The organism is Nostoc sp. CmiVER01 (assembly GCF_034531135.2).
In the GTDB taxonomy this organism is placed as follows: domain Bacteria; phylum Cyanobacteriota; class Cyanobacteriia; order Cyanobacteriales; family Nostocaceae; genus Nostoc.
In genome coordinates, this window is record NZ_JAVRBU020000004.1 from 1 (window position 1) to 57,671 (window position 57,671).

36 protein-coding genes, 1 pseudogene and 1 CRISPR repeat array are annotated in these 57,671 nt (G+C 40.3%); of the genes and pseudogenes, 19 read left to right on the forward strand and 18 right to left on the reverse strand.

All coding sequences use genetic code 11. The features are described 5' to 3' along the window. Window positions 1–472: 472 nt before the first annotated feature. Together RMZ43_RS07145 and RMZ43_RS07150 are read right to left on the reverse strand one after the other, a co-directional pair. Complete coding sequence (locus RMZ43_RS07145; RefSeq protein ID WP_322655295.1) at window positions 473–1,231, reverse strand: peptidylprolyl isomerase; 759 nt, start codon at window positions 1,229–1,231, stop codon at window positions 473–475. Between the two features lie 166 nt (window positions 1,232–1,397). Further along, window positions 1,398–2,144 carry a pre-peptidase C-terminal domain-containing protein gene (locus tag RMZ43_RS07150; protein ID WP_322655296.1) on the reverse strand — a complete coding sequence of 249 codons (747 nt, stop codon included), beginning with the start codon at window positions 2,142–2,144 and terminating at the stop codon, window positions 1,398–1,400. A gap of 505 nt (window positions 2,145–2,649) precedes the next feature. Between RMZ43_RS07150 and RMZ43_RS07155 the strand changes: the two genes are divergently transcribed. The 4 genes from RMZ43_RS07155 (at window position 2,650) to RMZ43_RS07170 (ending at window position 8,863) form a co-directional block, all read left to right on the forward strand. Beyond that, entirely contained in the window at window positions 2,650–3,846 is a 1,197-nt protein-coding gene (locus RMZ43_RS07155) for a sigma-70 family RNA polymerase sigma factor (RefSeq protein ID WP_322655297.1), read from the forward strand. 58 nt (window positions 3,847–3,904) lie between these two features. After that, the gene (locus RMZ43_RS07160; protein ID WP_322655298.1) at window positions 3,905–5,056 is read left to right on the forward strand and encodes a DUF1822 family protein; all 1,152 of its coding nucleotides are present in this window, start codon (window positions 3,905–3,907) and stop codon (window positions 5,054–5,056) included. A gap of 528 nt (window positions 5,057–5,584) precedes the next feature. Then, entirely contained in the window at window positions 5,585–7,978 is a 2,394-nt protein-coding gene (locus RMZ43_RS07165) for a CHASE2 domain-containing protein (RefSeq protein ID WP_322655299.1), read from the forward strand. A 60-nt stretch (window positions 7,979–8,038) separates the two neighbouring features. Then, on the forward strand, window positions 8,039–8,863 hold the full coding sequence (locus tag RMZ43_RS07170) for a DUF928 domain-containing protein (protein WP_322648968.1): 825 nt from the start codon (window positions 8,039–8,041) through the stop codon (window positions 8,861–8,863). A gap of 121 nt (window positions 8,864–8,984) precedes the next feature. Here RMZ43_RS07170 and RMZ43_RS07175 read toward each other — a convergent pair whose 3' ends face one another. Then, complete coding sequence (locus tag RMZ43_RS07175; protein WP_322655300.1) at window positions 8,985–9,923, reverse strand: DUF5996 family protein; 939 nt, start codon at window positions 9,921–9,923, stop codon at window positions 8,985–8,987. A 193-nt stretch (window positions 9,924–10,116) separates the two neighbouring features. Then, window positions 10,117–10,242, reverse strand: a pseudogene (locus RMZ43_RS07180) (DUF6671 family protein); the annotation flags it as partial. Window positions 10,243–10,713: 471 nt separating this feature from the next. Between RMZ43_RS07180 and RMZ43_RS07185 the strand changes: the two are divergent. The 3 genes from RMZ43_RS07185 to RMZ43_RS07195 all read left to right on the forward strand — a co-directional run bounded on the left by RMZ43_RS07185 (window position 10,714) and on the right by RMZ43_RS07195 (window position 12,794). Beyond that, window positions 10,714–10,851 (forward strand): hypothetical protein, encoded by a 138-nt coding sequence (locus tag RMZ43_RS07185; RefSeq protein WP_322655301.1) that lies wholly within the window; start codon window positions 10,714–10,716, stop codon window positions 10,849–10,851. Between the two features lie 274 nt (window positions 10,852–11,125). After that, window positions 11,126–11,791: a hypothetical protein gene (locus tag RMZ43_RS07190; protein ID WP_322655302.1), complete on the forward strand. Its 666-nt coding sequence runs from the start codon at window positions 11,126–11,128 to the stop codon at window positions 11,789–11,791. A gap of 136 nt (window positions 11,792–11,927) precedes the next feature. Beyond that, window positions 11,928–12,794 (forward strand): aldo/keto reductase, encoded by an 867-nt coding sequence (locus RMZ43_RS07195; protein ID WP_322655303.1) that lies wholly within the window; start codon window positions 11,928–11,930, stop codon window positions 12,792–12,794. Window positions 12,795–13,336: 542 nt separating this feature from the next. Here RMZ43_RS07195 and glgX read toward each other — a convergent pair. Next, window positions 13,337–15,463: a glycogen debranching protein GlgX gene (gene glgX, locus RMZ43_RS07200; RefSeq protein WP_322655304.1), complete on the reverse strand. Its 2,127-nt coding sequence runs from the start codon at window positions 15,461–15,463 to the stop codon at window positions 13,337–13,339. A gap of 552 nt (window positions 15,464–16,015) precedes the next feature. Between glgX and RMZ43_RS07205 the strand changes: the two genes are divergently transcribed. Both RMZ43_RS07205 and RMZ43_RS07210 read left to right on the forward strand, forming a co-directional pair. Next, complete coding sequence (locus RMZ43_RS07205) at window positions 16,016–20,158, forward strand: non-ribosomal peptide synthetase (RefSeq protein WP_322655305.1); 4,143 nt, start codon at window positions 16,016–16,018, stop codon at window positions 20,156–20,158. Between the two features lie 8 nt (window positions 20,159–20,166). Continuing rightward, a complete protein-coding gene (locus RMZ43_RS07210) occupies window positions 20,167–23,427 on the forward strand; it encodes a non-ribosomal peptide synthetase (protein ID WP_322655306.1) in 3,261 nt (1,086 codons plus the stop codon). Window positions 23,428–23,709: 282 nt separating this feature from the next. Here the strand turns inward: RMZ43_RS07210 and RMZ43_RS07215 are convergent, their stop codons facing one another. The 3 genes from RMZ43_RS07215 to RMZ43_RS07225 form a co-directional block, all read right to left on the reverse strand. Then, on the reverse strand, window positions 23,710–24,078 hold the full coding sequence (locus RMZ43_RS07215) for a GFA family protein (protein ID WP_322655308.1): 369 nt from the start codon (window positions 24,076–24,078) through the stop codon (window positions 23,710–23,712). A gap of 340 nt (window positions 24,079–24,418) precedes the next feature. Further along, window positions 24,419–24,763: a hypothetical protein gene (locus tag RMZ43_RS07220; protein WP_322655309.1), complete on the reverse strand. Its 345-nt coding sequence runs from the start codon at window positions 24,761–24,763 to the stop codon at window positions 24,419–24,421. A 74-nt stretch (window positions 24,764–24,837) separates the two neighbouring features. Beyond that, on the reverse strand, window positions 24,838–25,071 hold the full coding sequence (locus RMZ43_RS07225) for a transposase (protein WP_322655310.1): 234 nt from the start codon (window positions 25,069–25,071) through the stop codon (window positions 24,838–24,840). Here RMZ43_RS07225 and RMZ43_RS07230 point away from each other — a divergent pair. From RMZ43_RS07230 to RMZ43_RS07240, 3 genes are all read left to right on the forward strand, one after another. Further along, entirely contained in the window at window positions 25,070–25,357 is a 288-nt protein-coding gene (locus tag RMZ43_RS07230) for a hypothetical protein (protein WP_322655311.1), read from the forward strand. The genes RMZ43_RS07225 and RMZ43_RS07230 overlap by 2 nt on opposite strands. Window positions 25,358–25,532: 175 nt before the next feature. Then, a complete protein-coding gene (locus RMZ43_RS07235; RefSeq protein ID WP_322655312.1) occupies window positions 25,533–27,062 on the forward strand; it encodes a glycosyltransferase in 1,530 nt (509 codons plus the stop codon). 76 nt (window positions 27,063–27,138) lie between these two features. Then, window positions 27,139–27,348, forward strand: coding sequence for a hypothetical protein (locus tag RMZ43_RS07240; protein WP_322655313.1), 210 nt, complete (start codon window positions 27,139–27,141; stop codon window positions 27,346–27,348). A 218-nt stretch (window positions 27,349–27,566) separates the two neighbouring features. Here RMZ43_RS07240 and RMZ43_RS07245 read toward each other — a convergent pair whose 3' ends face one another. After that, on the reverse strand, window positions 27,567–28,667 hold the full coding sequence (locus RMZ43_RS07245; protein ID WP_322655314.1) for an alpha/beta fold hydrolase: 1,101 nt from the start codon (window positions 28,665–28,667) through the stop codon (window positions 27,567–27,569). Window positions 28,668–28,901: 234 nt separating this feature from the next. Between RMZ43_RS07245 and RMZ43_RS07250 the strand changes: the two genes are divergently transcribed. After that, the gene (locus RMZ43_RS07250) at window positions 28,902–33,605 is read left to right on the forward strand and encodes a non-ribosomal peptide synthetase (protein ID WP_322655315.1); all 4,704 of its coding nucleotides are present in this window, start codon (window positions 28,902–28,904) and stop codon (window positions 33,603–33,605) included. 108 nt (window positions 33,606–33,713) lie between these two features. Here RMZ43_RS07250 and RMZ43_RS07255 read toward each other — a convergent pair whose 3' ends face one another. The 3 genes from RMZ43_RS07255 to ahcY all read right to left on the reverse strand — a co-directional run bounded on the left by RMZ43_RS07255 (window position 33,714) and on the right by ahcY (window position 35,894). Next, the gene (locus RMZ43_RS07255; RefSeq protein WP_322655316.1) at window positions 33,714–34,046 is read right to left on the reverse strand and encodes a XisI protein; all 333 of its coding nucleotides are present in this window, start codon (window positions 34,044–34,046) and stop codon (window positions 33,714–33,716) included. Then, a complete protein-coding gene (locus RMZ43_RS07260; RefSeq protein WP_322648953.1) occupies window positions 34,034–34,453 on the reverse strand; it encodes a XisH family protein in 420 nt (139 codons plus the stop codon). The genes RMZ43_RS07255 and RMZ43_RS07260 overlap by 13 nt, the downstream gene beginning before the upstream one ends. Before the next feature lie 163 nt (window positions 34,454–34,616). Next, window positions 34,617–35,894: an adenosylhomocysteinase gene (gene ahcY, locus RMZ43_RS07265; protein WP_322648952.1), complete on the reverse strand. Its 1,278-nt coding sequence runs from the start codon at window positions 35,892–35,894 to the stop codon at window positions 34,617–34,619. 383 nt (window positions 35,895–36,277) lie between these two features. Between ahcY and RMZ43_RS07270 the strand changes: the two genes are divergently transcribed. The 4 genes from RMZ43_RS07270 (at window position 36,278) to RMZ43_RS07285 (ending at window position 43,369) form a co-directional block, all read left to right on the forward strand. Next, the gene (locus RMZ43_RS07270; protein ID WP_416212077.1) at window positions 36,278–37,942 is read left to right on the forward strand and encodes a mechanosensitive ion channel family protein; all 1,665 of its coding nucleotides are present in this window, start codon (window positions 36,278–36,280) and stop codon (window positions 37,940–37,942) included. A 244-nt stretch (window positions 37,943–38,186) separates the two neighbouring features. Next, window positions 38,187–41,510, forward strand: coding sequence for an efflux RND transporter permease subunit (locus tag RMZ43_RS07275; RefSeq protein ID WP_322655317.1), 3,324 nt, complete (start codon window positions 38,187–38,189; stop codon window positions 41,508–41,510). A 292-nt stretch (window positions 41,511–41,802) separates the two neighbouring features. After that, window positions 41,803–42,240: a DUF6918 family protein gene (locus RMZ43_RS07280; protein WP_322648950.1), complete on the forward strand. Its 438-nt coding sequence runs from the start codon at window positions 41,803–41,805 to the stop codon at window positions 42,238–42,240. Between the two features lie 214 nt (window positions 42,241–42,454). After that, window positions 42,455–43,369 (forward strand): M23 family metallopeptidase, encoded by a 915-nt coding sequence (locus RMZ43_RS07285; RefSeq protein WP_322655318.1) that lies wholly within the window; start codon window positions 42,455–42,457, stop codon window positions 43,367–43,369. A 50-nt stretch (window positions 43,370–43,419) separates the two neighbouring features. Continuing rightward, window positions 43,420–48,828: direct repeats of the CRISPR family, unit length 37 nt; unit sequence GTTTCAATCCCTAATAGGGATTTTAGTTGATTGCAAT. A 366-nt stretch (window positions 48,829–49,194) separates the two neighbouring features. On the opposite strand, the gene RMZ43_RS07290 is transcribed toward RMZ43_RS07285, so the two are convergent. After that, window positions 49,195–49,962, reverse strand: coding sequence for a circadian clock KaiB family protein (locus RMZ43_RS07290; protein WP_322652679.1), 768 nt, complete (start codon window positions 49,960–49,962; stop codon window positions 49,195–49,197). A 238-nt stretch (window positions 49,963–50,200) separates the two neighbouring features. Then, window positions 50,201–51,472 carry a type IV pilus twitching motility protein PilT gene (locus RMZ43_RS07295; protein WP_322652678.1) on the reverse strand — a complete coding sequence of 424 codons (1,272 nt, stop codon included), beginning with the start codon at window positions 51,470–51,472 and terminating at the stop codon, window positions 50,201–50,203. Window positions 51,473–52,208: 736 nt separating this feature from the next. Here RMZ43_RS07295 and RMZ43_RS07300 point away from each other — a divergent pair. After that, window positions 52,209–52,580: a hypothetical protein gene (locus RMZ43_RS07300; protein WP_322648946.1), complete on the forward strand. Its 372-nt coding sequence runs from the start codon at window positions 52,209–52,211 to the stop codon at window positions 52,578–52,580. A 378-nt stretch (window positions 52,581–52,958) separates the two neighbouring features. After that, window positions 52,959–54,089 carry a non-hydrolyzing UDP-N-acetylglucosamine 2-epimerase gene (gene wecB / locus RMZ43_RS07305; protein ID WP_322652677.1) on the forward strand — a complete coding sequence of 377 codons (1,131 nt, stop codon included), beginning with the start codon at window positions 52,959–52,961 and terminating at the stop codon, window positions 54,087–54,089. A gap of 228 nt (window positions 54,090–54,317) precedes the next feature. Here the strand turns inward: wecB and RMZ43_RS07310 are convergent, their stop codons facing one another. From RMZ43_RS07310 to RMZ43_RS07325, 4 genes are all read right to left on the reverse strand, one after another. Next, window positions 54,318–54,986: a peptidoglycan-binding protein gene (locus RMZ43_RS07310; RefSeq protein WP_322652676.1), complete on the reverse strand. Its 669-nt coding sequence runs from the start codon at window positions 54,984–54,986 to the stop codon at window positions 54,318–54,320. Between the two features lie 384 nt (window positions 54,987–55,370). Further along, window positions 55,371–55,781: a response regulator gene (locus RMZ43_RS07315; protein ID WP_322648943.1), complete on the reverse strand. Its 411-nt coding sequence runs from the start codon at window positions 55,779–55,781 to the stop codon at window positions 55,371–55,373. A 199-nt stretch (window positions 55,782–55,980) separates the two neighbouring features. Next, entirely contained in the window at window positions 55,981–56,691 is a 711-nt protein-coding gene (locus RMZ43_RS07320) for a Crp/Fnr family transcriptional regulator (RefSeq protein WP_322652675.1), read from the reverse strand. A 44-nt stretch (window positions 56,692–56,735) separates the two neighbouring features. Further along, a complete protein-coding gene (locus tag RMZ43_RS07325; protein WP_322652674.1) occupies window positions 56,736–57,518 on the reverse strand; it encodes a Crp/Fnr family transcriptional regulator in 783 nt (260 codons plus the stop codon). Between the last annotated feature and the right edge of the window lie 153 nt (window positions 57,519–57,671).

Below are 57,671 nucleotides of genomic sequence, written 5' to 3' on the forward strand. Positions count from 1 at the left end.
TTCAATATTTAAATAATATATTGCCCGAATTCAATAAACGACTACCCGAATTCTATAAACGACTGCCCGAATTCGATAAACGACTGCCCGAATTCAATAAACGACTGCCCGAATTCAATAAACGACTACCCGAATTCGATAAACGACTGCCCGAATTTAATATAGGAATTTAGCAAACTTGCTTTTATTAAACACAAAAGCGATCGCATCTGGAGAAATCGTCTGCACTTGACCATTCAGAGTACCATAATCTGGGTAAGGGACTTCCAGAAAATAAATTATCCAATTTACTCAGATAATATTTTTCTTTCTCTCCCTGCCCCCTGCTCCCTGCCCCCTGCCCTCCTAGTCCACCAATTTGATCTGATTCTTGCTGATAATTCCGAACCAAAATGCTAAACCAAATCTCTATATTTTCCGGGGACTGACAGAAGAAGGGTACTTGAAAACTTTAATTTTGAATTGGTATGATTCACATCCAGGTTTTTTCTTCAGGTGACAGTTGATTTACTTGCTGTTGAAACCAAGCTTCAAAATTTTCTTGTAGTAATCTTTGGCGCATAAAGTTGTCAAACTGTGCAGTTATAAACTTTTCCACACGTAAAATTACCCATGATTCTCCAAAAAGTATGGGTGGTTGAACTATACCCACTTGCCTTGTGCAAAGTAACTGAGCAAAATTGGGAGTAAGAGTACCAAGTTCTACTGGACCGACAATGCCGCCTGTATCAGCTTCTGTCCCTTGAGAATATTCACGCGCTAGTTCAGCAAATGACTGTTCCCCTTCTGTAATTCGGAAAAATAGTTCGTTGGCAGTTTCTCTATTTTCAGTCCGAATTAAAGAATAAATGGCTTTATCAAAATGTTTTTTGTATTTGAGAAAGTAAGATTCTAGTTGATGTCCCCAAGTTATTTGCTTGAACTTTTCAACTCTGAGTTTTCGGGTTGCGAAAAGTTCTAATTGCTCTTGAGTCAGACAATAACGCGAACACCAATCTTGTATTTTTTGCTCACTTGTTAAATCCCAATGCTGATAAAATTGCTCTAGAGCATGAGATGTTTCTGCTTGTGTGCAGGTGATTGGTGCGATCGCAGATTCGATAATGCTCTGAGATAACAATTGCCCAATCAGATTGTAACTAGCCAAAAATGGAATAATTTCTTTAGGTAAAGCTGAGATGTAGCTATGCCCGTCGTAGACATCGCTTATTTGTTGTAAAGCTTTAGTCATATTTCAAGACTATTTTGTTGAAATATTTGATAAGTGCAGCGATCATTATTGGAATAAAGCGGCAAAGTTCAAGTATGATTCTCTGCCGCTTGCACTATTTACGTACACTTGAGAGCATTACCTTACAATGCTTTCAATTACCGCCTATCACTTCTAATCCCTAAACTTAAGCATCGGTGGTGGTAAATTGGTCAAAAGTTAAGGTGTAGGCAGTCTGTATAGTACTATATTGATTGACCTGCAAGAAGTAATTACCAGAAAGATTAGTGTTGGAAATTACTTCCGATGTAATACCACCTTTAGTAGAACGTGCAACTTCCTCACCTGCATCAACAATACGATTGTTGTTATAGTCGGCAATCAGTCGGATGTCAGCATCACTTTGGAGTCCGCTCAGTGTAATGTCGACACCCTCAAAGAATCCCAGAGAGAATTCGTAAGTATCTGTGGTGTTGGTATTACTTATTGTCCCAAAGCGGGTAACATCAGCTGACAAGTCACCAAGTGCAAACTCTCTAGGCAAAAGATTGCTGAAACCACTTGTCGAATTGGGTGTAGTTGCAGACAAGGCTAAATCGTAACTTACATCGCCTGATGAAGTGCTAAAGCGACGGACTTCGGCAAAATAAGTACCTGCGTCTGCTCGACGATTAAGGAAGTCATCTTGGTTGCTTCCCCTACTGGAAAAATCAACTAGTTGGTCGCCTGTATCAAAAAAACCGTTACCGTTATCTTGATAAAGGCGCAAATCGGCATCATCACCAGCACTGATATTTGTCAGAGACAAATTGATGTTTTGGGTAGTGTCAATTCTGAACTCAAAGACATCAGTGGAATCTAAAACATTTAAATTAAAGTCATTGCGGGTAACAGGGGTAGCAGGCAGAACACCGATATTATCGTAGACAGTCATTTTTGACTCCTTTTGTTGTTGATATTAGTTAAGTTCAACTCAGCAGATGTAATTTTTTGTCTGGATTCCAGCAGCAAATTACCTGCAATTAAATTCCAAGATTTGAGAACATGACAACCTAAAGTGAAGACTTTATGACATGAGTCTTTTGGTAATTCATGTTATCTTCATGGTTTTTGCCTCTTTGTTGATTAGGTGATGCAGAGATAATTAGGTAACTTTTAAGAAGTTGCATGTTTGTGGAATAAATTTGCGGATGTAATCATCGAAATTTTGTTCTGTATTTAACGAACTTATTCAATGATTCCGCTAGTCCCCAAAGAAAGCATCTTTTTAAATGAACTTCTCTGCATATCACTCTCTACGATGACTTTTAGTTTTTATGCACTTGGCTCGAAAAAATTTTGAAAAATTTGTAAAATCCTTACGCAGCAATGAATTAGCTTTTGTACCTATGGCTGTATAATTGAAATCGAGCTATGTTTAAAACAGTGGCAAGTATTCCATGCAACCCCGACAGGGTATTGTTGAAATCTTTTCTACCTTTGTGCAATTTGATGTAGACCAGTTTAGTGGTTGGGCAACAGATGCTAAACTGCGACGCAGTATGAAAGTTTGCCTGGAGTCGTCAACTGAGAAATCAGATACCTTTTGGGCACTTTACTGGTATAGAGTTTGGCAGACTCAATCTAGTGCTGTGGCACTTGCACATATTTCTGCTTATCTACAAGAGGTGTGCTATTGGACTGCCAGAAAATTCGCCCTCAATTTTCCCACGCAGTCGTCTGTAGCAGACTGTTTTCAGATGGCGATCGCTCATATTAACAAAATACTCAGAAATTTCAACTCTCAATACAGTTCGCATTTAAAAGCCTATGCAGAATTAACTTTTGAATCGATTATCAAAGATGCACTGCGCTTACATCGGGAAGCAGACATTTGCTCAGACTGGGCATTATTGCATAAACTCAGTCGCAAACGACTAGTGCAGTCATTACAAAATGCCGGATTTAACACTCAAAACATCGAGAGTTATGTTTTAGCCTGGGAATGCTTTAAGGAACTCTACACAGGTGACAATACAAAAATTCGTCAGTTCACCAAACCAGATGTCCGAACTTGGGAGGCTATTAGTAATCTTTATAATGCAGAACGTTTAAGCCGATTGAGTTCACCCACTGCCGCCGCCAATCAGCAAACTATAGAAGCATGGGTATTATCTGCTGCTAAGGCTGCCCGTACTTTCCTCTATCCTAAATTTGTTTCCGCAGACGCTCCCCTCAAAGAAGATGAGGGTAATTTATTAGATATATTACCTGTAGTGCAAACATCTTTACTAACGGAAATTATTGAGCAGGAAGAAGCTGTGAATATGCGCTCGCAGCAAACTCAGTTAAACCAAGTTTTGTCCCAAGCGATCGGTGCACTCGATGCTGAGTCCCAAAAAGTACTACAAGCTTACTACGTTCAACAACTGACTCAACAAGAAATTGCTGCCCAGTTAGAAATTAAGCAATATACTGTTTCTCGCCACCTGAGCAGCATTAAAAAGTCATTGCTCCTGACTCTAACGCAATGGAGTCAAAACACCTTACATATTTCCCCTAAATCCGACGTAGTAGATGCCATAAACACAAGTTTAGAGGAATGGCTCAAAGTCCAATATAGCCATACCCAAATTCAATCAGTAGACAAGAAATAATTTTGTCTCTCCCCTCTCCCTAACATGGTCTTTATATGGAGCCATTCTAGAATTATTTATGTTGACCCCACCTGCCCCATTCACTATTGACTCGCAGCATTTATACTTGGAAATTACCCAATTTCCAGAGACGCAAGAACAACCATACTCAACAGCTGGTGCTTGTCAACGTGGATGGATAAATCAAAAATGCTTGCAAGCATTTTTGCCTTGGTTCCAAGAGGAAATTGCTCCCACCGCCAGGGTTTATCCTAACAATGCGGCATTGCCGAGTTTTTGGGAAGTAGTCAATGGCACAGCTATTACTTTCGAGCGCGATCGCCTGGTATTAATTCCCACCCTGGCGATGGATGACGATGAGTTACGCGTACCTCAAGAATGGGTAGATATACCAGAGTGGATTGCCGACTATTACATAGCAGTACAAGTCAATCCCGATGATGGCTGGATGAAGATTTTTGGCTACACAACCCATCAAATTCTGAAAACAAAAGGGGTTTATGATGCTGGCGATCGCACTTACAGCTTGGAAAAAGAAGATTTAATTCCAGATATTAATGTGCTGTGGGTTACACGCCAACTTAATCAGCTAGAAACCTTACGTGCTGAGATTGCACCAATAGATTCTATTAGCAAAACCCAGGCAGAAAACCTTTTAGAAAGATTGGGCGATCGCGATGTGAAATTCCCACGTTTAGCAGTTCCATTTTCACTCTGGGGTGCGCTTTTGGCACATAGCGGTTGGCGAAAAAAGTTGTATGAACTGCGTCAGGGTTTACTTATACAGCGATCGATTCCGCAATGGTTACAGACAGGAGTAGCCAATTTAGCTCAACAGTGGGGATGGGAAAAAAGAGAATTCGTTGTGGTACCTGTGGGAATGCGAAGTGCAGAACCAGTTCTAGGCTTGTCTCGGCAAATAATAATTGCAGAGCAAACATACGAGTTACGCATTTTCCCAAAAAGCGCTTTTGAGGATTATGTTTGGCGTTTTGAATTGCGAAGTACAACTCTTGATGGTCAAATTCCGGCTGGGTTTAAGCTTCGACTGCTAACGGAAGACTTACAAGCTTTTGAAAATAATCAAGATACAGCAATAACTCCTGTAGATATGTTGTATTTGGAAGTAATTTTGGAACTAGGAGAAGGATTAGCTTGGGAAATAGAACCCACACCTGAAGACTATGACCGAGAGATTTTGCGGTTTTAAGTTTTACCTTCAAAAATCTTCACGTTCAGCCTCTATTATTTACTCTTAAACTGAATTTCACTACACACAACAACCTATTTAGCAACCAAGATATATATAGCAGGGTGTAAGGGCACGGCAGTGCCCATAGGTGTTAATTTAACGTGAAACCCTTGTCAAGACGTGATATTGAGTTCATTTACTTATGGTTACTCACAGCGTCACCTCACCTTGGTGTCTAAAACCAAAACCGCCCCTCCCCGATGCCTTGGGGCTACGGTGTACACACAAGTCGAATTACCCCCCTCAATCCCCCCTTGTAAAGGGGGGAAGCCGGAAATCGAGTTCCCTCTTAAAGGGGCTGGTGAATTGTCGCTCACTAACTAACCTTGCAAAGGGGAGAAACCGGAAATCGAGTTCCCTCCCCTTTACAAGGGGAGGGTTAGGGTGGGGTAAAACGTATGTGTTACAAGGGTTTGATCTTAAGTTGACACCAATAAGCACTGCCATGCCCCTACGGGTGTACTCAACATCTAGGAAGAACTAGCTGTGGACAAGTTAATCATCTTAAAGTTAGGGGAGGGAAACTTTGAACAAGGGTTTACCGTGACTTTACAGATTGGCGATGAAAATGTCCGCCCGACTGTGGAAATCACAGGTGAGCTTCCCCCCAACCCGGAAATTCTCCGCGATTATCACCGTTGGCAATCTATTTATCGTAATTTAAAGTTGCCATCTCGTCCGATTGGTTTACATAAAGAACCTAACCCAGCCTCCAGCCTAGAACACTGCCAGCAAGTGAGTGAGGAATTTAAAGTCAGTTTCAATACTTGGCTTGCTTCCGATTCCTTTCGTTCCATCCGCGAGAAATTGTTAGAAAAACTCATGCTTGCGGATAATATTCGGATGCTTTTACAAACTAAAGACTTGCGATTACAGAAATTTCCCTGGCATCTTTGGGATTTGCTAGAACGCTATCCCCGAGCGGAAATCGCCTTGAGCGCTCCTACCTACGAACAAGTCAACCTTAACCGCATAGCAACTACATCCGACAAAGTAAAAATCTTAGCAATTTTGGGTAACAGTAAAGGTATTGATATCAAAGCAGACCAGGCACTACTTAATTTATTACCCAATACAGATATCACTTTTTTAGTTGAACCACAATGCCTTGATCTTACCGATCAGCTATGGGAGCAGAATTGGCAGATTCTATTTTTCGCCGGACATAGTTCTACTCAGGAAACGAATCAAACAGGAAAAATCTATATTAATCAAACTGAAAGTTTAACAATTAGCCAGTTAAGGTATGCCTTGAAAAAGGCAGTAGAACGAGGTCTAAAACTAGCGATTTTCAATTCTTGTGATGGCTTGGGGTTGGCATGGGAGTTTGCAGATTTACATATTCCCCAAATTATCGTGATGCGAGAGCCTGTACCCGATCGCGTAGCGCAACAGTTTTTAAAGTATTTTTTAGAAGCCTTTGCGCGGGGAGACTCATTATATTTAGCCGTCAGGGAAGCACGAGAAAGGTTACAGGGACTAGAAAACCAATTTCCCTGTGCTACATGGTTGCCTATCATCTTTCAAAATCCGGCTGAGATGCCGTTGAATTGGGGGGAATTGTTTAGAAATACACCCAATCTTCCTGCATCTTTGTCTCAAACCACGCCTGTTAGAAGAACCACAAATCGGCTTGGCTTCTCATTAATCTTACTGACGAGCATGGTAGTAACTGGAATATTAATCGGGGTAAGGTATTTGGGTGTGCTGCAAACATTAGAGTTAAGTGCATTTGACCAACTAGTACGCTTGCGCCCTCCTGAAAAACCAGACTCACGCCTACTGATTGTCACTGTGACTGAAGAAGATGTCCAGGCGCAAAAACCGGAAAAACCTCAAGGTTCGTTGTCAGACAAATCACTTGCCAAACTCTTAGAAAAATTAGAGGCATATCAACCACAAGTTATTGGTTTGGATATATACCGAGATTATCCAGTGGATAAGGATTATCCAGCATTGGCAGCAAGAATGCGAAAAAGCGATCGCTTTGTGGGAGTATGTCAGATCAGTGATTCTCAAGCCGGAAAACCAGGTGTAAAACCACCCCCAGAACTTTCTTCACAGAATCTTGGTTTTAGCGATATTGCCGTAGATTCAGATAATGTCGTGCGTCGCCATTTGTTAGCGTTAACTCCCCCGCCCTCATCTCCTTGTACTGCGCCCTATGCCTTGAGTGTTCAACTTGCGCTGCGTTACCTGTATACGAAAGGAATTCGGTTGCAATTTAGCCCTGATGGCACTTGGCAATTAGGGAAGGTGACATTTAAACCAATAGAAGCTCATACCGGGGGTTATCAAGGGGTTGACGCTTTTGGACACCAAATCTTATTAAATTATCGTTCTTCTGGTTCACCAGAAGCGATACCTTCGGCAGGTTTCTCTACGAGAGGCTACGCCAACGCACCAAGTATGACCTTACAACAAGTGCTAAAGGATAAGCTAAATGCTAATGCAGTCAAAGACAAAATAGTAATTATTGGCACAACAGCAGACACTTTTGGTGATTACTGGTTAACTCCCTACATCACCCCTCAAGGAAAATTACAGGCAATACCAGGAGTATTTTTACAAGCCCAGATGGTCAGTCAATTGCTCAAGGCTGCTTTAGACGGACAACCTCTGTTGTGGACTTGGCCACTTTGGGGTGAGGTAATTTGGGTTTGGGGTTGGTCTTTTTTAGGCGGTTTGTTTACTGCCTATCTGCACCGATTCATTTACTTAAGCTTGGCAGGAGGGATAGCTATTATCAGCTTATACGCTAGCTGTTTTATATTTTTAATTGTATATAGTTGTTGGGTTCCACTAATTCCTGCTATGTTGGCTTTAGTAGTTAATAGTTTAATAGCTATAACTTACTTAAACATAAAATTTAAAAATTAATAATAACGCCAATTTAAAGCATGAAAATCGCCGTTTGGCAGGCAGAAGTCAGGAGTTTTTATGAAAAGTTATTGGCAAAAAGTACAATTCATCGCGGCACTGGGAATGACTTGCTTAGGAATTATCGGCTATTCTTCAATGATTTGGATGACACCAGTTGCGGCGGCTACTCCTAAGAAATTTTCGCCTCCTCCGCCTCCTCCAGACAGGGGTGCGGCAGGCGATCGCGGAGGGGCTGCAAGTCGTGGTTGTGGTGTTGGGAATCAGTCTGTGATTGCACTTGTACCTGTATATAAAAAGACATTAAATCAAGGGCAAACAGAAACTGTTGCTGTTACTAAAGTTTGGGGCTTGACGAATGAGGAATATCCAAAGTTTTGGTTTTTTGTCCCTTATCAAAAATCTCTAATTGATTCGATTGAGTTTGTTGTCAAAGATGAGTCAAGTAAACAAAGTCAAACTCTTTACCGAACAGTAGTAACAATACCAGAAGTACCAGGAATTATTAGCATTCCTTTAAGCGCAAATACTCCCCCATTGCAAGTAAACAAGATGTATCACTGGTTTTTCAAGATAAAAGTCATTTGCAATCCCCAACAACCTCCAGAACGAGAGTATGTGGAAGGATGGGTGCAACGGGTCAATCCAAATCCTCAATTAGTAGATAACTTGAAGCAAGTAACTCCTCAGCAACGGGTAAATCTTTATGCCGAGAATGGTATTTGGTACGATGCCTTGACTACTTTGGCTGAATTACGTCTTAGCAAACCTGAAGATCCAACTCTAGCGGTGGAGTGGATGAATTTGCTTAAATCTGTGGATTTAGAGAATTTAGCTAAACAACCCCTTATAAAATGTTGTCAATCTAATGCAAAGCAGTTATAAAAATTGCATTTTTTCTACGAGAAACATGGCGTTGTGCTTAATATTATCACCTAACCCTTCATTCTTCTCATCACCAAACTGGAGTACCAGTTATGGTGAAAATTATAAAGATTGTTTTAAATTAGCTTTTTAGCGCTGGAGCGTAGTCTAATGCAGCACGATCCCATTGTGCTAAATTGGCTGCTGCTTCGTATGTAGTTTGTAAAAACGTAAGTACCATTGCATCTGGGTCGTTAGCTTGGCGCACTGCTTCATAGGGCAGAATAAATTCTCTCATGTCTGAGCTATAACTCGCGTCTTGTGGCTGAATGGGGTAATCTTTAAATCCTTCAGGTTCTGGGTAAGCATAGGCATAGAATAAAGCTTCTTGTCCGCCACCTCCAAACCAAAAACCACAACTACTGACTTCATGCGAGTAAGCTTCTCGCGTCACCCAATCAGCCATATTCGGTACACCGCCCGGATGTTGTGGAGCGCGTCGCCCAGAAAACCGAGTCACTGCTAAGTCAAAACTGCCCCAGAAAAAATGTACTGGGCTACATTTTCCAGCATAATCAGAGCGAAATCGGCTCAAGATGCGCTCGGTTTGAACTAAAATTTGCCAAAACCGTTGAGCATATTCCCTGTCATAGGCGGTATGTTTCTCATCTTGTTCAAAGGGAATGGGAGCAGCAACTTCCTGGGGCATTGTCCAAATCCGCACGTCGATGGAGATTTCTTTTAAAGCATTGATTACAGCTTGATAGAAGTTAGCAACAGATTGGGGAGCCAATTCGATGATTTTTGTTGTGCCATCGCTTGTTTCAATTAGAAGTTGATGAAGCAGAAAATTAAAGGTAATTTGAAAATTGCGGTTGCCATAGGGAATTGTTGAGGTTGTGAGTCCACGGGGTGTGACATACAAAGTTGAGTGCCACCAATGATTGATTTTAGGAGTTAATGCTAACCGAATTTTGCCAACAATCTGAGTCCATAGATGCAGTGTTTCATAAGTATCTTGCCATGCAGCAACAGGTAACGGTAGCCAGTTATCAGCAGGTGAACGGTGCAGAGGAGTCATGAACTGTACCTCCATGTAAAAAATTAGCGTGAAATTACGATAAACCAATAAAGGTTTATTACATTGCGCCTCAATAATATGACTATACCAATTTGAGTTAACTTAATTTTCGCCTCTTGAAGATTGAGGACATAAATGCGTCTGCAATATGATGGGCTGGGCAAAGTACATTATCCACTGACAGTACACCATCAAATAATCTTCCTCTAATTTCTAGATTATTGATTTTATCTAAAAAAATAACTATTTCTCTATTACAGTAAATATAAGGAACTAATGGATGGGGAAAACTACCTTCGCTGGCGATCGCTATGGATGCAGTTGTAAATCTGGCTTCTACCGTGCAATATAAAACTGCCCTAGACGAAAGCTAGAGCAGTTTTTGATAGAAGTAAAATATATGGGAGACAAGTAACGTTGTTCCCAGTTTATCCATAATAGATACCGTTATATAATACTATTCACCTCAAGTTTCGTGTTTTACGCAAAAATCGAATAATCTTGGAGTTAGCATTACAAAGTTATAGAAATCAGCATCAGCCAACGTATCAAAGACGACATCCGCGACTTTGAGCCTCTTCCTTGGCGGGTTACAGAATATGGTTGCTAGTGATGTCATGTCCGCCTAATTAGTTATAATTCCCGCATCTATGCAAAAACTAGGAAAACTTCTTTCCCCCTGCTCCCCTGCGGTTTTAATAATAAGTCTTTCACCGAACACGATATGATGGGGGCTGAGAAAGCAAATCTGGAGATGGTGGAAGTAGCGTAGGCGCAGCCTGTCGTAGACATGCTCTTAAAGCAAAGCGTAGCCAATCGATTTCCCAAGGCTGCCGAAAGTCCTGCTGATGTAGGCTATTGGAGTGATGGGGTGGAGTGTTGGTGGGAAATCCGGCGCGAAGGCGCAGAAATTATAGGATTGCATTGATGACTTTCATAACTAATTGTAATGAACGAATTAGTCGATCTACTAGCCGACCCCAAACTACAAGCATAAAACAATACAGTTCAGTTAAGGCTATGCAGTGCTTTTGATTTTAGCTAGCGATCGCAGTCGTTCATCATCGTCTACAGTATGTATGCATTTTTATACAAGGTAGCAGCGATTCTGAGTTTAAATGTTGTAGCTGCATTGCTTTTGAGTATCATATTCATAAATAATAAATTCAGTAAGTTTTTTTAGTAAAGAGGGTCTTAGAAAAATGGCAACAATTAGAAAATTTCTTGTGAGTTTAGGAACCTCAACACTTTTTTTCATTTTGACTAACAGCAAATTTGCTTATGGAGAAACAATTACATTTAACGATGTTGTTAATCCTAATCCTGGGAGAAATGCCAGCTTTAAAACTTTAAAAGTTGACAAATTTATATTTGATGCTCAAGGTACTTTTGATTTTGTAGACCTAGTTTTTGAGCCAAAAAACTGTGATTGTGTTCCTGGAGATTCACCTTACTTAGCAGCAGGAGGAAGTGGTAGAACTATTTCTATAAGAAATGCTGATAATGCTTTGTTTTCAATACCTAGCATTGATGCATCAAAAATAGTAGGTTTCGGTAGTAATAATGATATTACATCTCCACAAATAGTCATTAGAGGATTAAAAAACGATAACTCACAAGTATCTACGTTTTTTAATTTGGAAAACAAATTTCAAACATTTTTACTGCCGGAAACATTTAATAATTTGCAATCTGTGACTTTTTCAGGAATAATAAGAAAAAATTTCGATGATAATCTTGCTATTGACAACATTGTTCTGTCAGTAGCTTCAATACCGGAGCCAACTTCTACAGCAAGTTTATTAGCTATAGGCACTCTAGGGGCACTTTTAACCCTAAAACGTGGACTAAAGCAAAAAATCAAGTAATTAAAATGAAGTAGGAGGTGTTACCTACCCGCCCACTTTTTATTTATATAGCCACCTATTATATATCCCTTTCTTTGAGCGGATGAGTGTGGCGCTAGTGAAGTGGAAGAATTTTGAAATTAAAAGTTTATCACTGATGATATCCTCACTAACATTTTACTGGTGTAATACACTGAAAGAAAGAAGTCGGATAGTTGACCGTGGAATTATCAACGCTACAAGGACAACCAGCAAGCATTCTTGGTTTGGCAGGGCAATCGATAACGCTGCAACTGTTTTGTTGGCATTTGAGGGGGGAATCAATTACCTTTTCTTTTACAATTTAGAATCTGAAAACTTTTTGAGTGGCTTAAAATCTCTCTTGCTAACAAACCGTGAGCGAGTCTTGGTAGCAACGGGGAGTGAAAATCGAAATATACAATCTTTACGCAATTATTTGGACTCTGTGCGCCATCGCCTAGATGTCGAGCAGGTAGATGTATTTTTTATTGAATATGTTTCGCCTGCTGACGACATGACCCAGGTTCAGGTGTTGCTTGATGAACTTTATTCGTGGAAAGATAAAGGACTTGTGCGCTACGTGGGAGTTACCACACACAACCGAGCCATAGCTTTAGAAATGATAGAACGTCATCAGTGTGATGTGTTGATGCACCGCTACAATATGGCACATCGTCAGGCTGAAGAAGATGTTTTACCTGCTGCTCAAAAAGCTGGTATTCCTGTGGTGGCATTCACTTGTACGCGCTGGGGAACGTTGCTCAAAGGTGATCACAACTGGCACGGAAAGTTACCTACCGCAGTAGATTGTTATCGCTATGCGCTAAATCATCCAGGGGTGCGTCTGGCGCTCACCGCTCCCAAAACTAGGCAGCAATTGGAAGAAAATCTTGCTGTTCTGTACGCGCCCCAAATTGAAGCCCAAGAAATAGCCAAATGGCAGGAATACGGTAACTTGATTTATGGAACTGGGAAAGATGCGTTTGATACTCAGTGGGTTTGAGAGGTGGAATGGTTGAGGGGAGCGATCGCATAACACGAAACCATATTGGTATTGGACTGCGATGCAGACCTTTTTCAAGCTTTCGCTTTGAGCGTCTCGTAGAGAGGAAATCTGGCTCAGTAGCTGTTGGGCATACCTCGCAGCACCGCACTTTGACATGATCCATCTGTGAGATAGCTACGTAATAGATGCTTGAATATAGAGGTCAAATAAAAAACTGAGTGAAGTTAATTGTGCGATCGCTTCATAGTCGGCTCAGACTCCAGCACCAGCATGGCAAGGCTAAAGTAGGGCGCTATATTGCACGAAACCCACCATTCCTAGACATACTGATATAGCAGTCCTAAATCCAGGGCTATGTCATTCTCATTTAGTCCGCCTCAGAATGAATTCTGAGTCTAATAGCGAAGGTCGTCTAAAGACGACTGAGAAAAGGTTATAGTCCGTTTTAACGGACTTTAGCTATGAGCCGCAAAACTTCAGTTCTGGGCGGTTTCTGTCTAGAACGAAGAACCGTTATAACACTTGATATTTTTCTGCTACTAAGCAAGACGACGTAACACCATGATAGAACGGTCTGTAACTGGCACAGTTTGCTCACCCATAACCAATTTTCCTGGGCTAAGGAAGCGAGGCTCGTTAGTGTCAATAACTATTTCCCATTCCCTATCTTGGAAAACATTGGGTAAAGCAAACTCAAGCGTTTCGTAGTGAGCATTAAAAAATAGCAAAAAGCTTTCATCAATAATCCGTTCACCACGGGAGCCAGGAGTAAGAATGCCCTCGCCATTCAAGAAAATTTCCATAGCTTTGGCATAACTAACTAACCACTGCTTTTCAGTCATTTCGCTACCATCGGCATTAAACCAACCGATATCATTAATACCAAAACCGTGAATAGGACGACCTTGAAACCACTTACGCCGTCTAAATACTGGATGCTTATGACGAAAATCAATCAGTTCGCGGCTAAAATATAGTAGTTCAGAATTAGACTTTTGTAAACTCCAATCACGCCAAGAAATTTCATTATCTTGGCAGTAAGCATTATTATTACCCTTCTGAGTGCAACCAATTTCATCTCCTGCTAGTAGCATGGGTACACCTTGAGACAGCATTAGAGTTGCTAAAAAGTTGCGTCGCTGACGTTCCCGTAAGCGGATTACGTCTGGGTTATCGGTTTCTCCTTCTACGCCGCAATTCCAAGAGCGGTTATGGCTTTCCCCATCCCGGCTATCTTCGCCGTTGGCCTGATTATGCTTTTCGTTGTAGCTGACCAAATCATTGAGCGTAAAGCCATCATGAGCAGTGACGAAATTAATACTGGCACTGGGATTACGCCCATTTGCTTGGTAAAGGTCAGGACTGCCAGTAAAACAGTAAGCAAATTGCCCCAGGCTATCATCTTCACCACGCCAGAAATCCCGGACAGTATCACGATATCTGCCATTCCATTCAGACCAACGTAAAGGGAAATTGCCAACTTGATAACCGCCTTCTCCCAAATCCCAAGGTTCAGCAATCAGCTTCACATCTGCCAGAACTGGATCTTGATGAATAATATCAAAAAAAGCTGCAAGATTATCTACTTCATATAGTTCTCGCGCTAATGCCGAAGCTAAGTCAAAGCGAAAGCCATCAACATGCATTTCTGTTACCCAATAGCGCAGGCTATCCATGATTAACTTCAGAACTTGGGCATGACGCACATTCAGAGAGTTGCCGCAGCCTGTGAAGTCCATGTTGTAACGAGAATTATCTTTGACCAAGCGATAGTACACAGCATTATCGATACCTCGCAGTGACAATGTTGGCCCTAAATGATTGCCTTCGCCAGTGTGGTTATAAACTACATCTAAAATTACTTCAATGCCAGCAGCGTGTAAGTTCTTGACCATCTGCTTAAACTCGGTGACTTGCTGTCCGAGTGAACCACTAGCACTGTAACCGGAGTAGGGTGTCAAATAATTAATGGAATCGTAACCCCAATAGTTTTTAAGTCCTTTATCCACTAGAAATCCTGGAGAAGATAAAAAGTGATGCACAGGCATCAATTCCACAGATGTGATTCCTAGTTGTTGAAGATACTGAATTGCGGCTGGATGTGCTAGCCCTGCATAAGTACCACGTAATTCTTCTGGAATTTCTGGGTGTAGCTTAGTAAAACCTTTAACGTGAGTTTCATAAATAATTGTTTCGTGCCACGGTATAGAAAGTAGTTTGTCATCTCCCCAATCAAAAGACTGATCGACAACAATAGACTTCGGCACAATTTCGGCATTATCTAAATCAGAAAAAGATAGGTCTTGTTCTAGTGCGTCTAAAGAGTAGCCAAAATTAGCTGGATTATCGATAATTTCCCCATCAATTGCCTTAGCATAGGGATCAATTAGTAGTTTATTAGGGTTAAATCGATGACCAAGTTCTGGGGCCCAAGGGCCATGTACTCTAAATCCATAGCGTTGTCCAGGCCCTACTCCTGGTAGATAAGCGTGCCAAACAAAATTATTTTTTTCTGTTAAAGGCAAGCGAATCTCCTCATTATCAGCATCAAATAAACAAAGTTCTACACCTGTTGCATTTTCGGAAAATAAAGCAAAGTTTGTGCCTTTGCCATCCCAAGTAGCACCTAAGGGATATACATTTCCAGGCCATACAGCTATATACATAAGTGAAATACCAAAAGCTAATTTTAGTGTTAGTAAAAAATTTGAAAAATATGTTTAATAGTAATTTTTATAAGTTAATTTGAAGGTTTAAGCTAATAAATTTGAATTAACTAAAATATTACTATTTTGTTCTTAAAAAGTTTTAAAATTGGATAAAAACAACTTATTTCAGTTTGAGGCAATAATAATTTTTTTTATTGTTAACTGAAAATATTGGGATTGTCTAAACTCATAAATTTATTGACAAGTTTATTTGCAAATTTTTTTAGCTTCATTAATTTACAAAAAACAACAAATATCTATATCTACCAAAGTGAATAAATTTATTTATACCAACGTGCATATTTACTTAAAACATCTTTTGTGAAACTATAATACCAATTTTTTTTCTTGAATTATTGTTGTAGCATTTATATATAGTAGCAAGCATGATCTACAGTGATAAAATGTCAAACACGGGTTGCTTTAAGCGAAGCATTATAGTTATAGAAGAAATAATTTTACTAGATCAGCCCTCTATCTTCGCAGTCTTTTTTTAACAAAGATATTGTTATGAGCCAGTATATTTTCAGTAGCCTAATGGCTGATGAAGAACTGAATTTTTCTGATGAGGCAGAGGTTTTTGTCTTTCCCACTTCTTTCGCCCAGCAGCGATTGTGGTTTCTTGACCAATTAGCATCGGGCAATCCATTTTACAATGTGTCAACAGCACTTTGCCTGAAAGGTTCCCTTAACTTTACCGCCTTAAAGCAGACATTCAACGAAATTGTCCGTCGCCACGAAACCTTACGCACTACGTTTGTGATGGTACAGCAACCAGTGCAGGTAATCGCACCCAGCTTAACCATACCTCTTCCCCTAATAGATATACGCAATTTCGCTCAAGAACGTGAGACACAAGTACGGCGAATCGCAACCGCAGAGGCTCAACATTCTTTCAATCTCACCGCCGGCCCATTGCTGCGAGTGAAGCTGCTACAAGTAGATGAAGCAGAATATGTGCTGCTGCTAAATCTACATCACATTGTTGCCGATGGCTGGTCAATTGGTGTGCTAATTAGAGAACTGGGGGTATTATACAAAGCTTTTGTAGAAGATAATCAATGTCTGATGTCTACGTTTCTGCCAGAATTGCCCATTCAGTATGCAGATTTCGCCCAATGGCAACGGGAATGGCTGCAAGCAGTGGGGGAAAACGGCTGTTCGCTTTTACAAACGCAGTTAGCTTATTGGCAAAAGCAATTAGACGGGATTCCGGTGCTGAATCTCCCCACCGACCGAGTAAGACCAGCAGTTTCAACTTACAGGGGTGCAAAACAATTTTTAGAACTACCACATTCCTTAACTCAAGCGCTAGAGGCACTTAGCTACCAAGAAGATGTAACCTTATTCATGACAATGCTTGCAGCGTTTCAAACTTTGCTCTATCGCTACACGCAGCAAGAGGATATTGTAGTAGGTTCAGCGATCGCTAATCGTAATCGTAGCGAACTAGAGGGGTTAATTGGGTTTTTTGTCAATAGTTTAGTGTTACGTGGCAATTTATCAGGGAACCCGACGTTTCAAGAATTATTAAATCGAGTAAGAGAGGTAACTTTAGGAGCATACACCCATCAGGATTTGCCCTTTGAAAAGCTGGTGGAAGAACTTCACCCAGAGCGAGATTTGAGTCGCCATCCTTTATTTCAAGTAGTATTTAGTCTACAAAATACTCCCATTGAAGCACTAGAGCTACCTGGATTAAAGCTTTCGTTATTCGACTTCGACAGCAAGATCGCAAAGCTTGATTTAGAGTTTCATCTGTGGCGAGACTTGGAAACTCTGAAAGGAGAAATCGTGTATAGTACCGATTTATTTGATCAAAGCACCATTACGCGAATGCTAGGGCATTTCCAAGTACTGTTAGAAAGTATTGTTACCAATCCAAAAGAGCGTATTTCAGATTTAGCTTTGCTTACAGAAGGAGAACGGCAGCAGTTATTAATTGATTGGAATAACACTAAAAAATCTTACTCAAATAGTAAGTGTTTTCATCAGTTATTTGAAGCACAAGTTGAAAAAAGTCCTGATGCGATCGCACTAGTATTTGGTAATCAAAAACTTAGTTACAAAGAGTTAAATATACGCAGTAACCAACTGGCACATTATCTCAAAAAAATAGGTGTAAAAACTGAATCTTTAGTTGGTATTTGTGTGGAGCGTTCCGCAGAAATGATAATCGCTATTTTAGGCATTTTCAAAGCTGGCGGTGCATACCTCCCTTTAGACGCTAGCTATCCTCAAGAGCGTCTTAACTTTATGTTGCAAGATGCACAAGTTTCATTATTGTTAACACAAGAAAAATTACTTTCAAATTTTACAGGATTCTCAAATCAAATTATTAGTATAGATAAAGATTGGGCAGCTATTACACAACATAGCCGAGAAAACCCAAACAGTTGCGTAACACTTGAAAACTTAGCTTATGTCATCTATACCTCTGGCTCAACAGGTCAGCCAAAAGGCGTTTTAATCGAACACCAAGGACTGTCTAATTTAGCAGCAGATCAGATTAAGGTTTTTAACTTGCAACCGAGTAACCGCATTCTGCAATTCGCATCATTGAGTTTCGATGCCTCAATTTTTGAGATTGTTATGGCATTGGGAATAGGAGCAACCCTTTATTTAACAAATAAAGAATGTCTTCTATCTGGAAAAGCTTTACTCCAACTATTACGCGAAAAAGCTATTACCCACGTTACCCTCCCGCCTGCGGTTTTGGCAGTTCTACCTACAAAATCATTACCTTCACTGCAAACTATTATTAGTGCGGGTGAATCATGTTCTGAGGATATAATAAAACGTTGGTGGAATCCTAGCCGTAGGTTTTTTAACGCTTACGGGCCTACTGAAGCAACCGTTTGGTCAACTGTTGCCGAAATTAAATCTGTGAGTGAAAAACCGCCTATTGGTCGCCCAATTGCTAACACTGAAATTTATATATTAGATAAGCATTTACAGCCTGTACCAGTTGGAATTTTGGGTGAATTATACATTGGTGGTGATGGGCTAGCACGAGGCTACCTTAATTGTCCTGAATTAGCTGCTAAAAAATTTATTCGCAATCCTTTTAATGAGAAAAAAGGAGCAAGGATTTATAAGACGGGTGATTTAGCCAGATATCGAACAGACGGTAATATCGAATTTTTAGGGCGCATCGATAACCAAGTAAAAATTCGTGGCTTTCGCATTGAGTTATCAGAAATTGAAACAGTTATAAGACAACATAATAATGTAGAAAAAGCAATTGTAATTACTCAAGGTAATTTATATGATAACAAGCATTTAGTAGCTTACATTATTTCTAAGTCACCGCAGGAGCAAACAACTATTGAAGTACGTGAATTTCTAAAAGAAAAGTTACCAGAATACATGATACCAAAAGCTTTTATAATTCTGGATTCTCTGCCGTTAACGGCTAATGGCAAAGTGGATCACTATGCACTAAAAGCAATTGATACTCAAAGCCGCTCAATCGAGAAAGCCTTTATTGCTCCTCGGACTCCAACTGAGTCAACTTTGGCAAGAATATGGGCTGAAGTCCTTAATGTTGAGAATGTAGGTATTCATGACAACTTTTTTGATTTGGGAGGAAATTCGCTACTGGCTATACGTTTATTAGACCAAATAAATAAACAGTTTGAGCGTGATTTCCCTTTATCTAGCCTGTTTTTAAATCAAACAATTGAAAGTTTAGGAATTGCTCTATGTTCTAAGACAGATTCTCTGAGGTGGTCTCCTTTAGTTACGATTCAACCGAATGGCTCAAATCCGCCTTTCTTTTGCGTTCATCCAATATTTGGTGTTGTCTTTCCTTATTATGAATTAGCTCATCAATTGGGTGAAAATCAGCCACTTTATGGGCTACAACCTATTGGAATTGATGGAAAAACTCCACTAACGTGCATTGAGGATATGGCTACCCACTACATTGAAGCATTGCGTTCAGTACAACCGAAAGGGCCTTATTTTATAGGAGGTTGGTCTTTTGGAGGTTGGGTTGCTTTTGAAATGGCTCAACAACTTGAAAATTCTGGGGAAGAAGTAGCTTTACTTGCTGTGCTTGACACTGTAGCACCAATTAAGAGCAATATACCTTCTTTGAGTAATACTTTGAAGTTTCTTTTTACTACAGTAGTGCCATATATGTGGCCATTTTTCATTGATTATTTACGTCTAATTACTGCTCCTAGTAAAAACCGAATTAATAGACTAACTTCTCGATTTTATAATTTTAAGGAGTTGATGCGATACTCCTTTTGGGAGTCGCTAACGCTAACGCTCAAAACAAATCTGTTCTCGTACTTCATCCAAAAGGAGGATGCCACAGCCAATTTTATATTTAACGAATCTAAGCAAAGGCTTTTAAGTGAGTCAGCTATTTTTCCTATGCTTCGTGTTTTTTACGCCAATAACCAAGCAGTTCTCAACTACGTTCCGCAAGTCTACCCTAAGCGAATTAATCTTTTTAGAACAAAAGTTCAGTTAAACATTGCCGAAGAGGAGGCGAGTATGGGTTGGGATCAGTTAGCTGTGGGAAGAACAGAAATTCATCATATTCCTGGCAATCACCTAACCATGCTAAGAAAACCCCATATTCAAGTTCTCGCCGCACAGTTAAGAGGCTGTATTGAGAAAGCACAAACTTTAAAATAAGGATCAATATGTTTTCTGAAGAGGTCTTTGTCTTTCCAGTATCTTTTGCCCAACAACGGTTATGGTTCCTTGACCAGTTGATCCCTAACAATACTATTTATAATGTGCCGACAGTAATTCGCTTAACAGGTTCACTTAACTTAACGGCACTAGAGCAGACTTTTAACGAAATTGTATATCGCCATGAAAGCTTACGCACTACATTTATAGTGTTGGATGGGCAACCTCTACAGGCGATTGCGCCCAGCTTAACAATACCTATTTCTGTATTAGACCTCCAGCTACTGCCAGATGATGAAAGAGAAGTTGAAGTAAACAGCATTATTAACGCAGAGATAGAACATCCCTTTGATTTATCCTCCGGGCCATTGCTGCGAGTGAAGTTGCTTGTGCTTTCCAAGACGGAACATATTCTATTACTGAATATGCACCACATTATCTGCGATGATTGGTCTATTGGGGTGCTGATTCGGGAGCTGGGAATACTGTACACTGCTTTTGCACAAAACCAGCCTTCTCCTCTATTAGAATTACCTCTTCAATACGCCGACTTTGCTCACTGGCAGCGTGAATGGTTACAAGGAGAAGTACTGCAAACGCAGTTAACTTATTGGCAGCAGCAATTAAATGGTATTTCTATGCTGCATTTGCCTACGGACAAACCAAGGCCAGCTATACAAAGCTATGAAGGAGCAACACAATTTTTTGAGTTACCAAAAAAGCTAACTGATGCACTAGAAAAGCTTTCGCACCAAGAAGGTGTAACCTTTTTTATGATGCTGCTGGCAGCATTTAAAACTTTGCTCTATCGCTACACACATCAAGAAGATATTGCGGTAGGTTCGCCAATTGCTAACCGTAATCGTAGCGAAATTGAAAGTCTAATTGGTTTTTTTGTCAATAGTTTAGTACTACGCAGTAATTTAGCTGGAAACCCAAGTTTTCGAGAAATTTTAGGCAGAGTCCGAGAGGTAACATTAGGGGCTTATAGCCAGCAAGATTTACCATTTGATAAGCTTGTTGAAGAACTGCATCCAGAGCGCAACTTGAGCCATCATCCGTTATTCCAAGTAGTGTTTAGTTTACAGAATGCACCAATGTCAGCACTAAAGCTACCTGGATTAATGCCTAGCTTTATGAATATTGATTTAAAAAAAACGCGCTTTGATTTAGAACTACACTTATGGAAGTGTTCTGATGATTTTAGGAGCTTATGGGGTGCAAACTGGGAGTACTCTGAAGGACTCCGTGGCGTAATAGTTTACAACACTGATTTGTTTGATAAAGTTACTATCAGTCGGATGCTGGAACATTTTAAAACTCTGTTGTCAAGTATTCTTGCCAATCCAAAACAACGAATTGCAAATTTACCACTATTAAGTGAAGCAGAGCTACATCAGCTATTAGTAGATTGGAATAATACTAACACAAATTTTCCTCATGATAAGTGTATCCATCGGTTGTTTGAAGAACAAGTACAGCATCATCCTAATTCTATAGCCGTAATTTTTGGTAACGAGCAACTCACTTATCAAGAGTTGAATAATCGCAGCAATCAGCTAGCACAATACTTACAAAAAACTGGGGTTGGTTCAGAAAAGCTAGTAGGTATTTGCATTTCCCAGTCTATAGAAATGATAGTTGGCTTATTAGGCATTCTGAAAGCAGGAGGAGCATATCTTCCTTTAGATCCCAGTTATCCTGAAGAACGCCTAAAGTTCATGCTGGAAGATGCACAGGTTTCAGTATTGCTAACACAAGAAAAGTTACTCAAGTCTTTTGAATATTTCTTGAATCCAATTGTTTGCATAGATAAAGACTGGGAAATTATTACTCAAGAAAACAAAAATAACCTTGAAAGTAGCGTTACATTTAACAATTTAGCTTATGTTATTTACACTTCTGGCTCTACAGGTAAACCCAAGGGTGTAGCTATAACTCACCAAGCTGTAAATCGGTTAGTGTGCAATACAAACTACATAAAGTTATTACCATCAGATAAAATTGCCCAAGTCTCAAACACTTCTTTTGATGCAGCAACATTCGAGATTTGGGGGGCGTTACTTAACGGCGCTCAACTTGTAGGTGTTAGCAAAGATGTAATCCTTTCGCCTCATGAGTTTGCATTACAGCTAAAACAAAAAGAAATTAGTGTCTTATTTTTGACAACAGCTTTATTTCAACAGATTGCTAGAGATGTTCCGCAAGCTTTTGCTTCATTGCGATATTTACTGTTTGGTGGCGAGGCTGTTAATATAAGATGGGTTAAAAGAATTCTCCAACATGGTGTACCAAAGCATTTAATTCATGTATATGGGCCTACAGAAAATACAACATTTTCATCTTATTATCATTTTGAAGAATTAGCAGAATTAGCTACATCTATTCCCATTGGTTGCCCGATCGCTAATACACAAATTTATATATTAGATTCACATTTACAACCTTTGCCCATTGGTATGATTGGAGAATTATATATAGGCGGTGATGGTTTGGCACGAGAATATCTCAATCATACGGAATTAACTGCTGAACACTTCTTCACAAATCATTTTAGTAATAATTCAAAAACACGACTTTATAAAACGGGTGATTTAGCCCGATATTTACCAGATGGAAATATTGAATTTTTAGGACGGATTGACAATCAAGTAAAAATTCGTGGCTTCCGTATTGAATTATCAGAGATTGAAGCGGTTTTGAGTGAACATCCAGCAGTGAAAGAAGCAGTAGTAATTGCTGACGAGGACATACCTGATAATAAGTATTTGGTGGCTTATATTGTTGTTAATGTAGTAGAAATATCAGATTTAGCATCTGTATTACGTAAGTATTTAAAAGAAAAGTTACCAGAATACATGGTGCCAATAGCATATCTGGTCATGGAATCAATACCATTAACACCGAATGGCAAAGTAGACCGTCGTGCTTTACCTAAAACAGATATAGTAACTTTCGATAGATATGATTATGTAGCACCGCGATCGCAAGTTGAAGAGTTGCTTGGAGAAATTTGGGCTAAAGTCTTGGGAAAAGAGCAGATAGGCGTTCATGATAATTTCTTTGAATTAGGCGGTCATTCTCTACTAGCGACTCAGTTAATTTCCCGAATCCGAGATACCTTTCAAATAGATGTAACTGTACGCAATTTGTTTGAAGCACCAACTATTGAACAACTTGCTAAGTACGTTGATACAATGTGTTGGGCAGCAAAAGGTGTGGATAAGACTAGAACTACAGGAAAAGAACGAGAAGAAGTGGAATTTTAAGGAAAAACCCTTCAGTTAGAAGACAAGTGTTTGCATTTTTAATAAAGGTTTAAGGTAGACATACTACACGATGTCTACCTTACATCTTGCCCTGATAAATTGCGTTACTTCCGTTGACGCATCCTACTACTGCCTCAATACGGTTAAGATAAGCTTTTTTCTCCTCCCCTGCTTCCCCTGCATCTTCTGCTCCCCCTGCCTGCCTCAACGGATAAATTTCTTAACCCTAGCGTATTGACTACTGACGAAGTGGCATCTTAGCGAACTTGGGCAGGTCTGGGTTCATGTAATCCCACGGCTGGGCACTGGCTGTGTAAATATCCATCGCGGGTTGAAACCGCTTGGGTCATCAAGACTCCCTGCCATAATGCCCATAAGCTCAGGGATGGGGGGCTTGCTAAATAATCGGGAACCGCAGTTTGGGCAAAAGCCTCGACCAACAACGCTTCCGCTATCACCAATTACGTTATAGTATTTAATATCTCCGGTGACGGTGACTGCACTTTGCGGTACAAGAAGCCCAGATGCATAGGCAGCTCCTGTGGCCCGTTGACAATCACGACAGTGGCAATTCCCCATTGTAATGGGTTCGGCTAAACATTCGTAGCGGACAGAGCCGCATAGACAACCGCCAGTAAATTTTGTTGCCATAAAAACATCTCTCCTTAGAAACGAAAAGTCTGATCGTCAGGATCTCCCCCAAGAACAACTTTTCAAGATAGCTTTGCTAGGACGCAGGTTTATTCATTACACTTGCAGTGCATCCTGATTTATACAGTAGCGATCGCATTCTTATCTAGTCTTACAAGTTTTTGCTTTTTTTACAGATTTCAGCTATTTTTCTCGAACAACCTTAGGCGTGACTCCAAGCAGCCGCTTAAAATGATTGGTTAAATGCCCCCCATTGGCAAAGCCGACTTTATAGAACCGATTTGATATCTATACAGGAGGGCAATCGAATTTGGCTGAACTACGAGCTAAGTTACAAATTTTATAGATTGATCGTCAGGATTTTTTTCTTGCTTTTTTTGTCGCTCAACACGACTGTATTGTAGGGTAATGTATCCGTTCCCAGCGGAATTGGCAGCTTAAAATTGGGGCTTTTACGATCGAGTTCGCCTAAATCAATGCTTTTCGTTATATTGCCATCTGTTGCAAGATTTGCGGTAAGTTCGCCTTTATAATCTTCAATTAAAAAGTCTCTAAAGAAAACGACTGCCCCACCCTCAGGATCTATACCAAGGATGACCGTACCGCTGAAAGTTGCGCCTTTTCGTTCTTCATCAACCGTTGCCACTGGGATTTCCGAGGGGTCTTGACCGGACTTATCTGCCATAAACTTTTTTCTCTTGCGAATTCTCAACAATTGAAAATGATTTTACAAGAGCGCTATGGGCGATCGCAAAACTCTCAGGACGTATTTCTGCATCGGTCTTGCAAATGTATAGCCAAGTTACTTCTGGTTATACGCCTAATTGGAAGATTCCCATTCTTGAGTTGATAGAAGATACCATCTAAGATTTGTCGCTTTGTCCACTTTGGTGGTCTGGTTTGCTTTTTCTGCGGCAATAGTGGTTCAATGATTGCCCACTCTTTGAACGAACCGCAAAGGGAAGGCAGCGCGGTCTTGGGGGTCTCCCCCATGAGCGACTGCCGTCGCAAAGGACACAAAGAAAGAAGGAAGGAAGGAAGCAAAGAGAATTTGGCGCAGCCTCACAAAGAAATGGTATTAGTATTTTTTAAGAGCAGCACAGCCGACGGCGTACCACTTGCTACTCGCCTCCTGCCTTGTTTCTTGAAAGTTACCATGCTATTTATGTCATCGGGTATATATGCGCCAGCCGCAGTAGCGATTAACTTAAACATTAGGAAAATACGCGAACTGGCTGGGTTTAAGTTAAAGGGAATCAATAAAAACCCTTTGACTTAGTTGTTGATGGCATTTATATACAGCCTTACTGCCTGCGTTTTTCAACCTCGGGAGTTTTTAACAAGCTCACCGAAGAGGCAGAGGGGAAGGGAGCAGGGAAAGCAAGCTCTTTCCAAGAGCGTGGAGCAAAGCAAAACACGGGTACTAGAAATCAACCTGTATTAGGAAGTGGGCTATGCATATTGGATTTCTCAATCCTCAAGGCAATTTTGATTCAAATAATAGTCATATAACGAAACACCCAGATTTTGGGGGTCAGCTGATCTACGTTAAGCAACTCGCCATAGCTATAGCTCAAATGGGTCATAAAGTTGATATTCTCACCCGTCAAATTATTGACCCAGAGTGGCCAGAGTTTGCCGAAGTGATTGACACTTATCCAGGGATCGATAACGTCCGTATTATTCGCTTACCAGCTGGGCCAAAAGAATTTCTCCCTAAAGAGTTGCTATGGCCTCATCTGGTCGCTGATTGGGTACCCAATATCTTGAAATTTTATCAAGAGCAAGGTGGCTTACCCGATGGTATGACTGCTCACTACGGTGATGGAGGACTTTGTGGCGTTCTAATTCAAGAGGAGACAGGTATACCTTTTACCTTTACTGCTCATTCTCTCGGCGCTCAAAAGATGGACAAACTAGAAGTCACATCAGAAAATCTCACGGAAATAGATGAGCAATTTAATTTCAGATATCGCATTTTAGCCGAACGCCTGAGCATGAATCGCTCGGCCATTAATATCACTAGTACACGACAAGAACGCTTTGAACAGTATTCTCATCGAGTCTATAGTGGTGCAGTGGATGTAAACGACGACAATCGCTTTACAGTAATTCCACCGGGAGCAGATTTCTCAATTTTCGGTGCAAAGGCTCGTTCCGAAAATGAGGAAGCTACCCAATGGTTTATTCAGGAGCGATTGGCACGGGACATTGCAGAAACCCGTCGAGATTTGCCCGTTATTGTAGCATCCAGTCGATTAGAGCTTAAAAAAAACATATTGGGGCTAGTGCAAGCCTTTGCAATGAGTCCAACACTTCAGGAACGAGCTAACTTGATGCTAATTACAGGAGGACTGGACAATCCTTTGCAAGAGGAAGCTAGTGACGGCATGACTGAAGAGGTATTAGCCCCCATTCGGAAAGTGGTGGAAGAAAACGATTTGTGGGGCAAGGTGAGTGCCTTTGGCTTGTCAAATCAGTCTCAAGAGTCGCTGGCAGCAGCTTATCGGTTTTTGGTTAAACGCCGCTCAGTATTTGCGCTGACAGCAGTTTACGAACCTTTTGGGCTTGCTCCTTTAGAAGCAGCAGTTGCAGGTTTGCCAGTGGTAGCAACTAAGAATGGTGGCCCTAGCGAGAGCTTGCAGCAAGGAGATGAGGAATATGGCGTACTCGTTGACCCAGAAGATCCTGCTGATATTGCACGGGGGTTGGAGCGGTTGCTATGTGATGCTCAGGAGTGGGAGTATTTTGCCCAAGCTGGTCAACAACGCGTGCTAAAGAATTACACTTGGGAATCTACTGCTGAAAACTACCTGACTTTGCTAGAGCAGATTTCGTCTTCACCGGAAGCTAGCCCTCGTGCTGAACTCCTTCCCATCCATCCCTACTTCCGTAATCCAGAATCGCAGACCGATGTTTTTTTGGAAGAATTGAGCGACCTTTACTTTGGATCTAATCAAAAGGTATTAATAAATGTAGCTTAAATCAAGAAGGCAGGAGGCAGAGGGCAGAGAGCAGAAGTTGTTACAAAAAAAGCAGAAGTTCTTGCAGGGAAAGCGGATGTTGCCACAGACTGCGCGAAACACTGAAACGTTAAAGCGGAAGTTCTTGCAGGGAAAGCGGATGTTGCTACAGACTGCGCGAAACACCGAAACGTTAAAGCGGAAGTTCTTGCAGGGAAAGCAGAAGCTGCTACAGACTGCGCGAAACACCGAAACGCCAACCCTGGAGCAATATTTTTTGATAGATGCTAAACAAATGGGGGTATAAGTCAATACAGTTCAGTTAAGCATTTCTTTCTTCTCTCTGCGTCCTTGGCGTCCTTGGCGGTTCGTTAAAAAAATTGAGTTTGACAAAGAGTTTTAGCCTTAACTGAACCGTATTGGGGTATAAGTCCCCTGCCTCTACAGGCAGCACGTTTTGTGTCGGGGTAATAATCCCCGTTACAAAATGTAATTGCGAATTGATTTAATGTGGGATTTAGGCAGCTATGAGCAGCCAGCGCAAAATGTGCTGACTGCTTCAGCAAACTGTTGGTTTTGTTCCATCAATGCCATGTGTCCACCTGGTTTTAGGGTGACTCTTTGAGAATAAGGTAATTCTGCTTTCATGCGATCGCTCGCCACAGGTTTTGTTGCTATATCTGAAGCCCCACACATTACCAATACAGGTACATTAATAGTTGCAAGTGTGTCTGTTTCGTCAAATTTCAACATTCCCAGTGTGCCACGAGCCAGAACACCAGGCGATCCCAAGGCTGATAGTAGACCTGCAAAATTTAGTTGACCGCGTGTTTCAGTACCCGTAAATCCAGATAGTTCGACGGTGATATACAGCGAACCATTAAAATAGGAAAGCCAAGTCATCAACCAAAAAACTGGCCACAACACGGTAGTCAGGTACAATACAGGTTCGAGTAACGGTTTCTGCAATTTACGTGCCAGATTGCTAAAGATGCAAGTTTTTACCGGATTGGTGTAAGTAGTATCTACAAGAATTAAGCCAACTACCCGACTCCCTAATTGCTCTGGAAACAGGCGGCAGAATGTTAGGTTAATCATCCCACCCATGCTATGCCCCAACAAGATAACAGGTTTATCTCCTGCTATGGCAATTACAGCTTCCAAGTCACGGGCATATTTTTCTATAGAGTGATCGTTGTTTTTCGGTTTAGCGGATTTTCCTAAGCCTGGTAGATCCCAAACAATTACTCGGAAGCGATTGCTCAATTGTCGCTTGGCATAATACCATACAGTACTGTTTGGCCCCCAACCATGTGACAAAATAATTGGTTGACCATCTTCAGGGCCAAAAAACTCTACTTGCAACACGCTCCCATCTGGACGTGGTAAACGTTGCACAGTTTTGCTACGCATAAACTTGGGTTCCTCGTTTCCAGGACGGCGTAGCAGTGGCAAACTGATAAAACGACCGCCAAAAGTCCACAAAACCATTACTAGTCCAGCTACTAAGTAGGATGTTCCTACAAGTTCTCCTTCATACCACTCATAGAGAACGTAGATTCCCCCGCCAAGTACCCCAACAGAAAGCAGTTGAACCAGCCATACAAGTAGAAAATTATGAGGCATGAATATCATGAGCCTAAACCTTGTGATACCTTGTTAACTGCTTTTAGCTTCATACCATAGTTAGAATCATCCAACTTTCACTCCCAAGAATGATTTATACAATGTTGTAAGTGTGATAAAAATGCTGGGTTAGTTGATAAACAGCGTAAAGTGGCAAAAATAATTATTTACAAATAATGTTGTTTCTTCCTCCAACTTTTTATTAAATAACAACTGTTCCGCAGGGGTTTAATTTTGAATACAGTTGAGCTATTATCTTATCTTCGCAGCTTAGATATTCAAATTTTTATTGATGGTGAAAAGTTCCGTTGTAACGCACCTGAAGGAATTCTTACAGTAGAATTGCGTGCAGAAATTCAAGAACATAAAGCAGAAATTATTGAATTTTTAAAAGCAACTAATCGTACTCATAACCATAGCTTTAGACCTCTTGTACCTATTTCGCGTTCTGAAAATCTTTCCCTCTCCTTTGCTCAACAACGGCTGTGGTTTCTCGATCAATTAATCCCTAATAATCCTTTCTATAACATTCCAGTAGCATTACATTTAACAGGTTCGCTAAATAAAGTCGCACTAAAACAAACTTTTAACGAAATTGTGCAACGACACGAAGCTTTACGCACCAACTTTGTCATCCAGTCAGGGCAACCAGTTCAGATAATTAATCCGACGTTAATTATTACTTTACCAATAATAGATTTACGGCAACTGCCACAAGCCGAACGAGAAATACAAGCACGACAATTCACTAATCAAGAAGCTCAACGCCCTTTCAATTTATCAACAGATTCGTTGCTGCAAGTAAAACTGCTGTGGTTGGATGAGACAGAATACATCCTGCTGCTAAATATGCACCACATTGTATCCGATGGTTGGTCTATTGGAGTGCTAATTCAAGAGATAGCAGCACTCTACACAGCCTTTACTAGCAATCAGCCCTCTCCTTTGCCGAAACTTACAATTCAATATGCAGACTTTGCATACTGGCAACGTCAATGGTTACAGAGGGAAGTATTAGAAAAGCAACTTGGTTACTGGCAAAAGCAATTAAACAGTATTTCTATATTAAATCTGCCAACCGACAGACCAAGGCTAGCTATTCAAACTTATCAGGGTGCAAGGCAACCTCTACAATTATCAAAAAGTTTGAGCGAAGCACTTTTAGCTCTCGGACAGCAAGAAGGGGTAACTTTATTTATAACCTTACTAGCAGCATTTAAAGTTTTACTTTACCGCTATACACAGCAAGAAGATATTGCGATCGGTTCACCTATTGCCAATCGCAACCTTAGTGAAATTGAGGGATTAATTGGTTTTTTTGTCAATAGCTTAGTACTGCGTACTCATTTATCAGGAAACCCAACTTTTCGAGAGTTATTGAATCGAGTCAAAGAGGTAGCTTTAGGGGCTTATGCTCATCAAGATTTACCTTTTGAAAAACTTGTAGAGGAACTGCATCCAGAGCGTAACTTGAATCAAAATCCGCTATTCCAAGTGGTCTTTGCTCTGCAAAACGCTCCTATATCAGCATTAGAGTTAACTGGTTTAACTTTAAGTCCACTAGCATTTGATACAGAAACAACACGCTTTGATTTGGAGTTCCATCTGTGGGAGCCAAATACTCAAAATGGTTTATGGGTAGATAGTGCAGAAGGGATTAGTGGGTTTGTAATTTACAGTACTGATTTATTTGATAACGCTACTATCACCAGAATGTTAGGACATTTCCAAACATTACTGGAGAGTATAATTGCAAATCCAGAACAACGAATTGCACAATTATCGCTTTTAAGCCAATCAGAGCAACATAATTTATTAATTGAATGGAATAATACTCAGTTAGATTATCCACAAGATAAATGTATACATCAGTTATTTGAGAAGGTTGCCCAACAGAATCCTGATGAAATTGCACTAGTATTTGGCGATGATAAACTCAGCTACAAAGAGTTAAATATCCGTAGTAACCAGCTTGCACATTATCTAAAAAAATTAGGAGTTAAAACCGAAGTTTTAGTCGGGCTTTGTGTAGAACGATCTTTTGATATGGTAATTGGGATATTGGGCATCCTGAAAACAGGTGGAGCTTATGTGCCTCTAGATCCAAGCTATCCATCTGAACGTTTAAACTTTATGCTTGAAGATGCTAAAGTTTCAGTTTTATTAACTTATGAGCGATGCCTTGAACGTTTAAAAAACTATAATTCAAATATAATATGTTTAGATAATTGCAAAATTATTGCTCAAGAAATTGAAGAGAATCTCCCTAGTGAAGTTGCAGCAACCAACCTTGCTTATGTTATTTATACCTCTGGTTCAACAGGAAAACCTAAAAGCGTACAAATTGAACATAGAGGATTATTAAATCTGGTTTTTTGGCATCAAAAAGCCTTTGCAGTTTCACCTATTGACCGAGTAACGCAGATAGCCGGGCTTGCTTTTGACGCTTGTGGTTGGGAAATTTGGCCTTACCTTAGTGCTGGAGCAAGCATTTATATTGTAGATGATGAAATTAGGCGATCGCCTGAATATCTCCGAGATTGGTTAATCTCGCAAAAAATCACAATTTCCTTCTTACCAACACCTATAGCAGAAAAGTTCTTATTATTAGATTTTCCTGAAGATGCCGCTTTACGAATATTGCTTACAGGTGGAGATAAACTAAATCAATATCCTTTAGCTTCGCACTCCTTCCAACTATATAATAATTATGGGCCTACAGAGAACACCGTTGTTACAACTTGTGGTCAGATTTCTGTTAAGAATAAAGATAATTTAGCACCTGTAATTGGTAGTGCGATCGCTAACACCCAAGTTTACATCCTAGATAAATATTTACAACCAGTACCCATTGGTGTGCCAGGAGAATTATATATAAGTGGTGATGGATTAGCACGAGGTTATTTAAACCGTCCTGATTTAACTGCGGAATGCTTTATTTATCATAGTTTTACTAATAAGTTAAAAGCACGACTTTATAAAACAGGTGATTTAGTCCGCTATCGAGTAGATGGCAACATTGAGTTTTTAGCTCGCCTCGACGAGCAAGTAAAAATTCGTGGCTACCGCATTGAGTTAGGCGAAATTGAAGCAGTGCTGAGTCAGCATCCAGCAGTACAGCAAACTGTAGTAATAAGTCGTGAACATGAAAAGGAAAAACACCTAGTAGCTTATCTGGTAGCAAAAGCTGAATACAGGAGTGAGCAAGAGAATGTTGAATTAATGCAATTGCAGAATGAGCAGGTTTTGCAATGGCAAATGCTCTATGACGAAACTTATAATCAGCCTGCTGCTGATTCAGATCCAACATCCAATTTTATCGGTTGGAACAGTAGTTATACAAATCAGCCGATTCCACCAGAGCAGATGCGTGAGTGGGTAAATAATCAAGTAGCGCAAATTTTAGCTTTGCAACCCAAACGAGTGTTAGAAATTGGTTGTGGAACAGGTTTAATTCTGTTCAAAATTGCACCTCACTGCACTAAATATTGGGGAACAGACTTTTCCCCAGTTTCACTTAACTACATTCAGCAGCAGTTAGAAAAACAAGAAATGCCGCAGGTAACACTGCATCAGCAAATGGCTACTGACTTCGAGAAAATAGAAACAGCAGCTTTTGATACAGTAATTCTGAACTCAGTTGTACAATATTTTCCTACTATTGATTATCTAATTCGTGTATTAGAAGGTGCTGTGAGAGCAACTGCTCCAGGTGGCTTTATCTTCATAGGAGATGTGCGTAGTTTGCCACTTTTGCAAGCTTTTCATGCATCAGTGCAACTGGAGCAAGCTGAATCTTCCCTTAGCCGTTCTGAGTTACAGCAACGGGTTCAAATGCAAATTTTCCAAGAGACAGAATTGGTAATTGATCCAGCTTTTTTTAGTGCAATAAAGCAATGCTTTCCTCAGATTAGCAATGTACAAATTCAACTGCTGCGGGGACGCAATCGCAATGAATTAACTCAATTTCGGTACAATGTGATTCTACATATTGGTGATAAAACTATTAATAATATTAGAAATGATTCATCTCTAAACTGGTCTGAAGAGAATTTAACAGTGTCAGCACTACGTCAATTATTAATTGAAACTAAACCAGAAATATTATGTATTAATAATGTACCTAATGCGCGGGTCATGGCAGCAGTTAAAACATCAGAATGGCTATCAGATGTAGAAGATTTTAAAACTGTAGGTCAAATGCGTAAAGCTTTGCAAGAACTCGAAAACATAGGAATAGAACCAGAAGATTTTTATACACTAGATATAAATTACAAAGTTGATATTACTTGGTCACATTGCAGTAGTGAAGGGCGCTATGATGTGGTTTTTGTACGGCAAGATAAAATAGGTAACAGAACTATTTTTTCACATAGCACGACTTACTCTCATTCCTGGCAATCTTACGCCAATAATCCCTTACAAGCCAAAGCTGCGCGTAAATTAGTGCCACAGTTGCAGACTTACACATCACAAAAACTGCCTGAGTACATGATTCCATCAGCTTTTGTAATATTAGAGTTTTTACCTCTAACAGCTAATGGTAAAGTCAATCGCCGCGCCTTAAAAGCATTCTATGATGATACAATTCAGCCCCAATTATCTGAAAATTACATTGCACCTCGAACTCCTGTAGAACAAGTAGTGATGAAAATTTTTGCTGAAGTTTTAGGACTTAAGCGCGTAGGAATTTATGACAATTTCTTTAAATTAGGCGGTCATTCATTATTAGCAACTCAGCTTGTCTCTAAAGTGCGCGATACCTTGGGTGTTGAGTTACCCTTGCGTAGCGTATTTGAAGCACCAACAATTGCACAAATTTCTAAGATAGTGGAAGGCTTTAAAGAAAGCAATCCTCAAAGTCAAGCACCAGTTTTAGTACCATTGTCACGCGAAAGTCGGCGGATTAAGTTATCTTCCTTAAACAAAAAGGGATAAGCCAAAGCTTATCGCCCCAAAAAGTTAACTAATCAATCATCAAGTTGCCAAAATCAAACAATTAATATACTTAACCTTCAACTTCAGTCGGGATAAAATACAGCAAATTTAAACAGATGCAAAACCAGTAAACTGACGGACATAAGGGGATCTAAAACCTAAAACAATATCGGTAGTCGGCACACCTAATTCTACTAATTGATTAGCTATTCCTTCTTCTGTAAAATCGCGCTGAATCCAAATTTTATCATCCTTGATACTAAGATGAATTGGGCATCCATACACTCTTTCTTCATCATGCCATCCCACATATACTAATAAGTAGCGATCGCGTTCTGTATCAAAAACAATTTCAGTATTTTCTAAATTTTCTTGGGGTTGCTCATTTGCATATTTATAGATAATTCTTTTTACTAATTCCTGATAATTTAATTTTTCCATAATACTATCTCCTGTTTCTGAACATGAAAAACGAATAATTTGATTTCATACCGTTCTAGTACACTTTGAATAAAAGAATCTATAAAAAACTCTTGATATATATCTTTAGATATTGCTAAATATAATACTCGCTCAGAGTCCTTTTGTTCTAATGCTACCCTGTAGTTTAAAAATTGACCAACAGCTGTATGAAACTCTGAGATTGCTGACACCCCAATAAAACTTTTTACCTCTACTGCTATTTTTTGCTCACCTTTATCAGCCGAAATTAACTTTTGCGCTCCTAAGTCTATTTTAATTCTAATTTGTTCAGAGAGGTTAAAAAACAAGGGATCATGTGTAATTTTCCAGCCATCTTTTTCTAAGGCTACTTTCACAGTATTATGAAAAATATCTTTTGCTGACATATAAAAGATAGTAATCTAAATCATATCTTACCTAATTTTTTAAGTAAGCTGTTACACTTTACGCTCTCTGCATCTATGCAGATTCCGCTTGCAGTCTGCGCGAAACACAAAAAAAGGGATAAGCCCAAAAGCCCATCCCCCAAAAAATCAACTAATCAATGTATTAAGTTCCACTTGTCCAAGAATTAATGTACTCAATTTGATCTGGTGTTAGGCTATCAATCGTGATACCAATAGCCTGCAACTTCAAACGAGCAATTTCTTGATCGACTTCAACCGGAATTGAGTGCAAACCGGGTTGCAACTTACCCTTATTCTTCACCAGGAATTCACAAGCCAAAGCTTGGTTCGCAAAACTCATATCCATAACTGCGCTGGGGTGTCCTTCAGCCGCAGCTAGGTTAATCAAGCGTCCTTGTCCGAGAACGACTACTGATTTACCATTTTTCAACTTGTACTCTTCAGTAAAAGGACGAACTTCTTTGATTTCCTTAGCTTGTGCAGCCAAGTATTTCAAATCAAGTTCCAAATCAAAGTGACCTGAGTTACAAACGATCGCACCGTCTTTCATGACATCGAAGTGTTCCCCACGAACGACGTGCTTGTTACCAGTCACAGTGATAAATATATCACCTTGGGGTGCAGCTTCAGCCATTGGCAGGACGCGGAAACCATCCATTACGGCTTCAATTGCCTTGATGGGGTCGATTTCGGTGACGATGACGTTAGCACCCATTCCACGGGCGCGGAGGGCTGTACCTTTACCACACCAGCCATAACCGACGACAACAACGTTCTTCCCAGCCAACAAAATATTTGTGGCGCGGATAATGCCATCTAGGGTTGATTGCCCAGTACCATAGCGATTATCAAAGAAGTGCTTGGTGTCAGCGTCGTTGACGTTGACTGCGGGGAAGGTAAGAACGCCTTCTTTAAACATGGCGCGTAACCTGACGATCCCGGTAGTGGTTTCTTCGGTGCTACCAATCAAATCAGCGATTTGGTGTTGGCGTTGTTGTACCAGAGTTGCAACTACATCGCTACCGTCATCAACAATAATGTTGGGGCGATGATCTAAAGCTATTTGGACGTGGCGGTTATAAGTTGCGTTATCTTCGCCTTTTTGAGCAAAGACGGGAATTTCATGATCGACGACGAGACTAGCGGCTACGTCATCTTGCGTTGATAAAGGATTGCTAGCAATTAAAAGCGCATCTGCACCACCGGCTTTCAGAGCGATCGCCAAGTGTGCTGTTTCTGTTGTAATGTGGGCGCAAGCTACAAGGCGTAAACCAGCAAAGGGTTTCTCGATAGCAAAGCGATCGCGGATTTGCCGCAAAACTGGCATTTCGCGTCCAGCCCATTCAATACGCTGTCTACCCAAGGCAGCTAGGCCGAGGTCTTTAACCTCGTGCTTTAATCGGGGAGAAGTTGCGGTCATCAAAAGTTACCTCAAAAAATAAAAAAAGCTACGTAAATTTTACGCACTCTACTAGGTTATTCTACGACTGCTGATTTTTGCTTATATGCAAATCATTAGTCAATAGTCTTCAAAACTAGCTTGACGTTTGATCGGCGGAATGTCAACTTTATCCCCAGGTTCTTCCTTTTTGTTTTATCTTTGGAAAAAGTAAGACTTTCTAACTCTAGGTGCTGATTTTAAATGTATTGTCATCTGTCTATAGATATAAAGTAAATAAAAAAACATCAAAATTTCATCGTCTCAAAGTAAAACCTCAACTTTAGATAGGTACATCTACCCAAAGTAATTACGCAGGATAGTTAAAGTAATGATTAATAGATTTTACTCAAGGAGGTGTTTGAGTGCGCTTTCAATTTTTGGCGTTGGCTTTGCCCGCCGTAGGCATCGCTAGTTCAATGGCCATAGCCGTTGTATCTGTACCAAAAGCCACAGCCCAGATTCCTTCATTACCGCAGCTGCTACCATCTCCCAACAGTGTGAGTAATGATGCAAATAATAAACTTGTTACAGGCTGGATTTATTTAGATGGTCGTCGGTTATTTCAGATAGCGGCATCAAGAAGCAACTTTCCTGAACGTTCAGAAGATATCCAAAAGAAATTGGAGAAAATTGCCAAAAATTACTTTCAATCATCAGCAAAAACACCAGTCAATGTAGAAATTCGCAAAGTAAACGAATTACCAGTAATTTATGTTAACGACCAATACCTGATGACCATTACTTCTGAGGATGCTGGACTCAGAGAGGTAGATATGTGGACATCGGCAAATCAAATCAAAGAATCGTTACAAGAAGACTTGCAACAAGCAAAGCAAGAAAGACAAACTCAATTTTTAATCGACCAAGGCAAAATTGCTGCGGGCATTGGACTAACAATGATTGTGATGAGTTGGGGGGTATATAGCTGGCAAAGGCGTTCTAAAAACGATGTAGTACACCCCCTTACCTCCCAACCGCCCAGAGGATCGCTACCAACAGCAGCAGCTCAACCAATTGCAACACAACTGAATCAACAGCAACATCGACATATTCAAGAAGTCAAAAGACGATTGTTTCAGCTAACTCAAGCCGGAATTTGGGGAGGTGGAAGTTTCTTTATTTTGGGTCTATTTCCCTATACACGACCATTTCAGGTAGGCATTCTCACAGCTGCCCAATTTCCTTTGCGATTAGGTGTTGTGTTCTTGGGAACTTACGTAGCAATCCGTCTCATCTATGCCCTCATTGACCGCTTCACCACCACTTTGATTAGCAGTGGTGCTTTATTGACTCCAGAAAGTTCTGAACGCTTGAGACTGAGAGTTTCCACGTTTTCTGGCGTGACTAAAAGCATTGCTACTGGTATCTGCGTAGGAGTAGCTTTCTTGCTAGCGCTGGTGTCATTGGGGATAGATATCGTTCCCTTGCTAGCGGGTGCGAGTTTAGTTGGTGTTGCAGTGTCTCTAGCTTCGCAAAACTTAATTAAAGATGCGATTAACGGTTTTCTGATTATTTTAGAAGACCAATACGCTTTAGGCGATGTGATTAATGTAGGAGACGTAGGAGGCTTGGTAGAAAATCTAAATCTACGGATGACTCAAGTGCGAGATTCCGAAGGGCGCTTGATCACAATTCCCAATGGTGAAATTAAAGTTGTTGCCAATCTTTCTAGCCGTTGGTCACGAGCCGATTTAACGATCCCCATTGCCTACCAAGCCGATATTGAAAAGGCTTTGAAGTTGATTGAAAGTATTGGTTTTGACATGGATAAAGATCCGCAATGGGAGCGTCAAATTCTGGAAACACCACAAGTTTTGGGAATAGATCAATTTGGCGATCGCGGTTTGATTATTCGTGTATGGATTAAAACACAGCCCCTTAAACAATGGGAGGTAGCACGGGAGTTTCGCCGCCGCCTGAAAGTTGCCCTAGACGAAGCTGGAATTTCCATTTCTGTACCTCAACAAGCAATTTGGGTCAATGATGAGCAATTGTTAAATTTTCAGAGTAATGGCAAATCTAATTAGAAATTTGGATTCATTACCAGATTTTTCAGTTAATTAAACCAAACCTTGCTCGAAGAGGCAGGGGAGCAGAGGGGACAAGGTGACAAAAGTTTAGAACTTCCAACAAGTCTTTCCCCTTGTCCCCAATTCTCCTTGTCGTCTTTCCCACTCCCCAATTTTGTGCGATCGCTAACACTAAACCTTAATAATCCTTATATTAATAAAAAGCTACTACCTCACTAACAAGTCTTGAATTCCCTAATTTATGTTTGTCAATACCTTCATCAGACGTCCAGTCCTGACGACGGTCTGCACGTTCATTATTTTGCTGCTGGGGAGTATTTGTATTCCGATCCTTCCCATTTCTCAGCTACCGGATCTCGCCCCAGTGCAAATTACCGTTAGCTCTAACAATACTGGTGCAGATGCTCAAACAACAGAAAATACTGTCACCAACATTATTGAGCGACAAATTAATGGTGTTAAAGATGTATCCTATATATCTTCTAATACGGGTAATGATGGTTCTAGCAATATAACTGTATCCTTCCCAACTAATGTTAATAGCGATATTGCTCAAGTAAACGTTCAAAATAAAGAAGCTCTTGCTTCACCGCAATTGCCAGATACTATTCAACGAACAGGTGTTACTGTTGAAACGGCATCAAGCAGTCTGCTGCTCGTCTATGGATTTTACTCAGACAATAATGACTATGACAACATTTTTATCAGCAACTATGTCGATCTGTATATTCTCGATCAGATCAAACGGCTTCCGGGTGTAGGAAAAGCTACAATTTTTGGAGAACGCAAATATGCCATGCGTCTCTGGCTTGATCCTAACAAGCTTGCCCAACATCAACTAACTCCTCAAGATGTGACAACTGCCCTGCAAGAACAAAATATTCAGGTGGGTGCAGGAGCGATTGGTAAGGAACCAGCGCCAGATAATCAAAGCTTTGAATTTGCTTTACGAGCAACCAGTCGATTTAAAGATGCGGCTGAATTTGAAGATATGGTGCTGAAGGTGACTCAAGGTGGTACTAATAGCACTACCACTACTAATAGCACCACTAATAGCACCTTAATTAAGGTCAGAGATGTCGGTCGAGTTGAACTAGGAGCAGAAAGCTATCTTGCTGATGCCAAATTCACCATCCCAGGAAATGCTCCCAAGCCAGCCGTGGGTTTGGGGATATATCAACTTCCGGGTAGTAATGCCTTGGACGTTGCCCATGCTGTTGAAGAGCAAATCGTAAGACTAGAGAAGAGTTTTCCACCTGGACTAAAAGCACAGTTGGCATTTGATACGACTCCATTTGTAGAAATTTCTCTAGAAGAAGTTCTACACACTTTGGTTGAAGCGATTATCTTGGTAGTCTTAGTAATTTTCGTCTTTTTGCAAGACTGGCGTACCACGATTATTCCCACTGTGGCGATCCCCGTTTCCCTAATTGGGACATGCGCGGCTTTGTTGGTTTTGGGATTTCAGATTAATACACTGACATTATTTGGTTTCGTTCTGGCGATCGGTATTGTCGTTGATGATGCCATTATTGTGGTAGAGGCAGTTGCAGTCAAACTAGAGCAAGGCATGAGGCCCTTTGAGGCAGCCGTCGAAGCCATGAAGGAGTTAACCGGGGCAATTATTGCCACTTCACTTGTACTTATGGCGGTATTCATTCCAGTTGCATTCATTCCGGGTACTACTGGGATTGTCTACAAACAATTTGCGTTAACCGTTGCTTGCTCCATTGGCATCTCGACCTTCAACGCCTTAACCTTCTCTCCGAGTATGGCAGCCATTCTCATGCGCCCTGCTCAGACTCCACGGGGCCCTTTGGGGTGGTTTTTTACGCAGTTTAATCGGGGATTTGCTTGGTTCACACGGCGATATGTCAGGTTTATTAGCTACCTTACCCATATCAAGCCGATTGTAATTGGGGTTTTTATAACTGGTTTACTAGCAACGGTTTTGATGTACAGAGCAGTGCCTACCGGATTTATTCCAGAAGAAGATCAGGGGTACTTCTTTGTAATTGTCCAGGGGCCAGACGGGGTTTCTTTGAAATACACTGAATCTGTTATGGATCGGGTTGTCAAAGAAGTAACATCGGTTCCTGAAGTTAGAGCTAGTTTTATGATCAGTGGTTTTGGTTTCGATGGTAATGCTTCTAATTTAGGCATTGCCTTTGCTAACCTAAAACCCTGGAAAGAGAGAGCTAAAGAATCTGAGTCGGTCTATGGAATACTTCAGAGGGTGAACAAAAAGCTCTCTACAATTACAGATGCTAGAGCGATCGCTGTAAATGCTCCTCCAGTTAGAGGGTTAAGTACTACAGGTGGTTTTGAGTTTATCATTCAAGACCGAACCGGTAGTGCGCCGATTCAAACCTTGGTTGATACTGCTCAAAAGTTTATTGGTGCGGCTAATAAAAACCCTGCTCTCCAACGAGTCTTCACTCAGTTCACCGCAGACACTCCTCAGTTTGACATCCAAGTGAACCGCAACCAAGCTAAAGCTCTCAACGTCGAACTCAACGATATCTTTGGGACATTGCAAAGTTACTTGGGGTCGCAATATGTGAATGACTTTGTGCAGGGACAGCGACAGTATCGAGTATATGTCCAAGCAGATGGGGTTTTCCGCTCTAATCCAGATGATATTGGCAAGCTGTATGTTCGCTCTGCAAGCGGGGCAATGATTCCCTTGAGCAATCTAGTGAAAGTGACTCCCTTTGTAGGGCCGAAAACCATCGCCCATTACAACTTGTACAGGTCAATCAAAATCCAAGGCGCTCCGGCTCCTGGTGCTAGTTCTGGACAGGCGATTAAAGCGATGGAGCAACTAGCAGCAGAGATGTTACCTCAAGGGTTTGGTTATGAATGGACAGGGACTTATCTTCAAGAAAAGACATCTGGGGGAGCTACGGGCTTGATTTTTGCCTTAGCGATCGTTATTGTCTTTCTGGTGCTATCTGCTCAGTATGAAAGCTACATTGACCCAATCATTATTTTGCTGACAGTTCCCTTAGCAGTTTTGGGAGCAATGACGGCAATTTGGCTACGTTCCAACATTTTCATGGCAGGTAGCCTCTTCCCGAAAGTGGTAGATGATATCTATTGCCAGGTGGGTTTGGTGACTTTGATTGGTTTAGCTGCCAAAAATGCGATTTTGGTTGTGGAATTTGCCAATCAGCTGCATGAGCAAGGCATGAGCTACACACGGGCGGCGGTGAAAGCAGGGCAAGAACGTCTGCGACCTATTTTAATGACTTCCTTTGCCGCGCTGTTAGGATTTTTGCCCTTGGTCATCTCTCAAGGGGCTGGAGCCAGCAGCCGTTGGTCTTTAGGAACAGCGCTCTTTGGGGGGCTGATGCTTTCAACGTTCTTGAGTTTGTTCTTAGTACCAATTTTGTATATTTTGGTTAAGAGCTTGGCTCAGGCTATATTTTATCAGAAGCGATCGGGTGGCTCAAAACCTCCAGATTCTCCAAATGGAGCTTCGGGATCTGAACATAGAGTTTTGCCTACTGCCTCAAGTCAGCCAGAGACACAGCTCAGGTCTCAGCAAGATGGGATAACCTGATTCCCTTAAGTCTTCCCCTTAAAAGGGACTTTAAGAGATTCTTAGCCCCCCAATTTATCGGGGGGTTGAGAGCATCTAAGACTTGAAAAAAACGCACTAGGGGATGAAGTCAACTAAAGAACGATAGCCAATGCTAACTTTTGACACCAATGGATTTCTATTGCCTCCTACAAAAGGGCTATATTCGTTATGTTCATAACATCCTCTAACTCTGATACCATTTTCTGTAATTTCCTGCTTGCTAAAAAAATTAGTCGAATAGAAATTAAGTACTTAGATAAGGAAAAGTGAAATGGGACTTAACGACGGACTTTCAAACCCGACCAAAAAGGCTATGGTCATAGATGACTGTTGCAACATGATAGAGGGACAGCTTGCATCTAAGTCAGGCATGAGCGGCATCGCTTTAAAAACTGCCTTCGCCGCCCTGAAGGGGATCAAACCAGGGTATATCCCCTACGTCGTTGAGCAGATCCTGCCACAATGCTTCATAGCACTTGATCCAATTTGGAGTGAAGGCGTACAGAAAGGCAATCCAATTGAATACCTGAATGCGAATCGTTCGCAAACGGCAGACGCGCTACTTGGTGTTACCGATGCTAGAGTCAAGAACGCCAAGCGCCAAATCGTGCGAGGAACCTATGAAAAACTTCGCGGTTCAGCCAAAAAGCACGTAGAAGAAGCAGTGCCAGACTTAGCCAAAGTAATCGATAACTACACTAAGTCCTGAGCCAGAAGGGAAGAATCACAACAAACGTATGCCACCGTTCGATGCGTCGGTGGCTGACATACGGTGAAAAGATTACACTTGTAAGACCAAGGTGTTTGTCCAGGGTCTTGGGTTATATATGTATCTGCTAAATTTCCTGATATTTACCGAGTCAGCTTGAAAGAGCAAATAATCAGAAACTATCTGAATTATTGTTTGAATAAACTTCCAATTTATGAAAAAAGTTACCGTTTATCGATACCGCACTTATGGATTAATTGGGTTAATATCCTTAACCGCCGTACTAAGTACAAGTACACTTGCCCTAACACAGCTAGCGGATGATTCCCCAGTTGGGCAAACTCCCATCCCTGCTTCTAACTTAATCTGGCCAACTCAAGGATTTATTTCTCAAGGCTTCCGCAAATATCAACATGAAGGGATTGATATTGCAGGGACATCTGGAACTCCTATTGTTGCTGCTGCATCTGGTACAGTCATCAAAGCAGGTTGGGATAATTGGGGATTAGGCAATGCTATAACTATTAAACATCTTGACGGCAGTACTACTGTTTATGGTCACAATCGCCGTTTGTTGGTGAGCAAAGATCAACAGGTCATTCAAGGTCAAATTATTGCTGAAATGGGATCTACAGGCAATAGTACAGCGCCTCATCTGCACTTTGAAGTTCATCCAAATGGTCGAATAGCGGTTGACCCCCTTCGTCTGTTAACATCCTTAACTGCAAGTGTTGCTTCTGCTTCTAAAGTTCAGCAAGTGGATAACCAGAACCACCCAGTCTCGACACCCCCAGGAGCAAAGCAAATTTCACTTTCACAGCCAATTTCAATAGGTTTTGCACCTGCTAGCACTGATACTAAATGCAATGGAGTTACCATTATTGAGGGTGAGACTGCAAGTATTCGGGTAAAAGTCTGTGAAGAAAATGGTCAGTTATTTTATATTGGACAGTTGAAACAAGACCCAAACAAGCCTATAAAAATCGCGGCTTTAAATATTGGCGAAGGCAGATATCGAGCAGACAATGGCAGTTTTTATTATTTAGTCAGCCCTGAAAAAGTGGAAGTTTGGCGAAATGGAACTCAGATGCGTTCTGACAGATTTTATAATTTAACAAAATTGCCATAATGCAATTTATAAATGCCATATTTCGTACTAGCGTCGTGCCAAACCTCAGTTTTACAATCCCTGATAGGGATTTTAGTTGATTGCAAATCAGGAAATGGATGGTAAAAATATTCATTATCAAGTTTCAATCCCTAATAGGGATTTTAGTTGATTGCAATAATAGAGTTGCGTTTCTCGCCGTCATGAAATTCTTAGTTTCAATCCCTAATAGGGATTTTAGTTGATTGCAATTTTTCTTGCACAGAGCAGTGATGGTTTTGATATCTGTTTCAATCCCTAATAGGGATTTTAGTTGATTGCAATTCCGATTAATGGGAGTGAAAGCTTTGCTCAAGCTAAGTTTCAATCCCTAATAGGGATTTTAGTTGATTGCAATCAGAGACTTATGAATTTATTGATAAGTTCAGTGATTGGCTTGAAGTTTCAATCCCTAATAGGGATTTTAGTTGATTGCAATTTAGGATACATCCCTTATTTTGTTTGGCAGGAAGTAAAAGTTTCAATCCCTAATAGGGATTTTAGTTGATTGCAATGAAAGCCTTGTCGTAGACATCGCGGCTGCTCTCAACTGTTTCAATCCCTAATAGGGATTTTAGTTGATTGCAATTTTTACAGTGGGATGCGGGTTGGCGAAGTTGGTCGGGTGTTTCAATCCCTAATAGGGATTTTAGTTGATTGCAATATGTCTACGACAAGGCTTTCGCCAACGCATTACCTGTTTCAATCCCTAATAGGGATTTTAGTTGATTGCAATAAGCCTGAAGTTTCCAGCCCATCTACAGATAGCTGTTTCAATCCCTAATAGGGATTTTAGTTGATTGCAATATTAGCGACTACCTACTTTGTAGGTAATGAGTTAGTTTCAATCCCTAATAGGGATTTTAGTTGATTGCAATATCCAGTCCCACAGCCTCGGTTGACAGGTTAGGTTGTTTCAATCCCTAATAGGGATTTTAGTTGATTGCAATTGTGCATCAGAACTTGGTTAAAGAGGTCTTAGCTGTTTCAATCCCTAATAGGGATTTTAGTTGATTGCAATTTCCATCCTTTATCCTGAAATCGCATCTTCCAAATGTTTCAATCCCTAATAGGGATTTTAGTTGATTGCAATCTGCCATCTTTATTGGTTGCCGCAATCAGGGGGTTTCAATCCCTAATAGGGATTTTAGTTGATTGCAATATTTACAATCAAATTCGGATTCGGAAAGGAATGGAGGTTTCAATCCCTAATAGGGATTTTAGTTGATTGCAATCTCCTCGCTGTCATCGTCGTACTCCGTGAGCGCAGGTTTCAATCCCTAATAGGGATTTTAGTTGATTGCAATTCACAGCAAGTGTGCTGTTTTTTGGCAATTCGTTGGTTTCAATCCCTAATAGGGATTTTAGTTGATTGCAATTGAGTCAGGTCTTCATCAAGGGTTATGGTGGCAACGTTTCAATCCCTAATAGGGATTTTAGTTGATTGCAATTTTCATAGGTTTACGCCTCTTGCGTTGTATTTCTATTGTTTCAATCCCTAATAGGGATTTTAGTTGATTGCAATGATGTAGCTGAGATATTAATATATAATTGGGCTTTGTTTCAATCCCTAATAGGGATTTTAGTTGATTGCAATTTTGATTGAAGTTGCGATCGCACCTTAGGAATCTCGTTTCAATCCCTAATAGGGATTTTAGTTGATTGCAATATGCTTGTCAAAGGCATATTAGAATTATTTAATAATGTTTCAATCCCTAATAGGGATTTTAGTTGATTGCAATCCTGATTCGGGGGGCGAGAAAATATCTGATTGGAGTTTCAATCCCTAATAGGGATTTTAGTTGATTGCAATTTATCAATTGGGTATTGCTCAATTTTGTGAGGTTTCAATCCCTAATAGGGATTTTAGTTGATTGCAATCGATGTAGATAAACTCATCAAGAAGCTTCCTACCAGTTTCAATCCCTAATAGGGATTTTAGTTGATTGCAATGTCAGTGTTTCGATGTTATTAACGATATCTGCGGTCAAGTTTCAATCCCTAATAGGGATTTTAGTTGATTGCAATCATTGCCTACGATAATTATCGAGTTGGTGGGAACGGTTTCAATCCCTAATAGGGATTTTAGTTGATTGCAATTTATTTGGATCAGCCGTGCTTTCTGCGATCCGATGGTTTCAATCCCTAATAGGGATTTTAGTTGATTGCAATCTTGATAGTAGCAGCTTGCCTATTTTGCCAGTCTGCGTTTCAATCCCTAATAGGGATTTTAGTTGATTGCAATACAATATTTTGCAATGCCATAAAGATAGTTTCATTAGTTTCAATCCCTAATAGGGATTTTAGTTGATTGCAATGATTAGCATCAGGGGATTGCTTTATGTCTGCTGACTGGTTTCAATCCCTAATAGGGATTTTAGTTGATTGCAATGAAGAAGTGTTTAACTTGATAGCAAGTAATAATTCTGTTTCAATCCCTAATAGGGATTTTAGTTGATTGCAATATATGGATTTAGAATATCGAACCCGTACTGATACTGGTTTCAATCCCTAATAGGGATTTTAGTTGATTGCAATCCATTATGCTTAAACTCATGCCTTAGCTGCCTTTTTGTTTCAATCCCTAATAGGGATTTTAGTTGATTGCAATCGGCTTTATAGTGCCTGTGTAACTTGCTATAGCTTCTGCTGCCTTTTTGTTTCAATCCCTAATAGGGATTTTAGTTGATTGCAATGCGACCCATCCCCAATATCTACTACTTCATCCGCTTGTTTCAATCCCTAATAGGGATTTTAGTTGATTGCAATAGTTTTGCCTATGGGCCAACACTGGACTAGGCAAGTTTCAATCCCTAATAGGGATTTTAGTTGATTGCAATCATACACACATCTGGGGAGTAAATACAGTAAATACAATGGATGTTTCAATCCCTAATAGGGATTTTAGTTGATTGCAATTCAAGATGAGTATTCCGATTGAGTATCAAGATTTGTTTCAATCCCTAATAGGGATTTTAGTTGATTGCAATCAGGCACTTTATAAAAGAGAATGCCGTTATCGCTTTCCAGGTAGTTTCAATCCCTAATAGGGATTTTAGTTGATTGCAATCAGCGCATTCATCATTGCAGGGTGATTAGATTTAGTTTCAATCCCTAATAGGGATTTTAGTTGATTGCAATTGCCATTAAAACTCTCTCCCCCTTTACCCAGACAGTTTCAATCCCTAATAGGGATTTTAGTTGATTGCAATACAAAGATTAGTTGCGACTAACTAAGGATTAATAAGTTTCAATCCCTAATAGGGATTTTAGTTGATTGCAATGCAAAGGAAAAAATGGGTAAATTCAAAGTATTTGTTTCAATCCCTAATAGGGATTTTAGTTGATTGCAATGTAATCCCAATATTCCTTGGGCGTTTAGATTAGGTACTGGTTTCAATCCCTAATAGGGATTTTAGTTGATTGCAATTAGTAGCGCTAGCGACATTGCCACTGCTTACAAGTTTCAATCCCTAATAGGGATTTTAGTTGATTGCAATCCAAAGATAAGCAGAGATTAGCAGATAGTTTAAGTTTCAATCCCTAATAGGGATTTTAGTTGATTGCAATAAGAACTTTATCCACCACAGATAAAGATACAATCACTGTTTCAATCCCTAATAGGGATTTTAGTTGATTGCAATTTGCCAGAATTGACCAGCGCAACCCATTCCACCGCAAGGTTTCAATCCCTAATAGGGATTTTAGTTGATTGCAATTGTACTTTTTAATAGCACCTGACTTCATTAGCTTGTTTCAATCCCTAATAGGGATTTTAGTTGATTGCAATATATAGTTAAATTTAATTTACAAGTGAAGTTAAAGTGTTTCAATCCCTAATAGGGATTTTAGTTGATTGCAATCTTAAAAAATTGAATATTCAAGATGATCAGATAGGTTTCAATCCCTAATAGGGATTTTAGTTGATTGCAATTCAGATTTAGTAGGAGAGCCAGTAGGTATAGTGTTTCAATCCCTAATAGGGATTTTAGTTGATTGCAATTACGAAATTAATGATAATGCAATCCGCTTTGAAGGTTTCAATCCCTAATAGGGATTTTAGTTGATTGCAATCTTTATATATCCCATCCCTACCCATCCATAGGGAGTAAGGTTTCAATCCCTAATAGGGATTTTAGTTGATTGCAATAAGCTTTTTTGAACATCAATGTAGCTCCTCTATAAGTTTCAATCCCTAATAGGGATTTTAGTTGATTGCAATCTATTGGAGGGGAGTTTAAATTAGCTGTTAATCGTTTCAATCCCTAATAGGGATTTTAGTTGATTGCAATTGATGATATTCAAGTGGTTGAAAGTGCGATCGCTCGTTTCAATCCCTAATAGGGATTTTAGTTGATTGCAATCTTCTTGAGTTTGTATATAGTCTGTATACAGATTGTTTCAATCCCTAATAGGGATTTTAGTTGATTGCAATCCATCGTTAGCCGTATATACAAAGTACTTTTTGCGTTTCAATCCCTAATAGGGATTTTAGTTGATTGCAATGCATCGTTAATTGACTTAATATTGAGTCAACGGGTTTCAATCCCTAATAGGGATTTTAGTTGATTGCAATTTGTCTTTCCATACAAGCAAAGGATGCTCTAATGTAAGTTTCAATCCCTAATAGGGATTTTAGTTGATTGCAATCATAACGGTATCTGGTACAGCGTTGAAATTCCGCGTTTCAATCCCTAATAGGGATTTTAGTTGATTGCAATTTCATCCAACAAGGGGATTATTTCTGATTGTGTTGTTTCAATCCCTAATAGGGATTTTAGTTGATTGCAATTGACCTTCTGTTATTTTGCCGCTAGCAGCATTGTTTCAATCCCTAATAGGGATTTTAGTTGATTGCAATATCGTAGTGGTGCGGGTTCCGCGTTGTTGTTTCGTTTCAATCCCTAATAGGGATTTTAGTTGATTGCAATCTATGGTTAGGCAATATCTCATCTAATTTAGATTGGTTTCAATCCCTAATAGGGATTTTAGTTGATTGCAATGATACTCAACACCCAATTCAATACCATTACACTTAAGGTTTCAATCCCTAATAGGGATTTTAGTTGATTGCAATTCTGGGAAGAAAAATTACCCGCCGTAGTTGAAGAGTTTCAATCCCTAATAGGGATTTTAGTTGATTGCAATTTGGTCAGAGCTTTGTGTCGCGCCTGGGATTGGAGCAGTTTCAATCCCTAATAGGGATTTTAGTTGATTGCAATGGGTTCGACTCTCACCAAGCTGAGTACGTAGTAGGCAAGTTTCAATCCCTAATAGGGATTTTAGTTGATTGCAATATGAATCATCTACAGGAATATGGCTGATTCTGAATGTTTCAATCCCTAATAGGGATTTTAGTTGATTGCAATGTATACGAAAGTAATTTAGGCGTTAATGCCATTTTGTTTCAATCCCTAATAGGGATTTTAGTTGATTGCAATGCTGGCGTTTGAAAGTCTTGTGTTATTTGGTTTTCAAGGTTCAATAGCGCGGATAGGAAAATCATAACATGAGGAATGGCAATTGTGTTAAACGAAAATAGCTGAAAGCCAGTCCAAATAAGGTGCGCGGATGGTTTAAAGATTCTACAGCCGTCAAGTCCTCCCATATAAAGCAATTCAGCCATTTTTGTAGTCACTTCTTCACCAACACCTACCTATTCGCGCACTGGGCAATAAAACTAGTCTAATTGCAAAGCAGTTGATTATCCATAAGCTTAGTACAGACTTTCTTTGATTTCTAGCGAAAATAATTGTCAGCTATTAAATCTCTGCGTTTCACTTTCAATCTTTAATTCGTGATAAAATCTAAAATTTTTCCTTAGCAGCTAACATCTGTAAAATCTTTTCTACATGATCCAACTCTCCAACGATGCGCCGAATTGGGTGTGGCCAAACTTTGACAAGGGTAGGAGTTGCAGAAACCTGATTAAGTTCTGCTTGTTCTGGATGAGTTAAAACATCAATCACCTTCAAAGTATAAGGATGTCCCAGCGATCGCTCCAACAATTCGTGTAAATTTTGTAGAATGCGTTCGGTGGTACTGCTATGTCCAGCAACAAACAATCGCAGAACATAGCCTTGTGTGATGGCTTCCTTTTTTTGTACTATCACTGGTTGATGGTATTTTGGCACAGGTTCAGAAAGGTCTAAACGAACAATTAAATCGTGATCCTCCCAAAGCTGCGGGAATGAGGAACGATAACTTGTTAATACCATGCGATCGCACAACCCCTCTTGCCAAGGAGCTGCTTGCCATACTAACTCCCCTGTGGCGAAAATGGCATTAAGCAAAGCTTGATGTCTAATTACAGCCGGATAAGCTTCAGCAAAAGTACGCACTTCTTGAGTACGTGCATCTAACCAGTGATCGATAGTTGCAGTATAGCAAGGCACTAAAAAGTGCGGTGGCTCTGGTAAATCTAGGATTTCTTGCAAAGCCGAACACAAATGCAAATGCCATCTACCTTGCTTGCTAGGGTCGATGCAGTAAATTAAATCTCCTCCAGGTGTAAATAGGGCAATGCCTTTAAACAACTGGGGTGTAGATAGTTTGTTTGTCGTTAAATTATTCACAGAGGTTAAGAAGCTAAAAGTAAAAATTCTCTCTTTTACCTTTTACCTTAGCTATAACCGCAACCAGGATGACAAAGATATTTGAAAGTGGGGAGTAGGAGATGAGGAAGCAGAGGGGCAGGGGAGACAAGGGGACAATGGGACAAGGCGACTTAAATCAGAACTTGCAACAAGTGTTTCCCCTTATCCCCAATTCTCCTTGTCCCCAAGTTCTCTTTCCCATACCCCATGCCCAATCTTAAACTCGACCTCTGAGAAACTGTGCCATTTCGTTAGGAGTTGGTGACATTTCTAAAGCAGTCTCTTCAGTGATGCGACCGTCTTGATAGAGATTGAGCAATGACTGATTCATTGTAATCATGCCGTCAAAGCCAGCTTGTTTCATCAACTCGCCAATTTCATCATACTTACCATCTTTGATCCATTCTTTAATAGCTTCAGTATTGATCAGCACATCGTGGAAAGCAGCCCGTTTCCCGTCAGTTGTGCGGCATAAACCTTGGGCAATTACTGCCACCAAAGACTCAGATATTGCCACCCGCATTGCATCTTGTTCATCACCAGAGTAAAGATTGAGAATCCGCTCAATGGTTTTGACGGCGCTATTGGTGTGCAGGGTTCCCATAACTAAGTGACCAGTCTGAGCGGCTTTTAAGGCGGTGTTGACTGTTTCCTTATCCCGCATTTCCCCCACCAGAATCAAATCTGGATCTTCCCGCAAAGCTGCTTTCAAAGCGTTGTCAAATTTCCGGGTATGCATTCCCACTTCCCGTTGTTTGACTAAAGACTTGCGGCTTTGATGGATAAATTCTATTGGGTCTTCAATGGTGATGATATGCTTGGACATCTCCTTGTTGATGTAGTCAACCATCGCCGCCATTGTGGTGGACTTACCAGAACCAGTGGGCCCAGTCACTAAAATTAAACCTTTGTGATGATGGCAAATATCCCGAAAAACTGGAGGTAATCTTAACTGTTCCATAGTCAAGATTTTTAGCGGAATCAACCGCAACACCATTGCAGGCCCTTTAAGCGAGCCAAAAACATTAATCCGCACGCGAGCAAAGTCATATTGAGTTGCTCCGTCAAATTCTAGGTGTTCTTCAAAGCGCTGAATTTCTCCTTCACTCATCACCTCCCGTAACCAACTCATAAAAGCTTCTTTATCTGTTTCTGGATAATCCGTTGGTTGAATTTCTCCTCGGCTGCGGAAGCGAGGTACTTCGCCTACACCCAAGTGAATGTCAGAATATCCCTGATCGAAAGCTTCTCTGATTAACTTTGCTAAAGTCAGTTGGGAACTGCTGTTTTTAGGGGGAACTGAATTAGGTATTGGTGGTGGACTAACTGGACGATGACCTGCAACAGGCGCATTGCTATTCCTATCTGACATATCCAATGTTTGTGTCATCTGCCTCTGGGTACTAGAGGTTGGCGGTGGTGGTGGTGGCATTGGTGGCAGGTTACGTCCAGCTACAGAAGAATTTGATGGAGGCTGTGATTGTGTCATATATCTTCACATTTGGCAGTTAAAAAGTTGAATTAACGAGAAGTCAAGTCACTTACTTCGATGACTTTTGGAGAGTGCTTGCACCCGAGCTTTAGTGGTGATGAAATGGATTGAAACTCTAGAACTATGTTCAATCCATTTCATCCACTTCAATTTGTATCTTTTTTTTCCTATAATTCCACTAGTTAGATTACTTAGATAAATTATTTAACCTGTTTAACATGGTTTAACACACGTAAGCACTTAAACTTCTTCAGGAATAATACATAGATTATTTAGTCATAAATAATACTGAATGTAAAATATAAATATTCTGAGCTTTTTAGATGAGAAATTTATCCCACGCATGGACACAAATTGCCAGCAATTAACAGCACAAACACTAGCAGATCATTTTTTCAGCCCATCTATGAATTATGAGAACCAATACTAATTTTCATAAGAAATGTTAAGTAGAATAGGACTAATATATTGGGGATCAAGGTTAAAAGCTCGTACCATTTAGCTTATATATCTGAAGGCAGATGCATAAAACAAGTTGTTTGACATAGATATAAACGTTGATTTTTAATTCATAATTACAAAAAATTAACTGTAAACTTTAGTAAATAAATGCTCATTTTCCCAATTAGTTTTTATATACTGAATTTCACTGAGAGATAAATCAGTTTATTTCGTCAAAAACGAAATATGACTGAAAATTAAAATTCGTTGTGTATTTTTGGGAGGAAAAGTCATGGTTTCTGCTCAAAGCTCTAATCTAGGAAAGACCTACTCCTTGTTGATGATTAAAAGCTTTTTAATATGGACTTTTACATTAGCAGTATGTTTGTTGGTTGTCGGTTTTCCACTAGTTGTCTTAATGGCTACGGTCGGATGTCTGTTGTCGATCATCTTACAATCTGTAATGCCTGTTAGTGCGGTTTTACTTGTTGCAGGCGCTTTAATAATGTTTAATGTCATGGCAGTTGTATTAGCTGCGGGTGTACTAACTGTTAAAGGAGTTCATCCTAGCGAAATTAAATGGTTAAGCTGGTTGCATGGAGAGGCAGACCAAATGCAGGCTACTGTTTACGCTGCTTGCCCTTTAACTTGTGAGATTAAGTAGTCATTACAGGTGAATACGACAAACAGTGCGTCTGCCCGGTTAAGCCGGGTTTTTTCATGCTGTTTGTGATTTTACTTGTGACAAGGTCTGGTTATTATAGATAAATTTGATAGACAGTGCATCTACCCGATTAAGCCGGGTTTTTTTATTCTTATTATGTGATTTATCCTTTTAAGGAAGTCAGCACAATAAAAACAAACAGTGTGAAGAAAAGTAAACAAGGCTCAAATTCTTTTCCCCTTGCTTTATCCCAACGATAATTATTTACGTTGACTTACTTGTATTTATAGTTTGTGTGATGATTGAGCGCTAACTATTGACTATTGACCATAGACCATTGACTATAGCCATTGACAAATGAGAGATGACTAATGACTAATGACTAATAAAAAACGTGTTTGCATTATTTTGGGTACTCGCCCAGAAGCAATTAAACTAGCTCCTGTGATTCAGGTTTTCCAAAAGTCTTCAAGTTTTGAGTCGCAAGTAATTCTAACTGGACAGCATCGAGAGATGGTTGAGCAAGTTATGCAGCTGTTCAATATTAAGGCAGATTATGACTTGGAAATTATGCAGGTTCAGCAATCTCTAAATGATATTACCTGCCGTAGTTTACAAGGGTTAGAAGCATTATTTAAGGAGAAAAAACCAGATTTAGTGGTGGTGCAGGGAGACACTACCACGGCTTTTGCCGCAGCTTTGGCAGCTTTTTATCAAAAAATTCCTATTGGTCATGTAGAAGCAGGTTTGAGAACTGATGATATCTTCAATCCTTACCCAGAAGAAGCTAATCGACGGTTGATTTCTCAAATAACTCAGTTACACTTTGCACCGACTCCTTGGGCTGTGGAAAATTTGCACCGTTCTGGTGTTTTGGGTGAAATTCACATGACGGGTAACACGGTAATTGATGCGCTGTTGACTGTAGCTGCAACCCAAGCAGTTTGTAATGTACCAGGCTTAGACTGGGATTCATACCGCGTTCTGCTAGCAACAGTTCACCGTCGAGAAAATTGGGGAGAACCTCTGTTAGCGATCGCTCAAGGCTTTTTACAAATCTTAGATAAGTTTCCTGATACTGCTTTGCTGCTACCATTACATCGCAATCCCACAGTACGAGTTCCGTTACAAGAACTTTTAGGGAATCATCCCCGAATTTTCTTGACAGATCCTCTCGATTATGGAGAATTGGTGGGTGCAATTGGGCGATCGCATCTTTTGCTCACTGACTCTGGTGGTTTGCAAGAAGAAGCCCCCAGCTTGGGAAAACCAGTATTAGTTTTAAGAGATACCACCGAAAGACCAGAAGCTGTTGCAGCCGGTACAGCTAAACTTGTAGGCACTACAAGTGAGAACATCTTTGCAAATGCTGCTGAGTTACTTAGCGATCCAGATGCTTATGAAGCAATGGCAAATGCAATTAATCCCTTTGGGGATGGTCATGCAGCAGAGCGCATTTTGCAGATTGTACAAAATTACCTGGGTCTTTCATCAGAAACTTCAACTTAAAAACTTAGATTAAACAAAATGCAAAATTTCTGTTTTTCAGGGTGCATAAAATCGACAGAAAAGTATGTAGAGACGTTGCATTGCAACGTCTCTACAAAGGATTTGAGCCTTAACTGAACCTTATTGTCTTAAAGGGGGCTTAAAGCTTGGGGAAATGACCCCATCAAGAAATGTTCTATCCCCCTTGCTTCCTGCTCTCCTGCCTCTTTGTCAAAGGGTAATTTTTGGTTAAATACCCAAAGCTGCTCGTGTTTCGGGCCCCACTGTACCATCTACAAGTAGACCTTTACTTGCCTGAAAGCTTCGGACTCGGTTAACAGTTTCTCGACCGTAAATTCCATCAACTTTGAGATTACCTAAAGCTGTTTGAACGTCTCTTACAAGCTGACCTCTAGAACCAGGAGTAAGAATCACCGAACCGCCAACACCACCAGGTCTAGTCACAGGAGTATTGTTAGGTCTATCACCAACCCATCGAGCAAAAACATATCTACCCGTAGAAAGCCTAGCAAAACCGTTTTCATACCTTTCAATGGCTGGAAGTGTTGCGCCATTTGGTACACAATCCACGTATGAGTAGTTGGTGCTTGGGCCTGTACGGATACGCAAACAACTGCCGTTAGTCTTGACATAAGCAGCCATACTAATTTGAATTTGGGCAGCAGCAATAAGTAATACACCAACACCAGCTAAAGCTAACCAAGCTGAAGATTTAAGAAGTTTTTTCCAATTAAATTTAGCTTTGGTAATTCCGAATGTCTCTTCTTTAGTAATAACTATGTCAGAAGATGTAAGAGGTTTTTTGCTATCTAATTGAGATTTAGACGAATTATATTTGGTGTTTCGAGATGCCTCTTGTTGAGCAATAAACATTTGAGAATAAGCAAGATATTCCATAATGCACCCCAATATATGAAAAAATGAGTAAATACAGAGAACTATTTCAGTTTTCTCTGTATATACTCTTAGTATATTTTATATCACTGTATTGTCAAAAAGTTTTTGCTGGTAGTGGAATTAAGAAAGAATAAAATTAACGTGAGTTCAATAAATCTCTAACTGCCTTGAACTAAAGTTTAACGCTATCCCTCTTTGACTCGGAGAGCGACGATTTTGCATAGAAAAATCAGGGAGAGGTCTTTTTAATTGAGCTAATTAAGCGGATACTATAATAATCCGTCGAATTCACGTTGAAATCAGTTAAAAGATCCCTACAAAAATAAATAAAATTTAGTAACAGCTTTCTTGCTTACTAGCTTCTCCCTTATGCATCCAAATATGTCAAGCGTATTGTTCGAGTCTAGCTAAACTAGCAACCGTAGAAGCTAATTCGTCTAAATCTATCGGCTTACAATGGTATATATCATAACCTGCTAATAATGCACGCTTACGGTCTTCGTCGAAAGCAGATGCCGTCAAAGCAATAGATGGAATCTTTCTCCCTCGCTTTGCTTCCAATTTTCTGATCTTTGTGAGCAGTGAGCAGCCGTTCTCATCAGGTAAATAAATGTCACTAATTAGTATGTCTGGTTTAAAAAATGACATTATTTCTAAAGCATCACTTGCCGAAGCAGCTGTAATAATCTCTGCTCCATCTATTTCAAATAGAAAGGTCAGTAAAGTTCTCGTATCAGGGTCATCATCCACAACGAGCAATCGCAGACCTTCAAAAGACATCGATTGATTAGACATTATTTTCACCGCCGTGTAGCTGGAACACGTTGAGTAGCAAATGCAATGCATCAAATAGCATGTATTTGTAAATGCTATTTGATCCATACTTTACTAAATCTTAATGGAACTAACTGCAAGCGTCTGTCCGGTGTCAGACATAGTAAGTTAAAATTATCCACTAGCGATGTCTACGACGAGCTACGCCTACGTGCCTTGGCTAATTCCCCAGCAACCGAGCATATTCTTGTTCGATGACTCGATAACACTCGCAGGAAGTTGCTTCTAAATCTTCTCGGTTCAGGATGTTAATTTGACCACGCTGATAGCGAATCATTCCGGCTCGGCTGAGGCTGCTAGCCGCTACTGTCACACCGGAGCGCCGTACACCCAGCATTTGGGAGATAAATTCTTGCGTCAACGGAAATTCTTCTGACCTCAAACGGTCAGATACTGTCAGAAGCCAACGAGCCAGCCGTTCTTCTAGTGTATGAAGACGGTTGCAGGCACATGATTGTGTAAGTTCGGTATATATAGCTCGGACATAGCGCAGTAGCAGCTTTTGAATAGCTCCGCCCTGATTGAATTCAGTTTTCAGGACATCTGCATCCATTTGCATTCCAGCGCCTGCAATTTGGACAAACGCTTTTGTGGTTGTTGTGTTGCCTCCTAAAATTACTGGGATACCCACCATGCCTTCATTACTCACTATCCCAACTTCCACCGTCGATCCATCTTTCATAGTAGTGACTATAGAAATCACTGCATTTTGGGGAAAATAGACTTGTGTAATGGGTTCTCCAGGTTCGTAAATGACTTGCCGAGTCGGAAACGAAACTAACTTCAGGTGTGGAACAAGGCGCTCATAATCACTACTTGGCAAAGCCGCGAGTAATTTATTTACTTGCGGCTTAAGAGTCTTTTCGCTCACTTCAACATTAAAAGAGAAATTAGATCATAATACTTTAAATCAAGTTAGTTTTGCCAGTCTGTCCGGTTTCGCACGTATAACTTAAAAAAATTATTCGGCTCGGTTACTGGGCTGAAGCCCAGTAACCGAGCAAATTCCTTTTGTATGACTTGATGACATTCGCAGGAAGTTGCTTCCAAATCCTTTCGGTTCATAATCCTAATATGACCACGTTGGTAGGTGATCATTCCGGCTCGGCTCAGGGTGCTAGCCGCTACTGTCACACTGGAACGACGTACACCCAGCATTTGGGAGATAAATTCTTGCGTGAGTGGAAAATTTTCTGATTCCAGACGGTCAGAGACTGTCAGTAGCCAGCGAGCCAGCCGTTCCTCTATTGTATGGAGACCGTTACAGGCAGCACCTTGCGCCAGTTCAGAGTATACAGCTTGCACGTAGCGCAGCAGTACGCTTTGAATAGCTCCGCCCCGATTGAACTCGGCTCTCAGGACATCTGCATTTATCTGCATAGCAGTGCCCGAAATCTGCACAAAGGCTGTTGTGGTTGTGATGTTATCTCCTAAAATTACTGGGATACCCACCATGCCTTCATTACTTACTATCCCAACTTCCGCCGTTGAGCCATCTTCCATAGTGGTAACTATAGAAACCATTGCTTTATGAGGAAAATAAACCTGTGTGATAGGTTCGGCTGCTTCGTAAAGGATTTGCCCAATTGGGAGCGGAACTAGCTTTAGATAGGCTACAAGACCTTCATAATCACTCGCTGGCAAACTTGCCAGCAGCTTATTTGCTGGTTGTTGAAAAAGGCTTTTATCTAATGACATTAGAAGTCACTCTCCTTAAAGTAAGTGACTTTAGAAAAGCCAACTCAGGGCACAAGGAAAGGATAAGGTTCTGATCCTAATGTCAAAAGGTGTATTCGCTAAAGAAACACGGGGATAATATCAAAAATATTAAATAAACACACTTGCTAAAGT

Bases quoted from the DNA above. Each gene is read 5' to 3' on its own strand.
- RMZ43_RS07175 (WP_322655300.1), bottom strand. From the start codon at position 9,923: ATGACTCCTCTGCACCGTTCACCTGCTGATAACTGGCTACCGTTACCT.
- wecB (WP_322652677.1), top strand. From the start codon at position 52,959: ATGACTAATAAAAAACGTGTTTGCATTATTTTGGGTACTCGCCCAGAA.
- RMZ43_RS07145 (WP_322655295.1), bottom strand. From the start codon at position 1,231: ATGACTAAAGCTTTACAACAAATAAGCGATGTCTACGACGGGCATAGC.
- RMZ43_RS07155 (WP_322655297.1), top strand. From the start codon at position 2,650: ATGCAACCCCGACAGGGTATTGTTGAAATCTTTTCTACCTTTGTGCAA.
- RMZ43_RS07285 (WP_322655318.1), top strand. From the start codon at position 42,455: ATGAAAAAAGTTACCGTTTATCGATACCGCACTTATGGATTAATTGGG.
- RMZ43_RS07325 (WP_322652674.1), bottom strand. From the start codon at position 57,518: ATGTCATTAGATAAAAGCCTTTTTCAACAACCAGCAAATAAGCTGCTG.
- RMZ43_RS07195 (WP_322655303.1), top strand. From the start codon at position 11,928: ATGATATCCTCACTAACATTTTACTGGTGTAATACACTGAAAGAAAGA.
- RMZ43_RS07210 (WP_322655306.1), top strand. From the start codon at position 20,167: ATGTTTTCTGAAGAGGTCTTTGTCTTTCCAGTATCTTTTGCCCAACAA.
- RMZ43_RS07275 (WP_322655317.1), top strand. From the start codon at position 38,187: ATGTTTGTCAATACCTTCATCAGACGTCCAGTCCTGACGACGGTCTGC.
- RMZ43_RS07260 (WP_322648953.1), bottom strand. From the start codon at position 34,453: ATGTCAGCAAAAGATATTTTTCATAATACTGTGAAAGTAGCCTTAGAA.
- RMZ43_RS07240 (WP_322655313.1), top strand. From the start codon at position 27,139: ATGTTGCCACAGACTGCGCGAAACACTGAAACGTTAAAGCGGAAGTTC.
- RMZ43_RS07215 (WP_322655308.1), bottom strand. From the start codon at position 24,078: ATGGCAACAAAATTTACTGGCGGTTGTCTATGCGGCTCTGTCCGCTAC.
- RMZ43_RS07245 (WP_322655314.1), bottom strand. From the start codon at position 28,667: ATGCCTCATAATTTTCTACTTGTATGGCTGGTTCAACTGCTTTCTGTT.
- RMZ43_RS07295 (WP_322652678.1), bottom strand. From the start codon at position 51,472: ATGACACAATCACAGCCTCCATCAAATTCTTCTGTAGCTGGACGTAAC.
- RMZ43_RS07220 (WP_322655309.1), bottom strand. From the start codon at position 24,763: ATGGCAGATAAGTCCGGTCAAGACCCCTCGGAAATCCCAGTGGCAACG.
- RMZ43_RS07300 (WP_322648946.1), top strand. From the start codon at position 52,209: ATGGTTTCTGCTCAAAGCTCTAATCTAGGAAAGACCTACTCCTTGTTG.
- RMZ43_RS07225 (WP_322655310.1), bottom strand. From the start codon at position 25,071: ATGGGGGAGACCCCCAAGACCGCGCTGCCTTCCCTTTGCGGTTCGTTC.
- RMZ43_RS07205 (WP_322655305.1), top strand. From the start codon at position 16,016: ATGAGCCAGTATATTTTCAGTAGCCTAATGGCTGATGAAGAACTGAAT.
- RMZ43_RS07315 (WP_322648943.1), bottom strand. From the start codon at position 55,781: ATGTCTAATCAATCGATGTCTTTTGAAGGTCTGCGATTGCTCGTTGTG.
- RMZ43_RS07170 (WP_322648968.1), top strand. From the start codon at position 8,039: ATGAAAAGTTATTGGCAAAAAGTACAATTCATCGCGGCACTGGGAATG.
- RMZ43_RS07190 (WP_322655302.1), top strand. From the start codon at position 11,126: ATGGCAACAATTAGAAAATTTCTTGTGAGTTTAGGAACCTCAACACTT.
- glgX (WP_322655304.1), bottom strand. From the start codon at position 15,463: ATGTATATAGCTGTATGGCCTGGAAATGTATATCCCTTAGGTGCTACT.
- RMZ43_RS07255 (WP_322655316.1), bottom strand. From the start codon at position 34,046: ATGGAAAAATTAAATTATCAGGAATTAGTAAAAAGAATTATCTATAAA.
- RMZ43_RS07310 (WP_322652676.1), bottom strand. From the start codon at position 54,986: ATGGAATATCTTGCTTATTCTCAAATGTTTATTGCTCAACAAGAGGCA.
- RMZ43_RS07185 (WP_322655301.1), top strand. From the start codon at position 10,714: ATGCTCTTAAAGCAAAGCGTAGCCAATCGATTTCCCAAGGCTGCCGAA.
- ahcY (WP_322648952.1), bottom strand. From the start codon at position 35,894: ATGACCGCAACTTCTCCCCGATTAAAGCACGAGGTTAAAGACCTCGGC.
- RMZ43_RS07160 (WP_322655298.1), top strand. From the start codon at position 3,905: ATGTTGACCCCACCTGCCCCATTCACTATTGACTCGCAGCATTTATAC.
- RMZ43_RS07230 (WP_322655311.1), top strand. From the start codon at position 25,070: ATGAGCGACTGCCGTCGCAAAGGACACAAAGAAAGAAGGAAGGAAGGA.
- RMZ43_RS07235 (WP_322655312.1), top strand. From the start codon at position 25,533: ATGCATATTGGATTTCTCAATCCTCAAGGCAATTTTGATTCAAATAAT.
- RMZ43_RS07280 (WP_322648950.1), top strand. From the start codon at position 41,803: ATGGGACTTAACGACGGACTTTCAAACCCGACCAAAAAGGCTATGGTC.
- RMZ43_RS07150 (WP_322655296.1), bottom strand. From the start codon at position 2,144: ATGACTGTCTACGATAATATCGGTGTTCTGCCTGCTACCCCTGTTACC.